The organism is Sphaerisporangium album, from assembly GCF_003323745.1.
GTDB lineage: Bacteria > Actinomycetota > Actinomycetes > Streptosporangiales > Streptosporangiaceae > Sphaerisporangium > Sphaerisporangium album.
This window is the reverse complement of record NZ_QOIL01000008.1, coordinates 1-57,671: the sequence shown is the minus strand read 5'-3', so window position 1 is coordinate 57,671 and position 57,671 is coordinate 1. Positions and strand designations below refer to the sequence as shown.

Sequence of the window (57,671 nt, the reverse complement as noted above, 5' to 3'; positions counted from 1 at the left end):
TGCCGACGCCCGTGCGCGCCAGCGCCTTGAAGCCCTGTTTGACCTGCTCCGGGGTCGAGGTGAAGTTCTTGCCCTTGCGCGCGTCGAGGTACGGGCTGACGAGGATCTGCTTGCCGGGCAGCTCCTGCTGGACGATGTCGTGCTGCTCGGCGTACACCCGCAGGGTCGGCACCTTGGACGGGTCGGGCCAGTCCCTGAGCTGGAGCTCGAAGGGCTGGTAGACCCCGCCGAGCGAGTCGCGGTTCTGGAAGCGGTCGCCGTAGTCCTGGAGGATGCGGCGGGTCAGGGTGGTGAGCGTCCCGATGTGCCGGGGGTCGGCGCGGGTGGTCTCCAGGCGGTCGCGCGGGGCCACGGGCAGCGCCGGGTAGACCTTCATCGCGAAGCGGTCGGCGAGGTCCAGGATCTCGGTCAGGCTGTCCTGCGCGGCCCCCTCGACGAGGATCAGGTGGTAGCCGCGCCCCTTGGTGCTGAAGTCGCACGTCGGGTCGTCGGAGCCGTCGTCGGGGGCGATGACGCGGTAGTACACGTCCTTGCCGATCGTGATCGTGTGCTCCATCTGCGGGCAGCGGAACAGCCCGGGGCCGAACGCCTCGTCGGTCCGGTAGACGTAGGTCCAGGTGATGCGGTTGCCGGGGTTGGCGGCCTTGAGCGCGGACTCGGCGGCCTGCACGCACGTCATGCCGTTCTCCACGCAGGGCGCGTAGCGCGGGTCGGGCGCGGAACCGGCGGCGTCCAGCACGCGGCCGTCCTGGTCCACGGCGCGCGGCTGAAGCCCGAAGCCCAGACGCACGACGGTGTCGCCGCCGACGCGGTGGATGGCCTGGAGCTGGCTGCGCCAGGTGCAGTGGTCGGAGGTGGGGACCAGCCAGTAACCGGTGACGGCGTACGGGGTCGGGGTCGTGGTGTCGAACGTGCCGCAGGGGTCACTGAACACGCTGGTCGACGGGGTCGGGCTCGTCGCCTCGGGCGTGCCGGGCGTCGTCGCGGCGGTCCGTGAACCGGTTCGCGGGCCGTCCAGGTCGGAGTCGGGGAGGACGAGGACCAGTGCCGCGACGACCGTCAGCAGAACCGCTCCCAGGAGCATGAGGAGGCCGCGCACCTTCAGGACATTACCGTTTCTTTAATGTGGCCCTGATAAAAGATCGTCACCGTGACGGGGTCACGCCTGCCCAGGATTCGAGCTGGTTGACGAACCTGCGGGCCGAGTTCGGCCAGTGGTGGTTGGCGCGGGCGGCGGCGTACCCGCGGGCGCCCGCGGCCCGGCGCGCGGCCGGGTCGTTGCGCAGGTGCAGCACCGCCCGTACGACCGCCTGCGGGTCGCGCCAGGGCACGACCACCCCGCTCTGGTAACGCTCCACCAGCTCGACGGCCCGCGGGGACGGCGTGGTGATCACGGGGATGCCGTGCGCCATGTACTCGACGATCTTCGTCGGCATGGAGTGGCGGTAGTTGGGCTCGTCGTGCAGCAGGGAAAGACCGGCCAGCGCGCCGTCGAGCCGCTTCAGCGCCTCGTCGTTGGGCATGAAGTCACGCCACTCCAGCACGCCCTCGGCCACGGCCTGGTTCAGGATCGGCCGGCTCTGCGGGTCGGCGTACCCGATGAGCTCGACGGCGACGCGGTGCTCCTGGAGCATCCGCCCCACCTCGACCGCCTCGCGGACGCCCCGCGCCTCCGACAGCCAGCCGAGATAGACGACGCGGTCGTCCGACGGCTCGCTGACGTGGTCGGGCACCCACGTCTCGTTCGGCACCACCAGGTGGGCCTGGCGGAAGCGCCCCGCGTAGGCGGTCTCGGCCAGCAGCAGGTGCAGATGACGCTCGGCGGTCCCCTCCAGCAGCCGGGCGAGGAAGCGCACCGGGGGGCGCAGGAACGACGGCAGCCACGGCTTCAGCGACAACGTGGCGGGGGTGTCCTCGTGGACGTCCCACACCACCGGCGGGCGGCGGCGCACGCCCGCGACCGCCAGCATCAGCTCGGGGTCGTGGATGAGCACCAGGTCCACCTGCCGGCGCAGGCTCTTGAACAGCTTGCGCGCGGCCCGCACGGCCGTCAGCCGCTTGCGCTCGGCCGCCCGCGGCAGATCAACCCCCGTCACCCACGACCGCGGCATGACGCCGCGCGCCGTGTAGGGGGCCGCGTACGTGACTTCATGACCGGCGTCCACGAGCGCCCGGATCTGCCTATGCAGAATGCGGGCGTCCTCCGGATGGTGGACCACCGTCATGACAAGCACGTGCACGCGTCGACCCTCCGCTCGTCAGAGCCGCTCGACGCGATCGCCCTCGGAGAGGACGCCCCGGGTGTCGAGAAGTAGCAGCGCTCGTTTCTCCACCATTTCCAGGTCGAACGCGGAGTGCTGCTGCAGGAGCACGGTCACGTCCGCGCTCGCCACCGCCTCCGCCAGATCGTCCACGCGCGGCACCTCGGTACCGTCGACCGTCCACCGCTTCACGTGGGGGTCGGCGAAGACCAGCTCGGCGCCGAGCTCGCGGAACACCCGGGCGATGGGGACGGCCGGGGTCTCGCGCTCGTCGGCGATGTCCGGCTTGTACGTCACGCCCAGCAGCAGGACCGTGGAGCCGTTCACCGCCTTCCTGGCACGATTCAGCAGGCGCGTGACACGGGCCACGACGTACTGCGGCATGCGCTCGTTGATCTCCTGCGCCAGCTCGACGAACCGGAACGGGTAGCCCAGCTTGCGCACGGCGTGCGAGAGGTAGGACGGGTCGACCGGGATGCAGTGCCCGCCGACGCCCGGTCCCGGCAGGAACTTCTGGAAGCCGAACGGCTTGGTGGCCGCCGCCTCGATGGACTCCCAGAGGTTCACGCCCAGCTCGTCGCAGAAGATCGCCATCTCGTTGACGAGGGCGATGTTGACGTGCCGGTAGGTGTTCTCCAGCAGCTTGGCCATCTCGGCCTCGCGGGTGCCGCTCACCGTCACGACCTGCTCGATGAACCGCGCGTAGAACGCGGAGGCGCGATCGCGGCACTCGGGGGTGTACCCGCCGACGACCTTCGGCGTGTTGCGCAGGCCGTACTTGGCGTTGCCCGGGTCGATGCGCTCCGGCGAGAAGGCGAGGTGGAAGTCCACCCCGGCGGTCAGCCCGGAGGCGTCCTCCAGGATGGGACGGACGACCTCGTCGGTGGTGCCGGGGTAGGTGGTCGACTCCAGCACGACCAGCGTGCCCCGCTGGAGGTAACGGCCCACGGACTCGACAGCGCCGCGCACGGCCGACAGGTCCGGCCGGTGGTCCTCGTCCAGGGGGGTCGGGACGCAGATCACGATGGTGTCGCTGGCCGCGAGCACCGCCTGGTCCAGCGTGGCCGTGAAGCCGGCCGCCAGCATGGAGTCCAGGTCGTGGTCGCTCAGGTCATCGATGTAGGAGTGACCGGCGGTCAGGGCGTCGACCTTGCGCTGGTCGACGTCCAGGCCGACGACGCGCAGGCCGGCTGCCGAGGCCTCCTTGGCCAACGGCATCCCGACGTATCCCAGGCCGATGACCGCGAGATCGTATCCGCTCACGACGCACCCTGAGGAAGTCCGAAACAACGCTGCATGGTGGCAAAGGCTATCTCAACTCTGCGCAGATCACGTCTAATGCCATTGAACGCGTAAGGAAGCACTGCTATCCGGGTCTTCATGGTGAGAAGGTCACCGGGCCAGCGACGCGTAAAGGCCTCGGTACATCTCCGCGACCCGGCCCCACGTCCGCTTGGCGGCGACCTCCGCGCGGCCCGCCTCGCCCATCTCGGCGCGGCGCGCGGGGTCGTCCCGCAGCCCGGCCAGGGCCTTGGCGAGCTGGGACGGATCGCCGGGCGCGACCAGCATGCCCGCGCCGTCCGACCCGACCAGCTCCGAGAGCGCCGGCAGGTCGCTGAGCACGACCGGCTTGCCGAGGGCCATGGCCTCCACCGGCTTCAGCGGGGTCACCAGCCGCGTCACGCGCAGGTCGTCGCGGGGGCAGACGAAGATGTCGATGGCCGCCTGCGCCTGGAGCGCCTCCTCCGGGCCGACCCGGCCGGGCAGGATCGCCAGGTCGCCGAGGCCGAGCTTCTCGACCTGCGCGAGCAGCGCGGGCCGCTCGGCGCCGTCGCCGACGATGAGCACGCGCACCGGGGTGCCGGCCTCGCGCAGCAGCGCGGCGGCCGACAGGAGCGTCGCGAAGCCCTCGTATCCGACGATGCTGGACACCGATCCGGCGACGACCTCGCCCGGCTTGATGCCGTACGCGGCGCGGAACGCCTCGCCGTCGTAGTCGGCGGTGAGAAGCGTGTCGTCCACGGCGTTCGGGGCCAGGAAGATCCGCTCCCGGGGGACGCCGCGCTCGACGATCTCGGCCGCCATCGTCTCGGCGAGCGTCACCACCGCGTCGGCCGAGCGCATGAGGTGCGCCTCGCGGTCGCGCTGGAGCAGGTGGCGCTCGCTGCCGATCCTCGCCGCGTCGCGCGAGGCCCAGGTCTCCTCCAGGAACCCGCGCACCTCGTACACGAACGGCGTGCCGGTGCGCTCGCGCGCGGCCAGCGCCACCGAGCCGTTGCGGTGGTCGGTCGCGGCGTGCAGCACCTGCGGGCGCAGCGTCCTGACCAGTTCGGTCACCTCGCCGGCGCCGCGGATCATGCGGCCGCGGCTCTCGAACGGCACCTCGCCGCTCGGCAGCAGCCGGTGGTAGGGGACGCCGTCGATCTCCTCGTACGGCTCGGCGTCGGCGTGGCCCTGGAGCATGGGCCAGCCCCAGCTCGTCACGACGTGCGGGTCGAGCCCGGCGGCGCGCTGCGCGGTGACGATGCGGTGGGTGCGGACGGTGTATCCGGCCTGGGTGTAGGGCAGCGCGTTGGTGACGCAGTGCAGCACCCGGCCCTCGACGCGCTCGCCGACGATCACCTTGGACTTCGGCGGGATCGGGTTGGGGCCGATCGCGCCCTTCTCGCCCTCGTAGTAGGCGATCCTGCGGCGGATGAACGGCCAGCGGGCGTGCGGTCCAAGGACCTCGATCGCCTTGGTCATCCGCCCGCGCTCGAACTCGACCTTGGCCGCCTCCAGCGGACCGTCCGCCATGCGGCGGGCGATCTTGCGGGCCGTGACCTTGACGACGCGCGCCACCGGCCAGGCGACCCGCCCGACGGCGGGACGAAGGCGGGGCGGCATCGCGTCCGCCGCGGCCTGCGCCACACGCATAGGGTCGGATTTGACCCTGGTGACGAGAACGCGGGAGACGATCACCGGATGCTGGACGAAGCCCTTGAGGAACCCGCTCAGACCGGCACGAGCCGACTTCGGGGACACCTTCTCAGGCCGGCTGGCCTCGGAAACCACGCCGTGACCGTACCATAGGCAACGCTTAGCCCACCTGAGGCTTAGTTGACCGGTATCCGGCTGAAAGGCGAGGTCAATGAGGGAAAATCCCCTCGTTCTGCATGTGCTGGGCGCTCGTCCCAACTTCGTGAAAGCGGCCCCCGTCGTGCGCGGCCTCGCCGACCTCGGCATCCGGCAGGCGATCGTCCACACCGGGCAGCACTACGACGCCCTGATGTCGGACGTCTTCTTCGCCGACCTCGGGCTGCCCGAGCCGATCGCCAACCTCGCCGTCGGCTCCGGGAGCCACGCGCGCCAGACGGCGTCCCTGCTCACCGGCCTGGAGGAGGTCGTCGAGCGGCACGTGCCCGACCTGGTCGTGGTGTACGGCGACGTGAACTCCACGCTGGCGGCGATCCTGGTGTGCGCGAAGCTGCACGTCCCGACGGCGCACGTCGAGGCGGGCCTGCGGTCCTTCGACCGCGAGATGCCGGAGGAGGTCAACCGGGTCGTAACCGACGCGCTCGCCGACATCCTGCTGGTGACCAGCCCGGACGGGCTGTCCCACCTGGCGAACGAGGGCGTGCCCGCGAGCAAGGTGCACCTCGTCGGAAACCCGATGATCGACAGCCTGTTCTCGGCGCTGCCCAAGCTCGACCCCGAGCCGGTGAAGGCGCGGCTCGGCCTGCCCGAGCGCTACGCGGTCGCCACGCTGCACCGCCCGGCCAACGTCGACGACCCCGAGTCGGCGCGCGAGCTGGTCGAGGCCGTGCTCGCGGTCGGCGAGCAGGTGCCGATCGTCGTGCCGCTGCATCCGCGCGGGCGCACGCGCCTGGCCGAGGCGGGCCTGGTGACCGGCGACAACCTCTCGATCATCGACCCGCTCGGCTATGTCGACTTCCTGTCGCTCGTGCGCGGCGCGGCGCTCGTCGTGACCGACTCCGGCGGCGTGCAGGAGGAGACGACCATGCTGGGCGTCCCGTGCCTGACCGTCCGGGCGAACACCGAGCGGCCGATCACGATCACGCACGGCACCAACCGCCTGGTCACCCCGGCCACGCTGCCCGCCGAGGCGTCCAAGGCGCTGGCCGACGGCGCGGCCACCCCGAGCGGGGAGCTGCCGCCGCTGTGGGACGGGGCCGCGGGGCCGCGGATCGCGCGGGTCATCGAGGCGTGGCTGCGCGGCGACAACCTCGCGCCCGCGTCCCAGGGCGTTCCGCCTGCCACGTCCTGATCTGCGGCGTTCTGCCGGAGTCAACCATTTTCATGCGGCGGACGTCGTACGATCGGACATTCCCGGGCGACTCGTCCACGGTGGCGCCGGCCCGGGGTGCTCGCGGAGTTCGGATATAGGGGGCAAGTCCAGCCATGGCCGAGAGTGACCAGGTAAACCCGGACGAGCCGCGTTTCCAGCGTCTCGGGGCGGCGAACTGGCTCCCCGAGGAGCGCAAGGTCGTCGAACGGTACGAGGAGCGCATCCGCGACCTGGAGCGCAGGCTCGCCACGGCCGAGGCGCGCGCCGAGTACGCCCAGTGGCAGCTCTCGGCCACCAAGGCGCAGCGCCCGTACCGGGTGAGCACCGCCCTCGCCGGCGCCAAGCGCCCGTCCAGGCTCGTGCGCCTGCCGAGCGACCTGTCCAAGGCCCTGAAGCCCAAGAAGGCCCCCAAACCGCCCGCGACGGTCACCGCGAGCAGCGCCGTCATCGACGCCGCGCTCGCGCACGCCCCCGAGGTGAAGATCCCGAACCTCGCCTGGCCCGACGGCCCGATCAGCCGTCCGGACCTGAAGGTCGCCGTCATCCTGGACGACTTCTCCCGGATGGCGTTCAAGTACGAATGGGACCAGATCGAGTTCGGCCTCAAGGACTGGCCCGAGATCTTCGCCGAGAAGCGGCCGGACATCCTGTTCTGCGAGTCCGCCTGGCACGGCAACCAGGGGCGCTGGCGCTACCAGATGACCGGGACGAACGCGCCCAAGCAGGAGCTGCGCGACCTGGTGGACTGGTGCCGTGAGCAGGGCATCCCCACGGTCTTCTGGAACAAGGAGGACCCGCCGAACTTCGACTTCTTCATCGACACGGCGAAGCTGTTCGACCTCGTGTACACGTGCGACGGCGACATGCTGTCGAAGTATCGCGAAATATTGGGACATGACCGGGTGGACGTGCTGCAGTTCGCCGCCCAGCCGCGCGTGCACAACCCCGTCCAGACCAAGCAGGGCCGCCCGTACGACGTCGTGTTCGCGGGCATGTACTTCCGCGACAAGCACCCCGAGCGGCGCGAGCAGATGGAGACCGTCATCGCGCCGACGCGCGAGCTCGGCCTGCACATCTTCGCCCGCAACGACGAGGCCGGGGACAAGTACGCCTGGCCCGCCGAGTACCGCCCGCACATCGTCGGCGAGCTGCCGTACGAGCAGATGCTGGCCGCGTACAAGATGTACAAGGTCTTCCTGAACGTCAACTCGGTGATCGACTCGCCCACCATGTGCGCGCGGCGGGTCTTCGAGCTGTCCGCCTGCTCCACCAGCGTGCTGTCCGGCTGGTCGCGCGCCATCGAGGAGACCTTCGGCACGCTGATCCCGATCGCGCACACCCAGGAGGAGGCCTACAACCAGGCCCTCTACCTGATCAACAGCCCGGAGCTGCGCGCCCGGCAGGCTCACCTCGCCATGCGCGAGGTCTTCGACAAGCACCTCTTCAGCCACCGCGTCGACCAGATCCTCGCCGCGCTCGGCCGTCCCGTGCCCGTACGGACCAAGAGCGTCTCGGTCGTGCTGCCCACCAACCGCGCGGGCCAGATCGAGCACGCCATCGCCCAGGTCGCCCGGCAGCACCACCGGGACCTGGAGCTGATCCTCGTCCTGCACGGCCTCGACATCGACCCCGCCGTCGTCCGCGACAAGGCGCTGGCCGCCGGGGTGCCCGCCGTCAAGGTGCTCACCGCCGCCCCCGCGCTCACCCTCGGCGAGGTGCTCAACGTCGGCGTCGCCCAGGCCGAGGGCGACTACGTCGCCAAGATGGACGACGACAACCTGTACGGCCCGCACTACCTGTCGGACCTGCTGCGGGCCTTCGACTACGCCGACGCCGAGATGGTCGGCAAGGGCGCCCATTACACCTACTTCCCCGCGACCAACACGACCGTGATGCGCCTGCCCGGCCTGGAGCACCGCTACGCCCATCTGGTGCAGGGGGCCACGATCCTTGCCACGGCCGAACTGATGCGGACGTACGCCTTCGAGGCGGTCAACGCGGGCGAGGACACGCGGCTCGTCCGCCGCCTCAAGGAGGACGGCGTCCGCATCTACTCGGCCGACCGCTTCAACTTCGTCTACATGCGCGGCGCCGACGCCTCCGCCCACACGTGGAAGGCGCAGGACTACAAACTCACCAGAAACGCCCAGTTCTGCTTCGTCGGCCACCCCGACGCGCATGTGATGATCTGACCGATCCCGTTCCCGATCACGGCCGTCCCGCTCGCGCGAGGCGGCCGCTCAGGCGTGCCCGAAAGTTTTCCGCCGGGCGAATTGTTAAGAAAGTTAACTGGCAAGTGGCTTCGCCAGATCTTGACGATTGTCAGGGGATCCGGTTGATTTGCCTCAGTCCTGCGACTGATGCCTCGATGAGAGGCATGGGGGGTCGTGACCGGGATCAGTCCTGTCTCAACAAGCGCGGAATCACGGAACCGCGCCAAGGAGTGATCAAGTGTCGAGACTGCGCTTCATGGCGACCCTCGTCGCGCTGGCGGTGGCGGGGGCACTGGCGGTAATCCTGCCGATGTCGCCGGCGTCCGCGGCGGCGTGCGCCACCCCCTGGTCGTCCTCCCAGGTCTACACCGGCGGGATGACCGCGTCCTACAACAGCCACAACTGGCAGGCCAAGTGGTGGACGCAGAACGAGACGCCCGGCAACGCCGACGTCTGGGCCGACCAGGGCACCTGCACGGGAGGCGGCGGCAATCCCCCGCCCGGCGGGTCGTGCAACTACCCGAACTGGGTGGCGGGCCGCAACTACGTCACCGGCGACATCGTGAAGTACACCAACGGGCTGTACTACCAGGCCACCCATGACAACCCGGGCTACGACCCGACGATCAGCACGTGGTACTGGTCGCCGTACACCTGCACCGGCGGCCCGACGCCGACCCCGCCCCCCGGCTCCGGCGGCTTCGTGGTCAGCGAGGCGCAGTTCAACCAGATGTTCCCGAGCCGGAACCCGTTCTACACCTACAACGGCCTCGTCACGGCGCTCGGCGCCTATCCGGCGTTCGCCAAGACCGGCAGCGACACGGTCCGCAAGCAGGAGGCGGCGGCGTTCCTGGCCAACGTCAACCACGAGACCGGCGGGCTGGTCTACATCGTCGAGCAGAACACGGCGAACTACCCGCACTACTGCGACGCGAGCCAGCCCTACGGCTGCCCCGCCGGTCAGGCCGCGTACTACGGCCGCGGCCCGATCCAGCTGAGCTGGAACTTCAACTACAAGGCCGCGGGCGACGCGCTCGGCATCGACCTGCTGCGCAACCCCTACCTGGTGCAGAACGACGCCTCCATCGCCTGGAAGACCGGCATCTGGTACTGGATGACGCAGAACGGCCCCGGCACGATGACCCCGCACAACGCGATGGTCAACGGCGCCGGCTTCGGCGAGACGATCCGTAGCATCAACGGCTCGCTGGAGTGCAACGGCAGGAACCCCGCCCAGGTCCAGAGCCGGGTCAACGCCTACACGAGGTTCACCCAGATCCTCGGCGTGGCCCCCGGCAACAACCTGAGCTGCTGATCTCGGACGCTCCATGACAGGAAGGGTGCGGCCCAGCGGCCGCACCCTTCCTTGTGTTCCCCGCACGCGCCCGCTCCTTGCCCGCCCCGCCGCCCCCTGCCGTCCGCTCCCCAGCCCTCACAGATAGTGATACTCAGGACAGATGGGAATGTACTGGGCGTAGTGACGGTTCGAGGTATCCGGAGGGACCTCAGGAACGTGAGGACGAGCCCACCCCGATGTCGGCGCCGAACGGTGAGGAGCACTTTTCCACGTGACGACAACGACGACATCCCAGGGCGTCGGGCTCAGGTCCGAGCGCGGTCCGGTCCTCGCGGCCATCATGCTGTGCACGGCGCTCGTCGCGCTCGACAGCACGATCATCGCCACCGCCGTCCCTTCCGTGGTCAGCGACCTCGGCGGGTTCTCCCAGTTCCCCTGGCTGTTCTCGATCTATCTGCTCACGCAGGCCGTCACGGTGCCGCTGTACGGCAAGCTCGCCGACATCTTCGGGCGCAAGCCCGTCATGTTCTTCGGCATCGCCGCGTTCCTCCTCGGATCCGTGCTGTGCGGGTTCGCGTGGAGCATGCCGGCGCTCATCGTGTTCCGCGCGTTGCAGGGCATCGGCGCCGGGGCCGTCCAGCCGATGAGCATCACCATGGTCGGCGACCTGTACTCGGTCGAGGAACGCGCCCGCGTCCAGGGGTACGTGGCCAGCGTCTGGGGCGTCTCCGCGGTGATCGGCCCGACCCTCGGCGGGGTCTTCTCCGAGTACGTGAACTGGCGCTGGATCTTCTTCATCAACCTGCCGCTCGGCGCCATCGCCGTCTGGGCGCTGGCCACCCGCTTCAAGGAGCGCGTCGAGCGCAGCACCCACCGCATCGACTACCTCGGCGCCACCCTTCTCACCGCCGGATCCTCCCTGCTGATCCTCGGCCTGCTCGAAGGCGGCGTCGCCTGGGCCTGGGCCTCGGTTCCCAGCCTGCTCATCTTCGCGGCCGGTGCCGTCCTCATCGTCGCGTTCCTGCTGGTGGAACGCAGGGCGGCCGAGCCGATCCTGCCGCTGTGGGTGTTCCGCCGCCGCGTCCTCATCGGCGGCAACATGGTGGGTCTGACCATCGGCGCGCTCATGATCGGCCTAACCTCGTACGTGCCGACGTTCGCCCAGGGCGTCCTCGGCACCGGCGCGCTGCTCGCGGGCTTCGCGGTGGCCGCGCTCACCGTCGGCTGGCCCCTCGCCGCCACCTTCTCCGGACGCCTGTACATGCGCATCGGCTTCCGCGACACGGCCCTCATCGGCGGCGGACTCGCCCTGGCGGGCGCGGTGATGTGCGCGTTCCTCGGCGCCCACGCGCCGCTGTGGCAGGTCGCCGCGGCGTGTTTCGTCGTCGGCGCCGGCCTCGGGCTCATGTCCAGCCCGTCGATCGTCGCCGTCCAGTCGGTCGTCGGCTGGGAACGGCGCGGCGTCGTCACCGCGACCAACATGTTCTGCCGGTCCATCGGCAGCGCGGTCGGCGCGGCCGTCCTCGGAGCGATCTCCAACTCCACCCTGGACGGCCGGCTCGCCCACCCGCCGGCCGCCCTCGCGGGCCAGATGCCGAGGAGCCTGGACGCGACCGCGCTCGTCCTCGGCAGCCAGGGCTCGGGCGCCCAGTCGGCCGCGGCGACCTACATCCGCCAGGCCCTGTACGACGCCTCCCACCACGTCTTCCTCGCCGTCACCGTGGTCGCCGTCCTCGGCCTCGGCGCCCTCCTCCTCATGCCCCGCCACACCGAACAACTCACGTTCGACCGACGAGGCACAGCTTCTACTGAGAGCAACTGAGAAGTGGCAGAGCTGGATCGGATGGCCGCAAATCAGCAGTTCAGAGGCTTGGACGGTCTACTGAGAACCGTTGTGGGAAGGTCAGCCATCCATTAGGCTCAGCGCGTGGACCAAGAAGAGGCGAACGCCGCGCTGACGGCATTGGGCAAGGGCACCACGGCCGACTCGCTGGAGACGGAGACGCTTGATTTCAAACTCGTCGCCGACTCGCTCAAGGCCACCTTCAACCTGCTCGCCGATGCCCTGGTCTGCTTCGTCAACGCACGCGGAGGCACCATTGTGCTGGGCGTCGACGACAAAGCCTCTGAGCGCGCGAACGCACTCAGAGGAGTGCCTGCCGCCTATACCGTCGACCTCATCCGCAAAGCGATCTTCGACCGGACAAGGCCGCCCCTCACCGCCTTCGTCAACGAGAAATTCATCGACGGGGTCCGCCTGATCCTGATAACCGTGCCGCAAGGAGTCATGCCACACAGCACCGCCGCCGGGCTTGCCACACGTCGTCTCGGAAAGGAATGCCTGCCCTTTCCGCCTGACCAGCAACGCGAGGTGATGATCGCACGTGGCCAGGTCGACTGGTCGGCAGACGCCTCTAGCATCGACATCAACCGCCTCAGCACACTGGAATTCGTCAGATTGCGGCGGATCCTGGCGGCGAGCGGCCGAGACCATCTGGCAGATCTAGAAGATCATGCCCTTCTTCAGGCGTTGCGTCTCATCACACCCAACGGCAGCATCACAAACGCGGGCGTCCTGCTGCTCGCAGACGAGCCGCTCATAAATCAAGTGGTCCCCGGCTACGGCTACTCCTATCAGTTTCGTCCCAGTGCGGGCAGCGAAGCCACCGGGAGGCTGCGGGGGAGCCAGCCCATGATAAAGGCGATTCAAATCCTCACGGATGCGATAGAGACACGTCGCGAGGTGCACCCGCTCAACGTCGCCGGCGGTGTGCAACTCCAACTGACGGACTACCCTGGCGAGGCGGTCCGGGAGCTGATCATCAATGCCTTCATCCATCGGTCCTATGAGACCGGTGGAACAGTCGATATCGAACACTCCCCGGAGCATCTCATCATCACGAGCCCCGGCGGCCTGGTCTCCGGTGTCACTCCATCGAATATTCTCACGTATCCCTCGACACCTCGGAACCGCCTTCTCACCGAAACGGTATCCATACTGCAACTTGCCGAGAGAACAGGCCAAGGAGTGGACAGGGCCTACCGGGAAATGCTGCGCATCGGTAAGGAACCCCCGCTTTTCGAGGATCACGCGACCTTGGTCCGGGCCACTCTGGCAGGGGGGATCGGAAACAGCGCGTTCGTGCGTTTCATCAGCGATCTACCGATCCGAGCCGGACGTGATCTAAATGTGTTGCTTGCGTTGTCTTACCTTCGGCACAACTCCAATCTCGATGCACCAAAACTTTCGTCCGCCATTCAGCGCACCCCGGCTGAGGCGCAGGAGGTTCTGGCCACCATGGCGGATGAATACGATCTTCTGGAAATGACACGCCGTACGGCGTCGAAGCCATTTCCGACGTACCGCCTGCGTTCCGATGTTCTCGCCGCGATGTCCCGTTCGATCACCTATCGAAGACACAATCCGCGAGAGACGGACCAGAAAGTAATCGATCACGTGCGCGAATACGGGTTCGTCACCAATCAGACGATTCGACGTCTCTTCGACCTGCACGTTTACGCGGCCAGGGATCTGCTAAATGCACTGAGGGATCGGGAGGTCCTTGAAAAGATCGGAGACAGGCGCGGCGGCGCCGGAATACGCTATGGCCCAGGAAAGAAGTTCCCCAAGGGCAGATCATAGACTGCGAACGGCGCCCCACTGGTCGGCCAGTCGCCTCATTGACGCAGGGCGTCAGCGAGCATAAGCGCCTTTGGTAATTTCTGTCCTCAGGTCCCCTGGCCCGCGCCTCGGCTCCTGGTGGCCGGCCGCAGCGTCATCCACGACCCCGGAAAGCCTTCGAGCGCGCACCCTTGTGCCCAACATCCAGGCCGAACTGTAACCGCACGCCCACCCACTCGATAGCGGGCCAACTCGCCCCCGAGGTCAACGCCCAAGTGCCGCGCTTCATCGACTCCGTCGTCGGCTCCACCCAGAGCCCGGCCTGAGGCGAGAAGCGGCCGTCCTCCGAGTCACTCCCCCTTCGGACGACCCGCTTCCCGCCCATGCTCGATCTTCGGGCTTCGCCGCCGGCCGTGGAGCCGTCAGTCGTCCCAGCCCCGGGGCGGGCCGAGGGCGCCTCGTCGCTGTCGACCAGGGTGCACTGCGCCACCGGACCGCTGGAGATGTTGGCCCAGATACCCGCGGTCCGCTCGTCGTCGGAGACGTTGAGCTCCAGGACGGCGGTTTGTCCCGGCTTGACCGCCGCCGGGTCAATGCGGAACACGTCCGGATAGTCGGTCTCCGGCGGCCACACGACCAGTGGCTTCCCGTCGGCAGGACCCAAGGACTGTCCGCGGACGCGCCGGCGTTCCGGAGAACGGCGCCGGGTTCGCCCCTAGCCGACACCACGCGTCACGGATGCATGAGACCAGCAGACATGAGCGTCGATACCGGTATTAGGCGGGTTTCTGTCCTTAGGTCTTCGTATACGGCATGATCTCGGGCATGACCATGCCGCCCGCCGTCGAGGCCGACGGGATGTGCCCGTCCTGCTCCGCGCCTCTTTCGACGGACCCACGCTTCGTGACCTGGTGTCCCTCGTGCTCGTGGAACCTCGACCCCTCGGCGAGATCGGGGACCGTGACGAATACGGCTCCGCGAGGCCGGGCGGAACGGCGGCGCGAGGCCCGGCGGCGGGCCGACGGCGCGACCGTCGAGCGGGTCTTCCGGGACCTGGCGAACCCGTCACGTCCCCCCGCCGCACGCGACGGGGCGCGGTTCGCGGCCATGGCCGTCGCAGGGTCCGTGCACCTGGTCACCGCCGCGTTCACCGTCGGATCCATCGGGCTGCTGACCACCGGAAACCTGCTGATGGTGCCGGTCGCCGCGATCGGTCTCGGCATCGCCTTCGTCACCCGTCCCCGCCTGGGCCGCCTCGATCCGGACGGCTCACCCCTGTCCCGCTCCGAGGCGCCGCACCTGTACGCCCTCGCCGACCGGATCGCCGCCGAACTCGGCGCGCCTCCCGCCGAGCTGATCGAGGTGACGCCGGGTTTCGGCACGAGCTACACCAGGGTGGGACTGCGGCGGCACGGCGTCCTCACCATCGGCCTCGCCCTGTGGGAGGTGCTCACCCCCGAGGAGCGCGTCGCCTCGCTCGCTCACGAGCTCGGTCACGCCGTCAACGGCGACCCGCGTCGCAATCTGTGGTTCCACTCGGCCGTCGAGGCCCTGACGCACTGGCACAGGGCCAGCGCTCCCGGGCCCGTCGAGGAGTCCGGGGCGGGCCTGGTCTTCATGGTCATGGACTGGGTGGCCAAGCTGGTGATGCGAGGCGTTCACCACCTCACCGGGCTGTTGTTGCGCCTGATGCTGCGCCTCACGCTGGCCCCCGGCCACCGCGCCGAGTACCGCGCGGACGAGATGGCGGCCCGCGTGGCCTCGTCCACGGCGACCAGGTCCATGTTGCAGACGCTCGTCCTCGGCGACAGCGTGGAAACCGTCTTCCGCCGCCGCTCGGCCGTCCAGCAGGGACGACGCTCCACCCGCGCCACCTCCCGCGACGAGGCCGACGCGTCCCTGTGGCGGGAACTGCGCGAGTACGTGACGTCCATTCCCGAGGCCGAACGCCTACGCCGCCTCCGCCTGTCCGCCCGCCGCATGACCTCCACGGACAGAACCCATCCCCCCACACACCTGCGCCTCCAACTGGTCAGCGCACGGCCGCCCGCGGAGGCGGCCCTCACCCTCGGCGAGACGGAAGCCGCGGCCATCGAAAGGGAACTCGAGACGGCCCGCGTCCAGACGGCCCGCGCCGTGTTGATGTCCTGAGCCGTCAGCGGCAGGCGCTCACTTCGTCGTGCACCCGGTCCTGTTCAACCAGGTGGAGTAGGGAATGATCGTGAGATGCGATTGTTTCCGGCGATGCCGTTGGATGAGTGGCGGGACACCAAGGACACCTTGCACCGGTTCGCACAGGTCGTGGGGAAGATACGGCTGGCGGCGGGGGTGCGGCGCAACCACTGGTGGAACGCGCCGTTCCACGTCACCGGGCGTGGGCTGACGACGCGGCCGATGGGGCAGGCGGACGGCAACCCGATCTTCACCATCGACTTCGACTTCGTCGACCACCAGCTCGTGGTGAGCACCGTGGACGGCCGGAAGGTGTCGTTCCCGTTGTACGACCGGTCGGTGGCTTCCTTCTACAGCGAGGTCATGCGGGCGCTCGACGCGCTGGGAGTGCGCGTCACCATCGAGATCCCCCGGCCGTTCGACCTGGCGGACGCGGGGCGGCCGTTCGCCGAGGACGACGAGCACGCGTCGTACGACGCGGCCATGGTGACGCGTTACTGGCAGGTGCTCAGTCAGGTGAACCTGCTGCTGGAGGAGTTCGCCGCGAACTTCTCCGGGAAGATCAGCCCGGTCCACCACTTCTGGCACACCTTCGACATCGCCTGCACGCGGTTCTCCGGCCGGAGGATCGACCAGTCGCCGGAGGCCGATCCGGTGACCCGCGAGGCGTATTCGCGCGAGGTGATCAGCTCGGGGTTCTGGTTCGGCGACGACTCCTTCCCCGAGCCCGCCTTCTACTCCTACACGGCTCCGGAGCCGGCGGGGCTGGAGGAGGAGCCGCTGCGGCCGGAGCCGGCGATGTGGGTGCCGCAGCGTGGAAGCCACCTCGCGATCCTTCGCTACGACGACGCCCGCGCCGAGGCCGACCCGCGTGCCGCCGTGCTGGAGTTCTACGAGAGTTCCTACCAGGCCGGGGCCCGCCGGGCGCGCTGGGACGTCCCCGGGCTCGCCTGCCCCGGCGGCGTCACCGACCCCGTGCTGAGCACCTGAGGCTCCCCGGGGGCGCTCTCCCCGTGCGAGGGAGAGCGCCGGCCCGGTTCCGGGTCACTCGGTGCGGGCGACGCGGCCTTCCAGGTGGAGGAGTTTGATGACGTTGACGACGATGTGGGCGGCGGCCACCCCGTCGCGGTCGCAGCGGGGCTGGTCGAGGTCGACGATGAAACCGGTCGTCCCGATGCTGATGAGCGGGATGCGGGGGTTGAAGCGGTAGGCCAGCGGTGGTGAGGAGTCCTTGTCGAAGGTGAGGACGACGCGGTCGCCGTCGAAGACGAGGGTCACGTCGGCGCCCTCGCCGTCGGGCACCGCGAGCGCCCTGCCCTTGTAGACGGCGTGCCCGCCGTCGATCCACTCGCCGAGCCGCTGGCCGCAGCGGCCGGGGACGCCGGACACCGTGGCCGGGGCCGCAGGGGCCTGCGGGACGGCGGCCATGGCGGCGTGGCCCTGCGGGACGGCGGCCGTGGCGGCGTGGCTCTGCGGGACGGCGGCCGTCGCGGGGGGCGTCAGGGCGAGGGCGGCGAGGGCGGTCGTGGCCAGGACCGCCGTACGTGTGGACATCCGGGACATGAAGGTCCTTTCATTGCGGGATGCTGACCGCCCCTCTCGCCGCCCGGGTGGACCGGCCGCGAGAGAGGCGGCGGGACCAATCAAATCCAGTGACGTTCCGCAATCAACAGCTACACGCGGTTATGACTCCAGGTCGTTCTGACGCCGCTCGGAGCAGTCCTATGAAACTGCTCTTTGGCAGGTAAAGGACACCCCGATCGGGGTGCCGGACCGCTTCCTGCCAGCGGCGAGGCATTTTAGAAGAAGCCCACGCATCCCTGTGCGATCACGATGTGAGGACGGCGATGACCGAAAACAGAGCCGGTGGTCGCTGCAATTCGTTCACATCTGAAAGGGGTTGCGCATGGTCTCGTTCCACAAGAAGGTGGCCGGGCTGGCGGCTTCGGGCGTGCTCGCGGCCGGTCTCGTCGTCGCCGCCGCCTCGCCCGCCGCGGCCGGCACCGTGACCGCGTCGTACGTGTGCGGGACCTACGGGCCCCAGTACCCGGCCGCGTTCACCACGACGGTCACGGCCCCCGCCACGGCCCGGCGGGGGACCACGTTCACCGTCACCGTCGATTTCGACACCGACGTGATCACCTACGCCGACGAGCAGGCGGGGGTCAAGGTCGGCAACATGACCATCCTGCTCGGTGGCGCGGCGTCGGGCGGCGTCACCGCCACCGGCCTCACCAACCCCGCGACCCCGCCGGGCCAGACATGGAAGATGCGCGGCGGGACCGCACAAGTGACGGTCCCGAACGTGGGCGACGTGACGTTCACGCCGGACCGCTACCGCCAGCCTTACAACGCGTACAACTCGTTGCTCTGCGTGCCGCAGGCGCAGGTGGTCGCCGCGACGACGCACGTGGTTCCCTGACCGGCCTACGGAACCCGCGCGTGGGTGAGGAGCGAGAGACTGGACGGGCGCAGCGCGTCCGTCCGGTTCCAGAGGGCGGCGTCGATCGCTTCGCGCTCGTGGGCGTGCGCGAGCACCTCCAGGCCGTGCTCGCGCAGGATCGCCGACATGTCGCCGGGGCCGAGGAAGGTCAGCCACGGCTCGCCGCTCTCGGCCACGACCGGCAGGACCGCGTCGACGTACGCCTGGGCTTCCTCGTCCCGGAGGCCCTCGGGCAGCATGGAGTCGATCACGAGCTCGCTGCCGGACGCGAAACCGCCGACCATGGCGAGCGTCCGCCCGATGGTCTCGCGGGCGAGGTACATCGTGACGCCCAGCCAGCTCACCACGGCGGGCGCGGAGGGATCGAAACCCTCCTGGACGAGGCGGTCCGCCGGCGAATCGTTCTCGAAGTCGACCGCGACGAACGCGACCGTGCCGGGAACGCCGATGCCGGCCTTCGCGAGCGCGTCGCGCTTCCACTGCCCGGTCGCCGGGTGGTCGACCTCGAACACGCGGACGGGGCCGTCCTCCCCGGCGCGATAGGCGTAGGAGTCGAGGCCGGCGCCCAGGATGACGTACTGGCCGACCCCCCGGCGCACGGCCTCGGCCAGCCGGTCCTCGGTGTAACGGCTGCGGGTGGTGGCCGTGGCGCGGGCGGCCGCGAGGATCGGGTGGGCGCCGTGGACCTTGTGGTAGGCCGTCAGCTCTTCGGCGTGGTCTCCGAGCAGGGCGTACGCGGGCGTGTCGGCGAAGATCGTGGGCTGGTCGTCGACCATCAGATGCGCGGCTCGCGCGGCGGCGGCCGTCAGCGCGGTACGGCTGACCTCTCCATTGTTTCTCACGCTCGGAGAGACTAGTCGCTATTTTTCCCATCTTATCATGCAATTAAATCTTTTAGAGCGGTGAAGTAATCACAATCCCGCATCAATGGCAGGGTCCGGAATGGCCGCGCCACAGGCCGGCAATGTCGGCATATCGCTATTTCGCCGCGTTCCAGCGGCATTCCGCGACATTATGAGCCACCTATGTGCCGCTATATCACACCCCCATCGCGGCTCGTCCGCTCACGCCCCTCGACATCCGTCCCCCGTCCACGGGCGGCATGCGCCACGGACAGGGCCGCCCCACCCCTTGCCAGAGCGGCACCTGCGGCCGAGGCATCGGCACGGACGAGACCGACCGGCACACCGACGATCCGCAGGTCAGGGGCTCCCCGGCCGTCGACGGCCGTACGGCCCGCGCCTGCGGCCTGTCACCGACGATTCCAAGCACCTTGACAAATAAAATGTTCGGTGACACGGTTGAGCCACGTTCGAAACGACGGTGACCGAGGGCCCCCCTCCGAGCCGCGGACCTGAAACGAGGAACCTTCGATGAGCGTGAACACCGACGCCGGGGCCGGTCTGCGAGCCGGACGGCGCGAATGGACGGGCCTCGCGGTGCTGGCCCTGCCGACGCTGCTGCTGTCGCTCGACATGAGCGTCCTGTACCTGGCGCTGCCCCACCTCAGCGAGAGCCTCGGCGCCGACGCCACCCAGCAGCTGTGGATCCTGGACATCTACTCGTTCATGCTGGCGGGCTTCCTGGTCACCATGGGAACCCTCGGAGACCGCATCGGCCGCCGCAAGCTGCTGCTCACCGGCGCGGCCGCCTTCGGAGTGGCCTCGATAGTCGCCGCGTACTCCACCAGCCCGCAGATGCTGATCGCCGCGCGGGCGCTGCTGGGCGTCGCCGGGGCGACGCTGATGCCCTCGACCATGGCGTTGATCCGCAACATGTTCAAGGACCCCAAGCAGATGGGGAGCGCCATCGGCGTCTGGTTCGCCTGCTTCATGGGCGGCGCGACCCTCGGCCCGCTGGTCGGCGGGGTCCTCCTGGAGCACTTCTGGTGGGGTTCGGCCTTCCTGCTCGGCGTGCCGGTCATGGTGCTTCTGCTCGTCGTCGGCCCCCAGCTGCTGCCCGAGTACCGGGACGAGAACGCCGGCCGCATCGACCTCGCCAGCGTGGCCCTGTCCCTCGCCGCCATCCTGCCGACCATCTACGGCCTCAAGGAGTTGGCCCGCACCGGCGTCCACCCGATGCCCGTAGCCGCCGTGGTCGTGGGCGTCGCCTTCGGCGCGGTGTTCTTCCTCCGGCAGCGCCGGCTCACCGACCCGCTGCTCGACCTGCGCCTGTTCGCCAACCGCCACTTCAGCACCGCGACGGTCATCGGGCTGCTCGCCGGCATCGTCATGGCGGGCGTGACGCTGGTGTCCACCCTGTACCTCCAGACCGTCCAGGGCCTGTCGCCGATCAGCGCGGGGTCGTGGCTGTTGCCGCAGAACGTCGCGATGGTCGTCGGCGTCATGACCGCCCCGGCGCTGGCGCGGCGGTTCCACCCGGCCTACGTCGCCTCCGCCGGCCTCCTGATCGCCGGTGCCGGCCTGGTGCTGCACACGCAGGTCCCGGCCACGGGCGGGCTGCCCCTGCTGGTCGGCGGGCTGGTCCTCTCGTCCTTCGGCATCGCCTTCCCGATGTCGCTGACCATGAACATGATCATGGCCTCGGTCGCGCCGGAGAAGGCGGGCTCGGCGGCGTCCATCTCCGAGACCAGCGGCGAGTTCGGCGTGGCGGTGGGCGTGGCGGCCCTGGGCAGCCTGAGCGCCTTCGTCTACCGCTCGCACGTCACCGACGGCCTGCCGTCCGGGCTCCCCTCGGACGCGATCGGCACGGCCCGCGAGAGCATCACCGCCGCCGTGGCCACGGCCCACGACCTGGCCGGCGACCTCGGCGCCGGACTGCTCGACAGCGCACGCGCCGCCTTCACCGGCGGGCTGAACGCGGTCGCCGCCACCGGAGCCGTCATCTTCATCGCCCTGGCCGTGGTCTCCGCCCTGGTCCTGCGGGACAACGGCGCCCAGGCCCCGGCCCCGCGGACGGACGGCGAGCCCCCGCAGGCGGACGCCGGGGCGGCGGACGGGGGCCGGGCGGACGGCGGCGCGCTCCCGGGCGAGCGCACGGACGGCGAGCCCGTCCTGGTGGGCGCGCACGAGGCCCGCTGACCCAGCCTGGAACACAGAGCCGGGCGGCCGCCCATCGCGGCCGTCCGGCTCTACGCGTACGTGGTCTCCGGCGACGCGAGCCGAGCGCGTTGCGGGACGACGGTGTAGGCAGGGTCCTCGCTGGAGGCGACGCCCGCGGAGAAGACGCCGAGGCGGATGCAGGCCGAGGCCGCCATGAGGGCCGCCCCGGACGCGACGGCGGCGGCGCGACGGCGACCGCACAGGACCGCGCCCACGGCGCCCGCCACCGCGAGCGCCTCGCCCGTCCGCATGAGGACGCCCGCGCGGCCGTGCTCGTACGCGCCGGCGATCATGCCCATACGGCGGCGCATGAGCCACCCCGCGCCGAGTTCGAGGGCGGTGCCGAGGACGGCCGCGCGCCGGGCCGGGCCGTTCTCCGAGGGCGGGGCGGCGATCATGGCACTGCCCGCGGCCGTCGCGGTGGCGGAGCCGGCGAACAGGAACGGCATCTCGCGGTGCCCCTCGTGCCAGGCGGGCACGGCGGTGTCGCTGATCAACACCGCCGTGTACGTCGTGACCGCGGGCCCGAGGATGGCGGCGCCGTAGCAGGCCGCGCGCCCGGTGAAGGGGAAGCGGCCGGTGAGGTCGGTGAGCAGGCTGACACCGACGAGCGGCGCGTACGAGGCGAGCAGCCACGAGCCGACGCTCATTGGTGAGGTGGGCTTGAAGGTCCTCAGCATGTGGAGGAAACGCTCCGGACGCCCGAGGTCCTCCACGAGGGCGGCGAGGGACAGGCCGATGCCCACGAGCGCGGCCGCCTTCCCCGCGCGGGCGAGGCCGGGACGGCCGGTGAGCTGCCCTCCCGCGGCGAACACCGAGGAGGCGCCGGCGAGCCCGCCCAGGTACAGGTAGCCGCCGATGCTGGCCGCGCGCCATGTCGGCGGCTTCAGGATGCGCCGGTTGTAGTACGAGACGTACTCGTCCGCCAGGGCCGTCGCCTGGCCGTCGACACGGCTGCGCGTGGTCATTGCAACTCCCCGTCCGTCACTTGCGAACCCGTGCAGGTCTTGCGCCGCCGAACTCGAAGGACGCCGCGGCGAAGGCGGTGGCGATGGTGGCCGCGAGCGTCAGGGCCGCGAGCCCCGCGTGGCGCCACATCGCGGGCAGGTCGCGGGTGGTGACCTTCGGGGCGGGCGGCAGGCCGTACACCTCGGGCCGATCCAGCAGCAGGAAGAACGCGCCGTTGCCGCGCACCCCGTCCCCGGGGTCGTGGCCGTAGAGGCGGGCGTCGGTGACGCCGTCCTGGTGCAGGGCCTCGACGCGGGCGGCGGCGCGGTCGAGCAGGTCGTCCAGCTCGCCGTACTGGATGGACTGGGTCGGGCAGGCCTGCGCGCACGCCGGGGTCAGCCCGTCGCCGATGCGGTCGTAGCAGAGCGTGCACTTCCAGGCGAGCCCGTCGTCCTCGCGCTTGTCGATCACGCCGTACGGGCACGCGGACACGCAGTAGCCGCAACCGTTGCAAATGTCGGACTGCACGACGACGGTGCCGAACTCGGTGCGGAACAGCGAGCCGGTGGGGCACACGTCCAGGCAGGCGGCGTCGGTGCAGTGCTTGCAGACGTCGGAGGCCATGAGCCAGCGCAGGTCACCGCTGCCGTCGCCCGCCCCGGCGCGCATCGGCTTGCGCTGCTCGACGAAAGCGACGTGCCGCCACGTGGACGCCGAGAGCTGCTCGGTGTTGTCGAACGACAGTCCGGTGAAGGTGAACGGCGGATCGGCCGGAAGCTGGTTCCATTCCTTGCAGGCGACCTCGCACGCCTTGCAGCCGATGCAGATGGACGTGTCGGTGAAGAAGCCCATCCGCGGAGGATGCCGCTCGTATCCGGTCTCCTCCTGCACCTGGGGCAGCCTCGTGGTCATGTCAGACCTCCTGCCGCGTCGGCTCGTACATGCCCGCGCGCCGCCGGAACGTCTCGACGAGGCGGTTGAGGCCGGGCCCGCGCGGGCGGCGTCCCGGCTGGATGTCGGCGGTGCACGCCTTGGTCTCCTGGATGTCGGCGTTCGGGTCGAGCACGATGGACGTCAGCTCGTTCGCCGGGTCGCCGGTCGCGCAGCCGTTCGGGCCGTAGTGGTAGGGCAGCCCGATCTGGTGGACGACGCGGCCGTCGAGGCGCAGCGACGGCATCCGGTCGGTGATCAGCACCTTGGCCTCGATGGCGCCGCGCGCGCTGATGATCGTGGCCCAGTCGCCGTGCTCCAGCAGCCGCTCCTCGGCCAGCTCCGGGGAGACCTCGCAGAACATCTCCGGCTGGAGCTCCGACAGGTACGGCAGCCAGCGGCTCATGCCCCCGGCGGTGAAGTGCTCGGTGAGCCGGTAGGTCGTGACGACGTACGGGTAGACCTTGCTGGCGACCGGGTGGTAGCGGTTGCCCGGCCGGTCGTACAGCAGCCGCGCGGGGTTGCGCGGGTACGCCCGGTACAGCGGGTTCTCGCATGGTGTGTCCTGCGGCTCGTAGTGCACGGGCAGCGGACCGTCCATGAGCCCGGCGGGCGCGTAGAGCCAGCCCTTTCCATCGCCTTGCATGATGAACGCATCGATTCCGGACAACGCGTCGGGGCCCTGGGCGTCCGCGGGTGGGCGGTAGTCTGGCGGCCGGTCGTCGATGAAGTCGGGAATGTCGTGACCTGTCCACCGGCCGAGGTCCGCGTCCCACCAGACGTACGCCTTGCGGGCACTCCACGGGTTGCCGTCCGGGTCGGCCGACGCACGGTTGTACAGGGTGCGCCGGTTGAGCGGCCACGCCCAGCCCCACTCGTGCGACACCCAGCTCTGTTCGGTGTGCGGCTTGCGCCGGGCCGCCTGGTTCACCCCGTCCGCGAACACGCCGCAGTAGATCCAGCAGCCGCACGAGGTGGACCCGTCGCCGCGCAGTCGCATGTAGCTCGACAGCAACTCCCCGTCCGGGCCGTACCCGTTGACCTCGCGCAGGACGGCCTCGGCGCTCGGCTCGCGCAGCTCCCCCTCGACCGGGTAGTCCCAGGCCAGGTCCAGGATCGCGCGGTCGTACGGCTCGGCGGACCCGGCGAGGCGCTCCCGGACCATCCGGCCGAGGTGGTAGACGAACCACAGGTCGCTGCGGCAGTCGCCGCTCGGCTCCACGGCCGCGTGGTGCCACTGCAACAGGCGGTTGGTGTTGGTGAACGTCCCGTTCTTCTCGGTGTGCGAGGCGGCGGGGAAGAAGAAGACCTCGGTGCCGATCTCCTCGGTGCGCAGCTCGCCGGTCCGGATCTCCCGGCCGTCCTTCCACCACGTCGCCGACTCGATGAGCGCGAAGTCGCGGACGACGAGCCAGTCCAGGTTCGCCATGCCGAGCCGTTGCAGCCGGGCGTTGGCCGACCCGACGGCCGGGTTCTCGCCGAACAGGAAGAATCCCTTGCACACGCCGTCGAGCTGCGCGAACGTCGTGTCGTAGGTGCTGTGCGAGCCGGTCAGCCGGGGCAGGTGCCCGAAGCAGAAGTCGTTGTCGGCGGTCGCCGCGTCCCCGTAGTACGCCTTGAGCAGGCTGACGACGTAGTGCCGCGCGTCCGCCCAGAAGCCCTTCTGCGTGGTGATGACCTCGACGAAGTCGTCCAGGTTCTCGTCGGTGTGCGCGTACGGCATCGGGATGTAGCCCGGCAGCAGGTTGTACAGGGTCGGGATGTCGCTGGACCCTTGGATGCTGGCGTGCCCGCGCAGCGCCATGATGCCGCCGCCCGGCCGCCCGATGTTGCCGAGCAGCAGTTGCAGGATGCTCGCCGTGCGGATGTACTGCGTGCCCACGCTGTGCTGCGTCCACCCCACCGCGTACGCGAAGGCGCTGGTGCGGTCCGGCCCGGAGTTGGACGTCAGCGCGTCGCAGACCCGGGCGAACGTCTCGGGCGGGATGCCGCAGGTCCGCTCGACCACCTCCGGCGTGTAGCGGGAGAAGTGGCGCTTCAGGATCTGGTAGACGCAGCGCGGGTGGCTGAGCGTCTCGTCCCGCTCCGCGTACGGGGTGACGGGCGCGCCGCCGGAGCCGTGCGCCTCGCTGCGGCCCGGCTGGTGGTACTCGTCCAGCCGCAGCCGCCGGCCCGAAACCGTCTGGACGCGCGGCCCCTTGTACTGCCAGGTGCCGACGTCGTAGGTGCGCGTCTCGGGGTCCCAGCCGGAGAAGACGCCGTCCAGGTCCTCGCTGTCGGCGAACTCGTCGGAGACGACGCACGCGGCGTTGGTGTAGTTCAGGACGTACTCGCGGAAGTCCTTGCCCTCCGACAGCACGTGGTTGATGATCGCGCCGAGGAAGGCGATGTCCGTGCCCGCGCGGATCGGCACGAACAGGTCGGCCATGGCGCTGGTGCGGCTGAAGTGCGGGTCGACGTGGATGACGGTCGCGCCGCGCAGCTTCGCCTCCATCACCCACTGGAAGCCCACCGGGTGCGCCTCGGCGAAGTTGGAGCCCTCGATGATGATGCAGTCGGAGTGCTGCAGATCCTGCATGAACGTCGTCGAGCCGCCCCGGCCGAAGGACGTGCCGAGGCCGGTCACCGTCGAGCTGTGGCAGACCCGCGCCTGGTTCTCCACCTGGACGACGCCGAGCCCGGTCATCAGCTTCTTGATGAGGTAGTTCTCCTCGTTGTCCAGCGTCGCGCCGCCGAGGCTCGCGATGCCCATCGTGCGGGCCACGCGTTTGCCGTCGCAGTGCTCCTGCCAGGTCTCGCGGCGGGTCCGCACGACGCGGTCGGCGACCATCCGCATGGCCGTGTCCAGGTCGAGCTGCTCCCACTCGGTGCCGTACGGCCTGCGGTACAGGACGGAGCGCTCGCGTCCCGGGCCGGTCGTGAGCTGGAGCGACGCCGAGCCCTTGGGACACAGCCTGCCCCGGCTGATCGGCGAGTCCGGGTCGCCCTCGATCTGGACGACCTTCTCGCCGGACACGTACACGTTCTGGCCGCAGCCGACGGCGCAGTACGGGCAGATGGACTTCACCACGCGGTCGGCGGTGGCGACGCGGGAGCGCAGCTCGTCGGTCTTCTTCGACCGCACGGCGGCGCCCAGGCCGCAGCGGTCCGGACCGGTGAGCTGCCGCAGCACCGGCCATCTTCCCAAGAAGTCCTTCATCGCCATGCCGCCCCCACCCCGAGCGCTCGCCGTAACCGCCGGGGGGGCGCACTACTTCCTGCCCGTACCTCCCCCGCCGAGCACCACTCCAACCTCTGCCACGGACCATCGGGACACACGACGGGGAGCGGCCGGAGGGGAGGGTCTCAGAGGTCGTAGGGGCTGTGGCCTTCGGCGATGGCCGACAGCATCGTCGCGAGGTGGCGCTGGGTGGCGGCGTGCAGGCCGTGGCCGAAGCTCACCCGCGCGACCCCCAGCGCGGCCAGCTCGGCGAGTGACGGCGTACCCGGCCGGAAAAGGATGTTCACCGGCCCGCCGATCTCCGTCACCAGCACCCGGATCGTCTCGGGGTCGGAGGCGAGGATCGGGTAGACGCAGTCGGCCCCCGCCCGCAGGTAGGCGCGCCCTCGTTCCACGGCGTCGGCCAGCCGTTCGTCCGGTGTCCCCGTGCCGTGGGCGAAGCAGTCGACCCTGGCGTTGATCACGAGCCCGGTGCCCGCCCGCTCGGCCGCCGCGCGTACGGCCGCGAGGAAGCCCGCCTGCGCGTCGGCGTCCACCATCGCGCCGGTACGCGGGTCGGAGTCCTCCAGGTTCGCCCCGACCGCGCCCGTGGCGGCGAGCCGCTCGACGAACTCGGCCGGCGCGAGCCCGTACCCCCGTTCCATGTCGGCGGTCACCGGAACCGTCACCGCCCGCGCGATGCGGGCGACCTGGGCCAGCACCTCGCCGGCCGGGGCGGACTCTCCGTCGTCATACCCGAGGACGGGGGCGACCGCCGCGCTGCCCGTGGCGACGACCGGGAACCCGGCCGCCGTGACCGCCCGCGCGGACGCGGCGTCCCAGACGTTCGGCAGCACGAGCGGACGCCCGGGCACGTGCGACGCGCGCAGAGCTTCGGCCTTCGCGACGTTCTCCCGTGCCGTCGCGGCATCCCCCGCCGCCGTCCTGTCCCGTGTGGTCACGCTGTCCCCCGTCGTCGCGAATCTCCCGCCAAGGGTCATTATTCGCCGGGCTTGTACTCGCCGGGGACCAGGCGGGCGGTCACGCCGATGCGGTTCCACGCGTTGATCACCGTGATCGCCCAGATCAGGTCGCCCAGCTCCTCCTCGGAAAAGTGCCGCGCCGTGCGCGCGTACACCTCGTCGCTCACCCCGCCGCCCGGGAGCCGGGTCGCCGCCTCGGTGAGCTCCAGCGCGGCGCGCTCGCGCGGGGTGAAGAACGGCGTCTCGCGCCACACCGGCAGGGCGTAGAGGCGCTGCTCACGCTCGCCGGCGGCCCGCGCGTCCAGGGTGTGCATGTCGACGCAGTAGGCGCACCCGTTGATCTGCGAGGCGCGGATTCTCACCAGTTCGAGCAGCGAACGCTCAAGGCCGCACCGGGCGACGGCACCGTCCAGGGCGATCATCGCGCGGTAGATCTCGGGGGTCAGATCCTGCAAGGAAATACGCGGGGCCGGCATCGGGGCGCCGGTCTCGTCGCTGGTCACCGTTGTCATGGCCCCCATGCTAGGAATCCACTGGCCCGAGGATAAGGTCCAATACCGTGCCGAAATATTGGGCCACCTTCGGCCTCGACCTGCACGTCGAGGTCGACCCCGCGTCGGGCCGCCGCGCCGGCCTCGAACACGCCCTGCGGGACGCGATCCGCGACGGACGGCTCGCGCCGCGCACCCTGCTGCCGTCCACCCGTGCCCTCGCCGCCGAGACCGGGCTGTCGCGCAACACGGTCAGCGCCGCGTACGACCAGCTCGTCGCCGAGGGCTACCTCACCGCGCGCCGGGGCTCGGGCACCTCCGTCGCCGACGTCACCGCCACCCCCGCCGAGGCCCCGCGCTCCCGGGGCGACGCCGTCGCGCCGCGCCACGACCTGCGGCCGGGCAGGCCGGACGTGACGACGTTCCCCTCGGCGGCCTGGATGCGCTCCACGCGCCGCGTGCTCGGCACCGCGTCCCCGTCGGTGTACGGCTACGGCGACCCGCGCGGCGCACCCGAACTGCGCGCGGCGCTGGCCGCCCACCTCGGCCGGACGCGGGGCGTGCTCGCGACCGCCGACCAGATCGTGGTCACCTCCGGCGCCGTCCAGGCGCTGTCGCTGCTGGCGCGGGTCGTGGGCGCGGGTCCGAAGCCGGAGGTCGCCATGGAAGACCCGGGGCTGAGATTCCACCGCGAGGTGGTCCGCCGGGCGGGGGCACGCGTGCTGCCGCTGCCGGTGGACGGGCGCGGCGCGCGCACGGACCTGCTCGGCGGGGACGCGTACGCCGAGGCGGGCGCGGTGGTCGTGACGCCCGCCCACCAGTACCCGTCGGGGGTCACGCTGCACCCGTCCCGCCGCCACGCCCTCGCGGACTGGGCGCGGGGCGGGGGCGGGCTGGTGGTCGAGGACGACTACGACGGCGAGTTCCGGTACGACCGGCAGCCGGTGGGGGCTCTGCAGGGCATGGCGCCCGAGCACGTCGCGTACCTCGGCACCGCGTCCAAGACCCTCGGGCCGGGACTACGGCTGGCCTGGCTGGTGCTGCCGCGCCACCTCGTCGGCCCCGTGGTGGACGCCAAGCGCCACGCCGACCACCACACCGAGTCGCTCGGCCAGCTCGTCCTCGCCGACCTGATCACGAGCCACGCCTACGACCGGCACGTACGCGCCTGCCGGCTCCGCTACCGCCGCCGACGCGACCTGCTCGTCTCACGGCTCGCACCGGCGGCCGTCCAGGACGCGGCGCCGCTCGCCCTCCAAGCCGTGCCCTCCGCCCTCCAAGCCGTGCCCCTCGCTCTCCAGGGCATGGCACCCGTCTTCGAGGGGTCGGCGCCCGTCGCCGTCCAAGGCGTCGCGGCCGGGCTGCACGCGATGGTCACCCTGCCGCCCGGCGGCCCGGACGAGGCCGCCGTGCTCGCCGCGTGCGCGGCGCGCGGCGTCGCCGTCCAAGGGCTCGCCGGGCACTGGCACGCCCCCGACGACGCCCCCGGCCGTCCCCAGGGCCTGATCGTGGGCTACGGAACCCCGACGGAGGCCGCGTATCCCGCAGCGCTGGACGCCCTCGTCGCCGCGCTGCGGGCGTGAGACGCCCCGGGGCCCCGCGACCCGGGCCCCGGAGCGGGCTTACACGTCAGACCACGTCGAGCTTCTGCGGCGGCGCCGGCTCGTGGCCGTTCAGGCTCGGCGGGGTCCCGCCGGACAGCAGCGAGCGGGCGAGGCCGAGGCCCGTGCCGCCGAGCGTGAGCGCCTTGGCGAGCATCTCCTCCACGCCCTGAGCGCCGTTGAGCACCACCATGTGGTCGACGTTGCCGAACGCCTTGGCGCCGGCCTCGACGATCGAGGGCCAGTTCTCGGCCAGCTGCTGGGCGATGACGGCCTCCTGGTTCTCGGCGAGGGCCTGCGCGCGGGCCCGGATCGCCTCGGCCTCGGCGAGCCCCTTGGCCTTGGCGGCCTCCGCCTCGGCGAGACCGCGCGCCCTGGCGGCCTCGGCCTCGGCCAGGCCGCGCGCCTGGGCGGCCGCCGCCTCGCCCTCACCGGTGGCACGGGAGGCGGCGCCCGCGGCCTCGGCGCGCAGCCGCACGGACTCGGCGTCCGCGGCGGCGGCCTGCTTCACCTGCGACGCCTGGGCGACGGCGCGCAGCTCGGTCTCGCGCGCCTCGGCCTCGGCCTGGGCGATGCGCGCGTCGCGCTCGGCCTGGGACAACGTGACGGTCTCGTACGCCTTCGCGTCGGCGGGCTTGCGCACCTGCGACTGCAGCCGCTGCTCGGAAAGCTGGGCCTCCAGCTCGGCGGCGCGGGTCTCCTGGACGACGACCTCCTGGCGCGCGGTCGCCTCCGACAGCGGCCCGGCCTGCCGCGCCTTGGCGGCGGCCTGGTCGATCTCGGCCTGGTATCCGGCCTGCTGGATCTGCGACTCGCGGACGGCCGCGGCCTTCTTGGCGTTCGCGGCCTGCTCGGCCTCGGTGGCCTCCTGGTCGCGCTGGGCCTCGGCGATGCGCGCGGCGGCCGCCACCCGTGCGGCGTGCGGCTTGCCGAGGTTCAGGATGTAGCCGGTCTCGTCGTCGATCTCCTGGATCTGGAGGGAGTCGACGACCAGGCCGAGCTTGCTCATCTCGTCGGCGGCGCTGCTGCGGGTCTCGCCGGTGAGGCGCTCGCGGTTGAGGATGAGGTCCTCGACGGTGAGGTTTCCGATGATCGAGCGCAGGTGGCCGGTGAACAGCTCGTGGATGGCTCCGCTCATGCTGTCCTGCTGGTCGAGGAAGCGGCGGGCGGCGTTGGCGATCGAGGTGAAGTCGTCGCCGACCTTGTAGATGATGACGCCGCGCACCTGGACCGGGATGCCCTGCTGGGTGACGCAGTTGACCTGGAGGTTCGTGGCCCGGCTGTCGAGTCGCAGCCGCCGCGCGGTCTGGAAGCCCGGCAGCACGGCGGTGCCCTTACCCGTGATGATCTTGAAGCCCAGGCTCTCGGCCAGCTCGTTCCTCGAACGCGCGCCGAGACCCGAGATGATCAACGCCTCGTTGGGCTCGGCGACCCTCCACACGGCCTTGAACAGCAGAACGATGACGATGAACAGAACCAGGAGCCCGCCGGCCCATACGGCCAGTTCTGTGGTGGTCAATGAGACCTCCGAATGAGGGGGGAGAGAGAAGGTCAGACGATCGCGCGGGCCACGTAGACCGTGCGTGGCGGCGAATATTCGACGACGATGATGATCGTCCCCACCGGGAACTCCTCGCCGGGAACCGATGGATGGGCGTAGAAGGCCTCAACGCCCCCGCGTATCGGCACCAACACCTCGCCCACGAGCCCCGGCCCTATTCTGCCGGTCACCCTGCCCTGTTTCCCGACCACCCTTGTACACCCCGTCGCCTTACATAGGCCGCGAACGCGAACGTTACCCCGTTTGCCCCGTCACATCATCAGCAAGCAAAGCATCTGTTATCTCTTCGCCACGCTTCTGACCATCCGCGCATATCGCCTTCACCCTCGCCAACGACCGATCCGGGTGCCAGGTTCCCCGCATAAGGCACGCATACGCCCCTCAACGCGACCCCCTGGCGACCACCGGCGCCGCCCACCGTGTCGATCCGTCCGGCCGGGCGGCGGGGGACGCCGTACCGCACGACCGCCGCCCGATCGGCACGCGAAGTCAAGCGGTAGGCACTGAATGGCAATGACACCGGCCCCCCTTTCCTCCCACTCCGGAATACGAAACCGGCGGCGCCCACATCCGCCCCAAGGGAAACCGGACCGCCGACGGAACCGGCGTTCCCCAGGCTCGCGAAAACCTGCGGACCGCCGGGCACACCCGTGCTCCCCGGGAACGTCAATAAGGCCAAAAGGTTCGGCCCGCGCTGCCCGACACGCTCTGTTCCGATTTCCGGCCGGGTGATGATCGCGGCATGATGGCTCATTTCCCGCGCGACGAACCGGCAGAGCCCTCCGCTCCCTCGGCACCGGGGACATTCGGGAAGGACCGGCAGATCAGCCGCCGTCAGTTCGTCGACGGTGTGGCGGTCACCGCCGCCTGTGCGGCGCTCGGTCCCGTGGAACGGCAGAACGGGGCGGACGCGGACGGCCTGCGCCACGCCGGGGCCGTCCCCGCCCAGCACACCGGACCCGGCGGGCATCCCGCCCGGCACGCCGCGCTCCGGGCGATCCGCCCCTCCCGCGCGCGGACCCTCCAAGGGGACACCCCGGACGCGCTGGGCGTGCCGCACGCGCTGCGGGACGGGCGGTTCTGGGAGCGTGCGGGCACGCCCCGTCCGACCGGAGAGAGCTACGACCTGGTCGTGGTCGGCGCGGGCATCAGCGGGATCACCGCCGCCTACGCCTGGGCCGGGCACGACCCCGCCGCCCGCGTCCTCGTCCTGGACAACTACGACGACGTCGGCGGGCACGCGCGCCGCAACGAGTTCCGCCCCGCCGGGCGCGCCGGGCCGCTGGTCGGGCACGGCGGCTCGCGCGCGCTGTACGCGCCCTCGGCGTGGTCGCGGGAGGGCAGGGAGCTGCTGGCGGACCTCGGCGTCGACGTGCGCGGACGACGTCCCCCGGAGGACTTCTACCGGGCACTCGGGATGCACGAGGGCGTCTTCTGCGACCGCGAGACCTACCCGGCTGGACCCGCCGACAGGCTCGTCGTGCTCGACCCGGCCAAGCCGGCGCGGCGGTGGGTGGCCGAGCTGCCCGTCGCGGAGCGCGCGCGGCGCGACCTCGTCATGCTGTTCGAGCACCCTCCGGACTGGTTCCCGGGCCTCACCGACGCCCGCAAGAAGGAGATGCTGGCCGGGCTCACGTACGCGGGGTTCCTGCGCGAGGTGTGCCGCGTCCATCCCGAAGCCGTCGCCTTCTGCCAGACGATGCCGAACGCGACGTGGGCGTACGGCTCGGACGCGCTCGGCGCCGTCGACGCCTGGGCGGGCGCGGGCCCTTTCACCTATCCCGGCTTCTCGGGCCTGCGCCTGGACCGCTCGGCCCCCTCGCCGTACAACGCGCCCCGCGTGGCCCGGCGCTGGGCCGCGCGGGACGCAGACGTCCCGTGCTTCCCCGAGGGCAACCAGGCCCTCGTCCGCATGATGGTCGCCCGCATGGTGCCCGGGTTCGCCGGGGCGTGCTCGCCGCAGGACATCACGACCACCTGGTTCGACTACGGCACGCTGGACCGTCCCGCCAACCGCGTGCGGGTACGCCTGTCCAGCCCGGTGGTGCTGGTCCGCAACGACGGCCCGCCCGCCACGGCGACGTCCGCCACCGTGGGCTACTACGACGGTGGCCGGGTCAGGACCGTACGGGCGGGCGCGGTGGTCATGGCCTGCTGGAACATGGTCATCCCCTACCTCGTCGAGGACCTGCCCGACGAGCAGAGGGCGGCGATGCGCCAGGCGGTGAAGATGCCGCTGGTGCACGCGACGGCGCAGCTGCGCCGCTGGCGCGCGTTCCGCGAGGCCGGGGTGCACCGCGTCCGCTTCACGGGGGCATACTGGGTCACGGCCGAACTCGCGCCGCCGGTGAGCGCCGGCTCCTACCGCGCGCCGGCCCACCCGGACGAGCCGATCGCCGTCCACCTGCTGCACACCCCGGCGCGGCGCGGCCTCGCGCCGGGGGACGCGGCCGTCGCGGGCCGTCGGGTGCTGGCCCGCACGCCGTACGCGGCGATGGAGTTCGGCGTCCGGGAGCAGCTCACCCGCCTTCTCGGGCCGTACGGCTTCGACCCGGCGCGTGACATCGAAGGGCTGACGATCAACCGCTGGGGACACGGGTACGCGCCGGAGTACGTGCGCCCGTGGGACGCCTTCCACCCGGACGGGCCGTTCCCCGCCGAGACCGCGCGGCGGCGGTTCGGGCGCATCGCGATCGCCAACTCCGACTCGGTGCCCGGCGCCGACGCGGACGCGGCCGTCAGCGCCGCCTACCGCGCGGTGGGCGAGCTGCGGGCCTCCCTCAGCGAGAGCCGCGCGGACGCCGGATCATCGTGAAGGCCCACGACGTGTCGGGCTCGACGGCCCAGTGGAAGAGGCGCTGCACGAGCGGGGTGCACAGCACGGTCGCGAGGACGGCGCCGAACGCGGCGGTCACCGCCACACCGGCGGGGTTCTCCAGCAGGTAGTCGTACGGCTCCAGGAGCTTCACGACGAAGCCGTGCAGCAGGTAGGCGTACATCGTCGCCATGCCGAGGCCGGAGAACCACGTGCGGCGGGCGGGCGTGATGGCGAGGAACGCGGCCACCAGGAGGGCCCCGGACGCCAGCATGCCGAGCCGGATCAGGCTGCCGTCGAGGTTTCCTACGCCGATCTTGGCGTTGCTGTGCCGCCAGCGGATCCACTCGGTGGCGATGTCGGTGTGGAACGCCAGCGCGGCGAGCAGGCCCGCCGCGAGCGTCACCGCGCCCAGCACCCGCACCCAGGGCCGCTTGAGGAACTCGAAGTGCTCGGGGCGCAGCAGCAGGCCGAGGACGTAGAACGGCAGCAGGCCGAGCGTCCGGTTCATGGACAGCTCGTCGGGCAGGTCGCTCATGCCGGACATCAGCGACAGGCCCACGGCGATGACGAGCGGCCACCGGAGCTGCTGCCAGACCGGGGTCGACAGCCGCCACATGAACAGCGACATGAGGAACCAGGTCAGGTAGTACGGGTCGAGCAGGCTGATGTCGAGCTTGCCGTACAGGAACAGGCGCGGCAGCGAGTACGCCAGCTCGAAGATGACGTACGGGACGGCGAGGCCGCTGATGAGCTTCCGCGCCTTGCCCGCCGAGAAGGTGAAATTTCGCGACAGGTAGCCGCTCAGCGTGATGAAGAGCGGCATGTGGAACGTGTAGACGTAGAAGTACGCGGCGTGCGCGAACGGGACGTCCCGTAGCCCCTCGATGAGGTGACCCGACACCACCAGGATGATCGCCAGGAACTTCGCGTTGTCGAGATACGGGTCGCGCGTCCGGCCCGCCGAGCCGCCGGGCTTCGCGGCCTTGCGCTCCGGACTCGGCGCCGACGCGACCGGCGGCGAGGCCGGGCCCGCCGGGACGTCCTGAGGCGGCGGGACCGGCAAGGCGGGAGGAGCCGACGGGCCGACCGGAGGCGAGGTGGTCACCGGAGGCGGCGGTGGCCAGGCGACCGGCGGGGTCGTCGCGGGAGCCCCCGGAGCCACGGGAGCCGCCGGGAAGGCCGCGACCGGGGTCACCGGGGCCGGGGACGGCTCCGGGACGACGACGGCCGGCATCGGCTGCGTCTCGAAATCGGGGCCGACCCATTCCGGGCGGGAGGGGGCAGTCACAGCCCCGGAACCCTAGCCAAATCCCCTGGGAACGCGGCGAACGCCAGATGTCCGCCCGGCGAACACCACCCGGCCGGGACCTTAAGAGAGGCTGACCGCAGGCTTACCGGCATCGTGTCACCGTCCTGTCCGGGCCGTTCGCGCCCGTGAGGGGATCGGCCTATCTCATCACGAGAGCTCGTCCGCCGAGAGGCCGGTGACGGCGAGGCTCTTGTCCCACAGCGCGCTCGCGAGGACGACGTCGGACATGCGCGCGGACGCCGAGGCGGGGGCGCCGTTGGCGAAGTAACGCCCGGTGTGCTTGACGCCGTCGGGCGTGGTGGCGAGGTGGACGAGCGTGCTCGCCCCCTGCTCGGGAGTGCGCGCGACGCCGGGGATCACCATGAGCAGCTTCATGTACAGGCTGTCGGGGGCGAAGCCCGTGCGGACGATGCCGGGGTGGAAGCAGGTGGCCGCGACGCCGCGCCGGGCGAGCGCGACCGTGAACAGCGCGTTGGCCTGCTTGGTGTCGCCGTACTGCAGCCAGGCGCTCCAGCGGCGGCGCGCGCGGTCGAGGTCGTCGGGGGTGAGACGGCCGGACTTGGCCGCCTGGGACGAGGTCGTGACGACCCTGCCCTCGGACGCGGCGAGGCGCGGGAGCAGCAGGTTGGTGAGCAGGAACGGCGACAGGTGGTTGACCTGCATCATCAGCTCGTGGCCGTCGCGCGTCAGCCGCCGCTCGGCGGACATGACCCCGGCGTTGTTGACGAGCACGTCGATGCGCTCGTAGCGGTCGAGCAGGTCGGCGGCGAGCCGGGTGACCTCCTGGAAGGAGGCGAAGTCGGCGGTGGCGACGTCGGGACGGCGGCCCGCGGCGCGGGCGACGTGATCCGCGACCGAGGTGAGCCTGGCGCGGGAGCGGCCGACCAGGACGACATCGTGCCCGGCGCGGGCGAGCCCTTCGGCGGCGGCGGCTCCGATGCCGGCGCTGGCCCCCGTGATCACACTAATCATCTCAGCCTCCCGTACGCCGGAACTCTATCGGTGCTAGCCTTCAGACCGATCTTCCGGAGGTGCATTTCCCCATAAATGAGGCACGACCCTCCGAGGCATGCAGGAGTCACCATGGGTTCTGGTAAGCGGTCCATCCGCTTCAAGATCTTTTCATTGCTGCTCCTCCCTCTGCTGTCGTTGAGTGCTTTATGGGGATTCGTCCTGAACCTCACGATCGGCGACGGCATCTCGCTCGCCCGCGCCAACACCATCTACCAGGGCATCGGCGTCACCTCGACCGACCTCGGCCTGCAACTCCAGGCCGAACGCATGCTCTCGGTCACCAAGCTCAGCGCCTCCGCCGCCGACGCCGACCGTCTCGCCGCCCAGCGCCACGCCACCGACCTGTCGCTCGCCAGGTTCCGGGGCCAGGCAGCCGGCGAGTCCTCGTCCGACGGGATGGGGGCCGCGCTCAGCACCCTGCTGGACGAACTCCAACAGCTCCCCGCGATCCGCGCCAACGTGGACACCGCGCAGACCAGCCGCCTGGAGATCGCGCAGTCCTACAACCGCATCCTGGACGCGCTGTTCCGCCTCTACGACCGCATGGTGTCGGTCCCGGACCTCTCCATCTTCGAGCAGGCCGGCGCGATGCAGGCGATGGGCAACGCCCGCGAGTTCATCTCCCGCGAGACCGCCCTCGTCCTCGGCGCCCTGTCCACCGGCCACCTGACCGACTCCGAGTACGCGGCGTTCGCCGAGTGGGCCGCCAACCGGCGCGCGCAGTACGCCCGGGGCATGGCCGGCCTGGACCCGGAGCTGCGCAAGCCGTACGAAGAGGTCATCGCCACCCTCACCTTCAAGCGGTTCCTGACCATGGAGCAGGACCTCATCAGCCGGGCGCGGGCCGGCGCCCCGCTCCCCCAGTCGCTGAAGTCGTGGCGACCGATCACCGACAACCTGGCGGCGATGCTCGACCAGGTGGGGGTCAAGGCGTCAGGCTCGCTGGCGAGCCGCGCCCAGAGCGTCGCCACCGGCATCCTGATCCGCATCGGCCTCGCCGGCGGGCTCGGCCTGATCGCCGTGATCGCGTCGATCATCATCTCGGTGCGCTTCGGCCGCCGCCTCGCCCGCGAGCTGGCCGACCTGCGCAACTCCGCGCGCGACCTCGCCGACGTGCGCCTGCCGCACGTCGTGGCCCGCCTGCGCCGCGGCGAGGAGGTCGACGTCGAGGCCGACGCGCCGGACATCACCGAGGGCGACTCCGCCGAGATCGCGGACGTCGCCCGCGCGTTCGGCTCCGTACGGCACACGGCCGTCCAGGCGGCGGTGGAACAGGCGAACCTGCGCCGGGGCGTCAGCCAGGTCTTCCTGAACCTCGCGCGCCGCAAGCAGGGGCTGCTGCACCGGCAGCTCACCCTGCTGGACGCCATGCAGCGGCGCGCCACCGACCCGGACGCCCTGCGGGACCTCTTCCAGCTCGACCACCTGACCACCCGCATGCGCCGCCACGCCGAGAGCCTTATCATCCTGTCGGGCGCGGCGCCCGGCCGCGCGTGGCGCAAGCCCGTGCCCGTCGTGGACATCGTGCGCGCCGCCGTCGCCGAGGTCGAGGACTACACGCGCGTCACCGTGATGCCCATGCCCAACGCGCACCTGAGCGGCGCCGCGGTCACCGACCTCATCCACCTGATCGCCGAGCTGATCGAGAACGCGACGATCTTCTCGCCCCCGCAGACGCGGGTCCAGGTGCGCGGCGAGGCGGTGGCCAACGGCTTCGCCGTCGAGATCGAGGACCGCGGCCTCGGGCTGGCCCCGCACGAGTACGACGCCGTCAACGAGCGGCTCGCGCACCCGCCCGAGTTCGACCTGGCCGACAGCGACCGGCTCGGCCTGTTCGTGGTCGGGCAGCTCGCCGCGCGCAACGGCATCAGCGTGATCCTGCGCGCCTCGGCGTACGGCGGGACGACGGCCATCGTGCTCATCCCGAAGGCGCTGGTCGCCGACGACGGCTCGCCCTCGCCCATCCCCGGCTCGCTGGCCGAGGTCGTCCCCTCCCACGGCCCCCTGAACGCGCCGTCGTCCTCGTTCTCGTCATCGTCCTCCTCGCGGCAGACCCCGGCCCTCGCCGCGGGGCCCTCCCGGGACGCCGGCGAGCCGAAGGCGTCGCTGTTCTTCACCCCGCCCGCCTCGCGCGCGCCGGACTCCGCGCCCTCCCTGACGGTGGTGCCGGGCATCGCGGACACCGGCCCGATCGGTCCGCCCGTCCCCCCGAAGGACACCCCCGAGAAGCCCGCCCCGCGCTCCACCACCTCGGGCGGCACGCACCGGGGCCTGCCGCGCCGCGTCCGCCAGGCCAACATGGCGCCCCAGCTCCGCGAGACCACCGGCCCCCTGGCCGCGCCCACGCCCCCCGCGCAGCCCACGCCGCTGCCCCGGCGCACGGCAGGCCCGACCGGCCCCGGGGAGCGCTCGCCGGAGGAGGCGCGCGCCATGTTCTCCGCGTTCCAGCAGGGAGGACGCCGCGGCCGGCTCGACGCCGAAAAAGGCCCGGAAAACGCCGCCGACGGCCCAGGGACGCGCGACGAGCCGCTGACCAGGAACGACGGCGTGAACACCCCGCCCGCCGGGGCATCCGAGAGCGACGACCCCGTCACCATCCGACCGGACCAGCGTGACCAAAGGCGCGACCTGCGCAACCATAGTGATGGTTACGTACACCACACGACTGGCGAGAAGGGCGACGAATGACCGGCATAGTGTCGTCGAACGGCGAACTCAACTGGCTCCTCGACGATCTGATCAGCAGGGTCGCGGCCGTGCGCCAGGCGGTCATCCTCTCCACCGACGGGCTGGTCGTGGGAGCCTCCTCGGGCTTCAGCCGTGAGGACGCCGAGCACCTGTCGGCCGTGGCCTCCGGCTTCCAGAGTCTCGCCCGCGGCGCGGGACGCCACTTCGGCGGCGGCGAAGTACGGCAGACCATCGTCGAGATGGAGTCGGCCTTCCTGTTCGTGACGGCGGCCGGCACCGGCACCTGTCTGGCGGTGCTGAGCAGCTCGGACGCCGACGTCGGCCACATCGCCTACGAGATGGCGATGCTCGTCAAGCGCGTGGGCCAGCACATTTCCACCAATCCGCGGCGGACCCTGCCATGACCAGGCAGGGAGAGCAGTGGGTCGACGAGGAGGCGGGGCCGCTCGTCCGGCCGTACGCGGTCATCCGCGGGCGTACGCGGTCGTCGGCGGACAATCTTGATCTGATCGCTATGGTCACGGCGACGGGTGCTCCGTACACTGGCGAGGCCGGTCTCGGCCCTGAGGAGACTCGCATCCTCGAGATGGCCGAACGGCCGATGTCCGTCGCGGACATCGCCTCCGAGATCGACCTGCCGCTCGGCGTGGTCCGCGTTCTCCTCGGCGATCTCCACGACCAGGACCTGATCAGCGTACGGGCCCCCGCCCACAAGGGACCGCGCCCTAACGAGCGCATTCTCAAGGAAGTGATCAATGGCTTACGAGCCCTCTGAGGAGCCCGTCGCCCTCAAGATCCTCGTCGCGGGCGGGTTCGGCGTGGGCAAGACCACGCTGGTCGGGGCGATCAGCGAGATCCGGCCGCTGCGCACCGAAGAGGTACTGTCCGACCGCGGCATCGGCGTCGACGACGTGGACGGGGTGGAAGGGAAGACCACCACCACGGTCGCCATGGACTTCGGCCGCATCACCATCCGCGAGGGCCTGGTCGTCTACCTCTTCGGGACGCCCGGCCAGGAGCGGTTCTGGTTCATGTGGGATGAACTGTCCTACGGCGCGCTCGGGGCCGTCGTCCTCGCCGACACGCGCCGCCTCACGGACTGCTTCCCCTCCATCGACTACTTCGAGCAGCGCGGCACGCCGTTCATCGTCGCGGTCAACTGCTTCGACGGAGCCGAGCGCCACGAGCCGGAGGATGTCCGGATCGCCCTCGACCTCGACCCGGACATCCCGGTCATCATGTGCGACGTCCGCCGCCGCGCCTCCGCCAAGATCGTCCTGGTGACCCTGGTCGAACACGCCCTCCGTACCCTGACCCCCGCCGCGGGGTAGCTCCGCACACCCGGCGGTGGCTCTCCCGCGTCCTCATGGGCGAGCCACCGTTTCGTTCGTGCCGTACCTGTCGGCGCTCGCCGACCCGGAACCTCCTGGGTCAGAATTCGGGCACCCAGTACGGGCTGACGTCCATCCAGCCGTTGCCGCGTGCGCCGTTGAGGCGGCCGCTGCTCGTGGTGGCCAGGGTGTACCAGGAGTCGACGTAGTCGGGGTCGTCGGTCCACCACGAGTCGGGCATCGCGGACAGGATGGCGTTCACCAGCGGAATGTACGCGCCGGCGTCGATGATCGTCAGCAGCGCGGTCGCGATGGCCTGCGCGAGCGCCAGGTAGTTGGTGTCGCCGTCGTCCTCCATCATGACGACGTCGGCCAGGTTGTACTTGTAGCCCAAGTAGTGCACGAGCAGCTGGTTCGGGTAGTACGTCGTACCGTCGTTGTCCAGGTACGGCATCTGGACGACGGTGACGGTCGCCTTGCCGTCCAGTCCGAAGCCGCCCACGACGCTGAAGATCTCGGCGTCCCCCTTGATCCAGGGCTCCTCGTCGTTGTTCAGCCGGACGGCGTTGACCTTCGTGGCCCAGTAACCGCCGGCCGCCTTGACCTGCGCCCCGCTGGGCTTGGCGGCCACGAGGCCCCGGGCCGCCAGGGCGTCCCGCGTGACCTGGAGCCCCAGGGGCAGCGCCTTGGCGACGTCGACGTCCACGACCAGCACCGGCCGCCTGGGCGCCTTCGCCGGGTCCAGGCTCACCTTGCCGCCCAGCGGGTCGTACGCGGCGATCGGGGCGGGCTCGTCGTCGGTCGGCGCCGCCGCCACCAGGGGCACCTCGCCATGCGCGAGGGCGGCGCGCGTGGACGGGTCCGCGAGCCGGAGGCGCAGCAGCGAGCCGCCGTTCGCGGGAAGCGCCTTGGCCGCCAGCACGTCCTGGTTGGCGGCGCGCACGGACCGGTCGAGCGCGGTGCCGGACGCGAAGGCCGTGAGATCCGCCTCCCCGGCCGCGGTGGCCGCCACCGCGCGCTCGCGGACGGCCTTGTCGGCGAGCGCGCCCGCGACCTGCTCGGCGAGGCGGTCGGTGACGGTGAACACCTCGCTCGGCAGCGGAGCCTTGCGCTCCACCGCCTGAGCTTCGGAGGCCGAGGCCGAATCGGGGTTGGAGGGCGCGGCCACGGCCGTCCCGGTGGTCAGGGCGAGTGCGGTGACGGTGGCGAGGGCGGCCATGAGGACTCGGGTCACGAGCCTTCTCCTTCTTCCTCGAACTTCCTCGAAGCTCTCTGAGGACTCCGGCCAGGGGGTTTCCCGGTCCCGGACGAAGCAGCGAGTCAGTTGGAGAGTGACAACTCCTGACAACCTTGGAAATGTCCAGACTTGCCTAGAAGTCAAGGCCGCTTTGGCGTCTTCAACCCCCACCCCAGCAAGCGCGCCACCCCATCACACGACGGCCCCCACCAGGCAATCCACCGGCCAGTTCCCTGTCACCAGCGAGTCGACAGCCGCACCACTACGCACCGGCGAACAGCCCGTCCTTCACCCCGGTGACGAACGCCCCCCACTCATCGGCGGCGAACCTCACCACGGGCCCACCGGGATCCTTACTGTCCCGCACGGCGACGGCATGCGGGAGAGACGCAATCTCCACACAGTTACCACCGTTCCCGCTGCTGTACGAGGTCTTACGCCAGCACAGGTCACTGCCGTCCATACTTCTACTCCCTTTGCCGTCTCATTTCGTTGACGCGTTGGACGCCCTGACCAGCATGAACTCTGGCCCGCCGGCTACACGTGGCCGAGTCGGCCGATCTTCATACCGCCGATGAATACGTGCCACTCGTCGGATCCGCAGCTCAGTATGGGACCGCCGGGGTTTTTGCTGTCTCGCACGGCTACACCACGAGAAATAGGCGCGACCTCCACGCAGGCGCCACCATTCCCACTACTGTATGACGACTTACGCCACGCCAGTTCGTTCACTTCCATGTCTCTGCCACCTTTGCTATCAGGTTCATCGATTGCTTGGTGGGCAGCGCCTCGGCCCGCAGAGATTCCCACAGGCATTTCAGGGCCGCCACATCGGGAGCATGTTCGATCACATCGCCGCTCAGCGCATTGTCCACGTAGACGACCTCGCTTCCGTCGATACCGGTGATGACGAGGGGTCCGGCGAGGCCAGGATAGGCACCGACATCGAGCGGCACAATCTGTATTACAAGTTCCACCCCTCGTGACGACACGGCGGAACCAATGCGCCAGGCCTGGGCTTCCACAACCCATTCAGGGTTTGGTCCAGGCCTGCACCGCGCTCCAGGGCAGCCCTCGCGGGCCTGGGTGCTTCCCAGCACAGATCACAGTGTTCGTCTGACTCAGGAACGCTGCAGGTCCCCTGTCCGCAGATCCGACAGGCCCAGCAGGGCCGCGCTGTCGTCGTCGGTTACGCCGGCCCGTCGCAGTAGCGTCGCCATTTCGGCGGCGGCCCGGTGAAGGTGTGCACGTTCCTCCTGGTAGGAGTGGAGGAGGTCGTGCGGTACTCCGGCTATCTCGTACACATATTCCACTGAAACAGGAACTTCGGCCGGAAGGTCGAGTATGAAGTGCTTGATCGCTTCCACTTCCTCGAAGAGTTCCGCGAGCGTGCGAGCGCTCACTCCCGACCGGATAGGAGCGTCGATGGGATCGGCGCCCCAGACGACCATCTTCGTGTCGAGCGTCTCCTCAAGAGAGACCCGGAACTTCAGGTGGCGAGTGGTCGGCACCGTCGAGGTCATCGCAGCCAGCCCCTCTCCGAACACGTGCGCTAGGTCGCGTTCAAGGTTGGTGAGCACCGTGAGCCGGAGATCGCGGACGGGTACGGTGGCCCGGCCGACCACGATCTGGGCACGGTCGTAGAGCAAGAGTAGGCGAACAGACCGCCCCGTCTCAGCCCACTCGACGCGCAGTGTGAGTTCGCGCGCGAGCCCATAGGTCCGATCCCGTATCTCCGGGTAGGTGCTCAACACGCGGCCAAGGTAATGATCGGGCTCTGCCTCGTCTTGAATACCGTGGGTTGGGGCTCCTACGGAACCACCGTTCCGTTTCTGAGGTGTCGAGTTGGTGGCGTGCTGACACGGACTATTCGGGCGTACCCGCGAAAAGGGCCGACTCGAATGTCGGCCCCTTTCGGGATGTCGTTATTTGAAGGGGGTCAGGAATTCGGTCGGGCGGAGGGGGCGGGAGGAGATGCGGACGTCGCCGATCCAGCCGTAGAAGCCCTGGCCGAACTGCTCCGCGAACTGGGTGGCGCCGATGACGAAGGGCTTGCCGAGGGTGGCGATGCCCGTCGACGGCTGGGTCGGGTTGCGGGCGATCTTCGAGCCGTTCACGTACACCACGGTCGCCTGGCCGTTGTTGACCACCGCGAGGTGCATCCATTCTCCGGTCGGCAGGGCGTGGCTCCAGGAGGTGGGGCTCGCGTCCTGCACGTCCGGGTAGACGACGAACTGCAGGAACCGTTCGGGGGACAGGTTCAGACTGCAGGTGGGCTCGTCCCTGGACCAGCCGTTGGTCTTGCCGGCGTCGCCGTTGCGGCCCTCCCAGCTCAGGATGCCCATCCAGGCGTGGTCGCCTTCGAACGGTTCGGGCAGCTTGACGAACGCCTCGATCGTGTACCCGGAGCGGAACTTCATGCTGTTGACGGGGGCGCCGGCCACGGCCTCCAGAATCGCGCCCCTGTCGGGGTTCTTGCCGCCGTCGAAACGCAGGCTGGCGTGGGCGGGCTGTCCGTCGTGGTGCTCGGGCGACCAGGTGAGCACTTCCGGCGCGCTGGAGTTCAGCCGCTGGACGGTCAGGTCGTTGCCGTGGCCGGTGAGGTCGCGGACCACCGTCCCGGGCGCGATCCGGTTCCCCGCCGTTCCGGCTCCGGAAAGCCCTTCGGTGTCGAAGCGCCAGTACGCCTCGGTCCCGCGGGGCATGACCGCCCTCGCCGGGCGCGGGGCGGGCGGCACCACCGGCGCGAACCCCTGGAAGCGCGCCGCGAAGTCGATCTCCACGCTGAAGCGGTCGGCCGGGCCGGTGAGCTCCAGCGTCTCGGCCTCCAGGGGAGTCCGCCGCTGCGGGTCGCGGGCGAGGAACCACGGCGAGAACGTCTCGACGTCGATGACGTCGCGGACGAGGTCGAAGTGGTACAGGCGGATCATGCCCGCGCCGCCGTAGTAGCGGTCCTGGTAGTTCGTGATGTGCGCGTGGACGTCGTTTCCGGCGTCGTTCTTCAGGATCGTGCGCCCGGGCGGCCAGTAGTGACCGTTGAGCGTGAGGAAGATCTGGTCGTTGCGGCGGATGAAGTTGTCCCACAGCCGTCGCCCGTAGCCGGAGAGGGACGCCTCGCCGTTGTCGTCGGACCCGACCAGTTCGTGGGTGGTGAAGATGACGGGCAGCGTGCGATGCGCGTCGAGGACGCCCTGCGCCCACCGCAGCCCCTGATCCGACGCCCTCCAGTCGAGGGCGAGGATCAGCCACTGCCGGCCGCCCGCCTGAATGACGTGGTAGCTGTTGTAGCCGTCCGGGGACGCACCACCGAACGTCGGCGACTTCGCGAAGCGGTGCGGACCGAAGGCGCGCAGGTAGGCGGTGTCTCCGCGCTGGTCGTCCGTCGACGACCGGACGTCATGGTTTCCGGCCAGAATGCTGTACGGCACCTTTTTGTCGATGGCCCGGAACGTCTTGTCCGCGAGCGCGATCTCCTGGTCGGTGCCGTGCTCGGTCACGTCGCCGAGATGCGTCATGAACGCGATGTTCGCGTCACCGCGTTCCGCGACCAGGTAATGGAAGGTTCCGAGCAGGGGGGTGGGATCGGCGCTGTCCGCGTCGAAGAGGTATTGGGTGTCCGGCAGCACGGCCAAGGCGAAACGAGGGCTCTGCGCGTCGAAGTTTCCCTTGCCACGCTCGCCGTCGCCGCCATCATGGTCCGCGCTCGCCGGAGAGGCGCCCATCGCCACCGAGAAAGCGCCGACGGCCGGGGTGGCCAATGCAGCCTGAAGCAGGGCACGGCGCCCGACACCACGCTGTTCGCCTACGGTTTCCATCTGTCTCCAACCAGCCTTTTCATTGGTAACGGCTGGACCGTAATCCGCAAGCGTTGCCACACGAAGACGCCGGCCTGAACGGCAGACACGACCGCAGAGAAGAGTTACAGCGCCTGGAGACCCTTGAGGACCTCGTGGAGGAGGGCCGGGTCGGGGTGTGCGGTGGTGGCCGGGGGGTGAGCGGTGATGAGGTCGTGGGTCTGGAGGTCGGTGAGGAGGAGGCGGAGGACGCCGAGGGGGAGGTCGGTGTCGGCGGCCAGTTCTACCAGCCGCCTCGCCCTGCGGACCAGGCGCAGGAGGCGGTGGTGTTCGGGGCCGAGGTCGGCGCCCACGGGCGGCTCGACCTCGGTGGACACGATGAGGCAGAGCAGGTCGAAGGACGTCGCGGGGGGTGGTGTGCGGCCTCGGGTCAGCGCGTACGGACGCAGCACGGGGCCGTCGTCGATCCACTGCGGGTCTTCCATCACCTGGTGCCCCCTGCATGAATGCCGGTCCACTGTGCTTTTTCGATCACCTGATGTCCCTCGGACGCGCGGCGGGCCGTTGTGGTTGTCCTCACGCGGCGCCTCTTGGGTGGGTGGTGAGGTGGTGGCTCGTTCTGGTCGTCAGGCGGGCCATTTCGTAGGCGATGACGCCGGCGTCCGCGTCCATCGTGCTGAGGACCGCGAGGCAGCTTCCGTCACCGGCGGCGGTGACGAAGAGGAGGGCCGCCTCCATCTCCACGATCGTCTGGCGTACGGCGCCGCCGTGGAAGCGCAGGGCGGCGCCCTTGGCGAGGCTCTGGAAGCCGGCGGCGACGGCGGAGAGGTGTTCGGCGTCCTCACGGAGCAGTCCTCCCGAGGCGGCGACGCGCAGCCCGTCGGTGGACAGGATGATCGCGTGGCGGACGTCCGCCACGCGGGCCGTGAAGTCGTCCAGCAGCCAGGTCAGCTCCGTCGACATGTCAGCCCTCCTCGCCGTCTCGCCCGCCCGGACCGAACGCCTCGGTCCGCGCGCCGTCGGCCCGGCCGCGACGCCAGCCCGATTGCAGGGAGTTCAGCAGCGCCCTGGTCTCTTCCGGCGATCGATCCGCAGGCGTTCTCGCGTCCGTGGGAGAGACCCGCTCGGGTACGCCCGCCGTACCCGAGGACCGTGACCGTTCCTGGGCGAGCTGGGGGGCGAGGGCGGCGTTGCGGACACGCCGGGGCAGTCCGCCTTCACGCGCGGGGGCGGCGGAGGACTTGGAGGACCCCGAAGAGGAAGAGGGGGTAGGTGCCCCCTGCGACGGGGACGCGGACGACCCTGGCGAAGCCGAGGACCCAGGGGACCCCCGAGACGACAAGGACGGCGTCCGGCGGGCGGTGGGCGGCTCGGCGGGGCGGCGGTCGCCGTCCTGGCGCGTGGTGATCAGGGACTCGGGGAGCAGGACGATCGCCGTCGTGCCGCCGTACGGGGAGACGCGGAGTTCGACCCGGATGTCGTGGCGGGCGGCCAGCCTGCCGACGACGTGCAGGCCGAGGCGTTCGGTCTCGGCGGGGTCGAACTCGGGGGGCAGGGAGAGCCTGCGGTTGAGCGCCTCCTGCTCCTCCTCGGACAGGCCGAGCCCCCGGTCCTCGATCTCGATGGCGAGGCCGCGGGCGACGAGCTCGCCGCGCACGGACACCTCCGTGGTCGGCGGGGAGAACACGGTGGCGTTCTCGATGACCTCGGCGCACAGGTGGATGACGTCGGCTGCGGCGTCGCGGGCGATGGCGACGTCCGGCACGGGGTGGACGCGGACCCGCGTGTAGTCCTCGACCTCGGCCACGGCCGCGCGCACGGCGTCCATGGCGGGGACGTCCTCGCGGTACGTGCGGCCGGGCGTGCCGCCGGACAGGATGACCAGGCCTTCGGCGTGCCGGCGCATGCGGGTGGTGAGGTGGTCGACGCGGAACAGATCGCGCAGGATGTCGGGGTCCTCGACCTCGCGTTGCAGGCCGTCGAGCAGCTTGAGCTGGCTCTGCAGCAGCGACTGGTTGCGCCGCGCGAGGTTGCGCAGCGTCTTGCCCGAGGCGTCGCGGACGCGGGCCTGTTCGGCGGCGCTCATCACGGCGGTCCGCTGGAGGGTGCCGAACGCGGCGCCGACGTCGCGTACCTCGGTGGTGGTGCTGCGGACGGTGAAGGGCGGCGCCTCCTCCTCCACGTCGACGGTCTCGCCGCGCCGCAGGCGTTCGAGCAGGCGCGGCAGCCGTACGCTCGCCAGGTCGGCGGCGGAGGCCCGCAGCTCGGCGAGTTCCCTGGTCAGGCCGCGTCCTACCCGGAAGGCGACGACGAGCGAGGTGACGACGGCGATCAGCCCGAGCACGCCGGTGAGCCCGGCCTGGACGAGCGTCCCGATGGCCATGGGCCGGGCGGCGGAGACGAGCCTGGCGCTGGCCCAGGTGACGGTGTTCTGGTAGGAGCCTTCGAGCTCGTCGGTGACGGTCCGCCAGTGGGAGTGGCTGAAGCCGAGCCCGGTGCCGGCCAGGAGCGTGTCCTCCATGACCTCGAACCTTTTGTACCCCCTGGACGCGGCCAGTTCGCCGAAGGCCGCGCGGACGTCCTCGGGCAGGTCGGGCAGGCCCTGTTCGAAGAGGAACCGGCGGTTGGCGGTGAGCTGGGCGAACAGCCGGTGCTCGGAAGGGGACAGCTCCCGGCCGGCAATGAGCGCGCCGGCGACCAGGGCGCGCTCGCGTGCCAGGAAGTCCTTGGAGTAGGCGATCGAGATGAGCCCGCGCGAGTGCTGGTAGATGGAGACGTCGTTGATGAGGCTCATGGCGTTGACGAGCTTCTGCATGGCGTCGGGGAACCGCGCGAACTCGCGGGTGAGCGTCACCTGGTCCACGGAGCCGATGTCGATGGACGAGCGCGTGGCGTCGAGGCGGTCCAGCGCCGCAATGGCGTCGGCGAATCCCGTGCGCATCGCGGGGGTGGTGAGGTCGGCCTGGGCCTCCTGGCTGAGAGCGAGGCGGCGCATGCGTTCGCGGGACTCGTCGGTGCGCTGCCGCTGCTCGATCAGCGCGTCACGGTTGCGCTGGGAGTGGGCGCCGAGGTACTCGGCGGAGATGACGTGCTCGCGTTGCAGGGCGGTGCTGAGCTCGTCACCGGGTCCGCCGATGTGCTCGTAGAGGGCGGCGACGGAGAGCAGGTTGGTGGACTCCCTCGTGGTGACGCTCGCCCCGAAGATCCACAGGGCGGCGAGGGAGAGGATCGGGATCACGAGCAATGCGGTGATCTTGAAGCGGACGGACCTGCTCGATGCCATGACACCTCATCGGTCGGCGGGTTGCCGTGATGGACCGGCAGCCGAGGGTGAAGATCGCCGATGAGACTAGCATTGTGGCGAGTGCTCGTCTTGATACATTTGTGATATCGGTCTCTTCGGTGGCTAGTGTCGGCTTAGCACCGCAGTAGCCCGACCTGTACTCCTTGTAGCGGTTTCCAGGGCGCTCCTGGTGGCGGTTTCGAGGGCGCTCCGTGTCGCGGTTTCGACGGCGCCCGCCGCGGCGTGCTCCAGCCAGGCCGTCCGCGCCAGGTGCACGAGGGGGACGGCCAGCACCGCGACGTCGATCCCGAAGAGCACCCATTCCACCAGACCGATCATGACCTCGTGGCCGGGAAGCGTCACGTAGATCAGCACGGCGAGCCCGCCGCCCGCGCCCAGCGCCAGCCACTCCAGCGGCCGGGCCGCCGCCCGCCAGCGCGCGTCCTCGCCGAACCGGCGGGCCATCAACCCCGAGGCCCCCGCCAGGCACATCAACGCGGCCACCACCAAGACGTCGGCCGCCGCCGTGCCCGGCATGACGGCCGCGCCGGTCAGCGCGCCCGCCCATCCGAGCATCAGGCGCTCCGGCCACCCCGAGACGGGCGCCCTCACCGCCCGCATCCCCGCGAGCAGCGCCAGGGCCGACAGTCCGAACAACGCCATCGCGATCGCGGTGTACCCGTCCTGGTCGAGCGCCGCGTACCGGCCGATCGTCAGGTCGACGATCCTGCCGGTCGGGGCGCCGAACTGTCCGGCGGCCAGCAGGACCGAACCGACGAGCATGCCGGTACCGGCTATGAGGGGATAAAGCCTTCTCAGGGGCAGCATGTATCCAGACTGACCCGAAAGGACCGTCGTCAACATCCGGTGCCACCCCTGATTCGACCCCTGAGGGGATCGGGGTCCGCCTCAGGGTCGCGGCCTCGGCCGGCGCCCGGCCAGGCGCTTTGCCATGGGATCCGGCCAGGCGTTCAGACGGCGGCCACCTCCGCGTACCGGGCGCGCACCTCGGGCACCGGGTCCGCCACGTACAGCTCGGCCGTCCCCGCCGCCCAGGTGGGCGGTTCCGCCGAGCCCGCGAGCAGCCAGGCGGCCTGCCGCGCCGCGCCGTCCGCGACGTACTCCCCCGGCTGGGGTACCAGGACGGGACGGCCGAACACCGACGGCGCGATCCGGCGCACCGCCTCCGACCTGGCCCCGCCGCCGATCAGCAGCACCCGGGCGGGGTCGAGCCCGAGCGCGTCCAGCGCGTCGGCCAGCCCGCACAGCATGCCCTCGACCGCCGCGCGGGCGAAGTGGGCCGGGGTGGAGTTGTCCAGCCGCAGGCCGTGCACCGAGCCGGTGGCGTCGGGCAGGTTCGGCGTCCGCTCCCCTTCGAGGTAGGGGACGAGCACGAGGCCGTCCGCGCCCGCCGGAGCCCGCAACGCGAGGTCGGACAGCTCCGCCGTGGTCACGCCGAGCACGTTCGCCGCCGCGTCGAGCACGCGGGCGGCGTTGAGCGTGCACACCAGCGGCAGGAACCGCCCGGTCGCGTCCGCGAAGCCCGCCACCGCGCCGGTCTCGTCCCGCGACGGCGTCTCGGCGACCGCGAACGCCGTCCCCGAGGTGCCGATCGACACGACGACGTCGCCGGGCAGCGCGCCGACCCCGAGGGCCGCGGCCATGTTGTCCCCGGTGCCCGGCGCGAGCCGTACGCCGCCCGCCTCGCCCGCCTGGCCCGTGGGCTCAAGGACACGCGGCACGACCGGGGCGTTCCCGGCGGCGAGCTTCAGCAGGTCGGAGCGGTACGTTCCGGTCGCGGGCGACCAGTAGCCGGTGCCCGAGGCGTCGCCGCGGTCGGTGGTGATCGCACCGATGCCGGGAGCCCCGGCAAGACGCCAGGTCAGCCAGTCGTGCGGCAGGCACACCGCCGCCGTCCTGGCCGCGTTCTCCGGCTCGTGCTCGGCGAGCCAGCGCAGCTTGGTGACGGTGAACGACGCCACCGGCACGCTGCCGACCGCCTCGGCCCACGCCCGGGGCCCGCCCAGCTCCGTCACCAGGTCGGCGGCGGCGCGGGCGGAGCGGGTGTCGTTCCACAGCAGCGCGTCCCGGACGACCTCGCCGTGCTCGTCGAGGCAGACCATGCCGTGCTGCTGCGCGCCGATGGACAGCGCCTGGACGTCGTCAAGGCCGCCCGCGCCGGCGATCGCCTCCTGGAGGGCGTTCCACCAGTGCTCGGGGGCGACCTCGGTGCCGGGCGGGTGGGGGGCGCGGCCCTCGCGGACCAGCGCCCCCGTCTCGGCGTCCCTGACGACGACCTTGCAGCTCTGCGTCGAGGAGTCGATACCCGCGACCAGTGTCATCCCCGCACTCCGAGGATGTGTTCGAGGGCGAGCTGGTTGAGCCGGGTGAAGTGGAAGCCGCGCTCGGCCGCCTCGTCCACGTCGAACGGCTCGTTGACCAGGTCGTCGATGCTCTCACCGGCGGCCAGGGTCGGCACGGACAGCTCGGGGACGCGGGACGCGGCCAGCGCCTCCTGGACCTCGGGGTCGGCGCGGAAGGCGGCGGACTTGGCCTTGAGGATGTTGTACGTGCGCATGTTCGCGGCGGCCGACACCCAGACGTCCGCGGCGTCCTCGGTGCGCAGCGGCTTGTAGTCGAAGTGGCGGGGGCCGTCGTAGCCGCCGTTCTCCAGCAGGTCGACCAGGAAGAACGCGCTCTTGGTGTCGCCGTGGCCGAAGACGAGGTCCTGGTCGTACTTCGGGCCGTGCTGGCCGTTGAGGTCGATGTGGAACAGCTTGCCGTGGAACAGAGCCTGGGCGATGCCGTGGACGAAGTTCAGCCCGGCCATCTGCTCGTGCCCGACCTCGGGGTTGAGGCCGACCATCTCGGGGTGCTCCAGCTCGCCGATCAGCGCGAGCGCGTGGCCGATCGTGGGCAGCAGGATGTCGCCGCGCGGCTCGTTCGGCTTGGGCTCCAGGGCGAACCTGAGGTCGTAGCCCTTGTCGATCACGTAGGCGCACAGGATGTCCATGGCCTCCTTGTAGCGCTCGAGGGCGGCCCGGACGTCCTTGGCGGCGTCGGACTCGGCGCCCTCGCGCCCGCCCCAGCAGACGTACGTCTTCGCGCCGAGCTCGGCGGCGAGGTCGACGTTGCGGATGACCTTGCGGATGGCGTACCTGCGGACGTCGCGGTCGTTGCTGGTGAACCCGCCGTCCTTGAAGACCGGGTGGGTGAACAGGTTGGTCGTCGCCATGGGAACCTTGAGGCCGGTGTCGCTCAGGGCCTGCTTGAAGCTCTGGACGGCCTTGTCCCGGTCGGACTCGGTGGCGAGGAGGTCGTCGTCATGGAAGGTCACGCCGTAGGCGCCGAGCTCGGCGAGGCGGTGCACCGACTCGACCGGGTCGAGCGGGGCGCGCGTGGCGTCACCGAAGGGGTCCCGCGCCTGCCAGCCGACCGTCCACAGGCCGAACGTGAACTTGTCTTCCTTCTTGGGTGCGTACGCGTCCACCGCTTGTGTCTCCCGATTTAGTCTATGTTGTGGACTAAATATCGGCCGGTAATCGAAGCTGGTCAAGAGGGACACGTCCACGAGTTCACCCGAAGGGGCTGGGCGCTGTGATCCGAACCCGGAAGATCCCCTGATGGCACCGGCCGTACGCCACGAGGCGATGCGCGCCGGGAACCTCGCCGTGGTGCTCGGCGAGCTCGACCGCCACGGTCCCCTGACCCGGGCCGCGCTGGCCGAGAACACCGGTCTGACGAAGACGACGGTGTCGAAGCTCGTCGGCGACCTCATCGAGGCGGGCATGGCCGTCGAGTCCGGCGCGGTGCGCGACGGCGAGCGCGGCCGTCCGGGCGTCGCGGTGCGCCTGAGCGGGCACCGGGTCGCCGCGCTCGGGCTGGAGATCAACGTCGACTACCTCGCCGCCTGCGTGGTCGACCTCAGCCGGTCGGTGCGCGTTCTCCGTACACAGGCTGTGGACAACCGGGCGGCGTCCCCGCAGGAGGTGATCGCGGGGCTGCGGGACCTCGGCGCCGCGATGCTGGACGAGGCCGCCGGGCTCGGGCTGACCGTCGCGGGCTGCGTCGTCGCCCTGCCCGGCCCCGTGGACCGCCTCACCGGCAGCGTCCACAGCGCGCCCAACCTGGGCTGGAAGGACGTCGCGGTCACCGGCGCGCTCGCGCTGCCCGTCCCGGTGCTGGTGGACAACGAGGCGAACCTGGCCGCGCTCGGCGAGCTGTGGTTCGGGTCCGGCGCCTCGCTCGGCGACTTCCTGCACGTCTCCGGGGAGATCGGCATCGGCGCCGGCCTGGTGGTGGACGGCGCGCTGTTCCGGGGCGCGCACGGGTTCGCGGGCGAGCTGGGCCACGTCGTCGTCTCGCCGGACGGGCCCGCGTGCCGGTGCGGCGGCACCGGCTGCCTGGAGCGTTACGCCGGTCAGGACGCGTTGGTGCCGCCGGGACAGGGAATCAACGACCTGGTGAGGCGTCTTCAGGCGGGCGACCCCGGGGCGGCGGAGGCCTGCGCGCGGGCCGGGGCGGCGCTCGGCGTCGCGCTCACCACCGCCGTGAACCTGGTGGACCCGGACACGATCGTGCTCGGCGGCATCTTCGCGCCGCTGTACCCGTGGGTGTCGGGCCCGGCGGCGGAGGCGATGCGCGCGCGGCTCGGGCAGATGCGCGCCCATGTCCCCACGCTGGCCGTATCGCGGGTGGGGGGCGACGCGGCGACGCTGGGGGCCGCCGGACAGGTGATCCAGCGGGTGATCGCCGACCCCGGCGCCTACCTGGACCTCACCGCCGGGGGCACTCTTGGTTGAACACTCAAGTGTCTCGGGCTACAGTTAGTTGAGAGTTCAATGATTACGGAGGCTGCCATGCCCGTCCACCGTCTCAACCACGCGGTCCTGTACGTGCGCGACGTCGAGCGCAGCGTGGCGTTCTACGAGGAGGCGCTCGGCTTCCGCGTCGTCATGGGCTTCCCCGGCGCCGCCTTCCTGCAGGCGCCCGGCTCGAACAACGACCACGATCTCGGCCTGTTCCAGATCGGCCCGGCCGCCAGGCCGTCGGAGGCCGGGCGGGCCACCGTCGGTCTGTACCACCTGGCGTGGGAGGTCGACACGCTCGACGACCTCGACCAGATCGCCGCCAAGCTGCGCGACCTGGGCGCGCTCGTCGGCGCCTCCGACCACTCCACCACCAAGGCCCTGTACGCCAAGGACCCCGACGGGCTGGAGTTCGAGGTCTCCTGGCTGGTCCCGGCCTCGCTGATCACCGAGGAGACGATCGCCGGGCGTTCGAGCATCCAGCCGCTCGACATCGCCCGGGAGAAGGAGCGCTACGGCGCGGACACCCGGGGCGGGGTCGGCATCTCGATCGGCGCCTGACGTCCCCAGGGGGCTCGGGTCAGGGCTCGCAGAGTTCGTTGACGGCCTGCTCGACGGTCTCCCGCGACTCCAGGTGGCGCTCCAGGCCGCTGATGCGCATCCGCCGCCGCAGGTGGACCGGCACGGCGGCCAGCAGGAGCCGCCCCTTCGCCGAGGTGACCTGGTTGAACGCGTAGACCAGGGCGCCCAGCCCGGCGGAGTCGCAGAACCGCATCTCGTGGAGGTCGATGACCAGGCGGGGGCCGCCCTGGTCCGACGCCCACGCCCCGTCGATGTGGGCGTAGAACATCGGCGTGCCTTGGAAGTCCAGCTCGCCCAGGACGCGGAGCACCGTGCAGTGCTCCAGGCGTTCAACACGGATTTCCACATGCGGACCGTGCTGCGACGCTGGCATGGACGTGCACCCCTTTCCTCCCAGTAGCTTTTCGGCGGGTCTGTGCAGGCTATGCCCCATCCGTCCCGAACGGCCACCTAGAGACTCTCATACCACACCCTGTTAGGAGACCTCACCGGCCACGAGACCCTCCCCCCGGTACGAGCGGTGGCTCACCGCCAGCGCGCGGCCCGGCGGGCGAGGGCGGGCACGGGGAGCGAGCAGGCGAGGAAGACGACGGCGACCAGCAGCCACCCCGCCGCCGCGAACGTCGTCAGCGCCAGCGTGAACACGGCCGGGGCGAACATCTGCACGGTGGCCGTGGCCGCCTCGGACGCGCCCTGGTAGGCGCCGCGCGCGTCCTCGCGCATCAGAGCGACGGACAGCCCCCAGCTTCCGCCGACGTATCCGAGCTCGCCGGCGACGTGGAAGAGCGCCGCGGCCGTCACCACGGTGATCGCCCCCGCGCCCGAACCTCCCGCCGTGGTGGCGAGCAGGACGCAGCTCACGGCGAGGAACCCGCCCGCCCACACGACCGTCCGCGCCGCTCCCGCGACCGTCCTGGTGAACCGGGTCACGAACACCTGGAGCGCCGCGATGCCGACCGAGCTGATCACCACGACCACGCCGCTCAGCGAGAGCGGCAGCCGCGTGGAGTTCGCGACCCACAGCGGCAGCCCGGTCGAGAGCATGGCCCAGCACAGCGACAGCAGCGACGTCGCCCCCACGACGGCCAGGTAGGGACGGTCGTGCAGCACCAGCCGGGCCCCCGGGCGCCGCTGCCCGGAGGCGCGCGTGCGCGGGATCGTCGCGGTCAGCACCGCGAGCACGGCGAAGCTGACGGTGTTGGCGACGACGGCGAGCCGGTAGACGGACGCGTCGTCGGCGGCCAGGACCACCGCCCCGAGGGCCGCCCCCAGCGCGTAGCCGACGTGCTGGGCGACGCGCTGCCGGGCGAGCGCCCTCACCCGCGCGTCCGTCCCGGGGACGAGCCCGGCGACCAGCGCGGTGCGCACGGCCGTGGCGCCGTTGGACGGGGCGACGAAGACGGCGGTGACCAGCACGAAGGCCCACGGGTCGCCGGAGAGCGCGTAGCAGGCCATGGCGGCTCCGCGGATCACCGTGACGCAGACCAGGACGGTCCGGGCGTCGAAGCGGTCGGCCATGGCCCCGAGCGGGATCGCCACGGCCAACCCGAGGCCACCGGCCACCGCCATGGCGGCGCCGACCGTGGCCGGGGGCAGGTGCAGGACGCGCGTGAAATACAGGACCCAGATGGTGAACCAAAGCCCGTCCCCGAGCGCGGAAACGCCCCTCCCCCACAGGAGGCGCCGCAACCCCGCCGCCTCTCGCACGTGCTCACGGCCCGGCGTCCGCACCATCTTTCATCCACCCTTCATGGAACCGTTAAACGTGAACGTAGCCGTGGCGGCCCCCGCTGGGCAACCACCTTTCATGAGTTGGTGAAAGATGGATAGACTGGCGTCCGGTGGAGGGAACGAGCGAGGCGGAGGGCTCATGAGCGGCACCGAGCGGCCGGGCTGGGTCGATTCGCGCGAGCCCGTCGTGGCGTCCGTCACCGGCCTGGCGCGCGAGCTGGCCGACCCGGTCCGCCTCACCGCGCTCCAGCTGCTGTCCGCCGAGGGCCCGCACACCCTCACCCAGCTCGCCGACGCGCTCGGCGTGTCCGCGCCGCGCCTCGGCAACCACCTCGCGCGCCTGCGCTCCGCCGGCCTCGTCGCCGTCGAGCACCACGGGCGGCACGCCGTCTACCAGGTGGCCGCGCCGGGCATCGCCGACGTGCTCACGGCCCTGGCCAGATACGCGCGCGCCGACCTCGCCGCCGGTCCCGTCCGCCCCGCCACGGCCGACGACCTCGCGCACACCTGCTACGACCACACGGCCGGTCTCCTCGGCGTCGCGATCTTCGCCGCCCTCACCGAGCGCGGCGCCCTGCTGCCGCCGGACGGGCGCGACAGCGCGCTCGCGCTCGGCGGCGATCCGTCTCTGTTCGGCGAGCTGGGCGTGGACGTCGGCGCGGTCGAGCCCGGCCGCCGCAAGCTCGCCACCGCCTGCCTCGACCGCACCCACCGCCTGCCCCACCTGGGCGGCGTCCTCGGCAAGGCCGTCCTCGACGCCCTCGTCGCCCGCGACCTGGTGCGCCCGCGCGAGGGCGCCCGCACGCTGACCCTCACCCCTCGGGGGACCCGCGAGCTGCCCGCCCTCGTCCCCGGCTTCACCCCGCCGTCAGGACCGGGCCGTGTGGACTCCGCGTGAGGACTCGGCCTTGAGGACCGGGCCGTAAGGACAGCAAAGAGTGACCGGCGCCGCTCTAGGAAAGCCGATCATCGGCTCCGTACGGTCGAGGGAATGAGAAGGGACTCGGTGTTAGAGCGTGCCCGCCGGTTCGCCGGGGACGGGCTGGTCACGGTCAGGGACCATATCCGCGGGCTGCCGACCGGAGCGCTGATCGCGGGCGGCGCCGTGATCGCCGTCCTCGCCATCGTGCTGCTGGTCATCTCGTTCATGCTGCCGGACGCGTCCGCCACCCCGCCCGCCGTCTCGGTGCGGGTACAGGCCACCGCGTCCCCCGTACAGGCGATGGGGATACGCGAGCAGCTCGCCCTGGAACTGCGGCGCGCCCGGCAGGCCAGCGGCCTGTCCCTCACCGGCGCCGGACGGCGCTCCGGCCTCGCGCAGTCGCGACTGAGCGGCCTCGAAGAGGGCACCGTCCGCCCGACCGCCCGCGACGTGGACGCCCTGTCCGGCGCGTACGAGCTGTCGCCCGAGGACCACAACCGCCTGATGTACCTCCAGTTCCGCCTCGACCGCTGACCGCCCCCGGCGAGCCTCACCGCGCCTGAGATGACTCCGGGCGCGGAAGGGGGTGGCCGGCCCCCACGGCGAGTGGCCCCACCGGCTCGGCGTCCGAACCGACCGGCCGGCCGCCGTGTCCTCGGCGAGGTGACGGATTCCTGACGCCCGGTGGCCGTCCGGGTTGGACCGGTCCCGTTTGCGGGCGCGAACGCAATTAATTGCAAGCACTTGCGACTCTATTACGACGATATTTCTGAGTATTGCACTTCTGTGTCCGGCTCTGTCTAATGATTGCAGCCGGTCCGTAGTCGCGGCGGGGACGACCCGTGCCGGTACGTGCCTTTGGACATGGAAGAAGAGGAGTGCACGTGACTGTCTCGCGCCGGAGGTTCATGACCTCCGTGGTGTCCGGGTCCGCCCTCGCGGCCGTCGGTTCCTCGCAGCTGGCGTCCGCGCTGACCAGCGCGGCGAGCGCGGCGAGCCCGCCCGGGGACGTCGTCGGTAAGATCACCGTCGGGTACCAGGGCTGGTTCGCCTGCATCGGCGACGGCGCCCCGATCAACACCT

51 protein-coding genes (1 of these 51 running past the window's edge) are annotated in these 57,671 nt (G+C 70.9%); 21 read left to right on the top strand and 30 right to left on the bottom strand.

What is annotated here, in order from left to right; all coding sequences use genetic code 11:
- From DQ384_RS15720 to DQ384_RS15705, 4 genes are all read right to left on the bottom strand, one after another.
- Positions 1 to 1,099 carry the 5' portion of a DUF4434 domain-containing protein gene (locus DQ384_RS15720; RefSeq protein ID WP_114029568.1) on the bottom strand. It extends 722 nt beyond the left edge of the window, so 1,099 of the gene's 1,821 nt are visible here — the first part of the coding sequence; it begins with the start codon at positions 1,097 to 1,099; the stop codon falls past the left edge of the window.
- Between the two features lie 46 nt (positions 1,100 to 1,145).
- Positions 1,146 to 2,240, bottom strand: a complete 1,095-nt coding sequence (locus DQ384_RS15715) for a glycosyltransferase (protein ID WP_181871235.1) — start codon at positions 2,238 to 2,240, stop codon at positions 1,146 to 1,148.
- Between the two features lie 18 nt (positions 2,241 to 2,258).
- Positions 2,259 to 3,524, bottom strand: a complete 1,266-nt coding sequence (locus tag DQ384_RS15710) for a nucleotide sugar dehydrogenase (RefSeq protein ID WP_114029566.1) — start codon at positions 3,522 to 3,524, stop codon at positions 2,259 to 2,261.
- A 129-nt stretch (positions 3,525 to 3,653) separates the two neighbouring features.
- Positions 3,654 to 5,315, bottom strand: a complete 1,662-nt coding sequence (locus DQ384_RS15705; protein ID WP_114029565.1) for a glycosyltransferase family 4 protein — start codon at positions 5,313 to 5,315, stop codon at positions 3,654 to 3,656.
- A 76-nt stretch (positions 5,316 to 5,391) separates the two neighbouring features.
- On the opposite strand from DQ384_RS15705, the gene wecB reads away from it, so the two are divergent.
- The 5 genes from wecB to DQ384_RS15680 all read left to right on the top strand — a co-directional run bounded on the left by wecB (position 5,392) and on the right by DQ384_RS15680 (position 13,702).
- Entirely contained in the window at positions 5,392 to 6,528 is a 1,137-nt protein-coding gene (gene wecB, locus DQ384_RS15700; RefSeq protein ID WP_114029564.1) for a non-hydrolyzing UDP-N-acetylglucosamine 2-epimerase, read from the top strand.
- A 134-nt stretch (positions 6,529 to 6,662) separates the two neighbouring features.
- Complete coding sequence (locus tag DQ384_RS15695) at positions 6,663 to 8,741, top strand: glycosyltransferase family protein (RefSeq protein ID WP_114029563.1); 2,079 nt, start codon at positions 6,663 to 6,665, stop codon at positions 8,739 to 8,741.
- 259 nt (positions 8,742 to 9,000) lie between these two features.
- Positions 9,001 to 10,077, top strand: a complete 1,077-nt coding sequence (locus tag DQ384_RS15690) for a glycoside hydrolase family 19 protein (protein ID WP_114029562.1) — start codon at positions 9,001 to 9,003, stop codon at positions 10,075 to 10,077.
- Between the two features lie 253 nt (positions 10,078 to 10,330).
- Positions 10,331 to 11,881, top strand: coding sequence for an MDR family MFS transporter (locus DQ384_RS15685; protein WP_220182976.1), 1,551 nt, complete (start codon positions 10,331 to 10,333; stop codon positions 11,879 to 11,881).
- 105 nt (positions 11,882 to 11,986) lie between these two features.
- Positions 11,987 to 13,702 (top strand): ATP-binding protein, encoded by a 1,716-nt coding sequence (locus tag DQ384_RS15680; protein ID WP_114029561.1) that lies wholly within the window; start codon positions 11,987 to 11,989, stop codon positions 13,700 to 13,702.
- Positions 13,703 to 13,835: 133 nt separating this feature from the next.
- Here DQ384_RS15680 and DQ384_RS15675 read toward each other — a convergent pair whose 3' ends face one another.
- A complete protein-coding gene (locus tag DQ384_RS15675) occupies positions 13,836 to 14,285 on the bottom strand; it encodes a hypothetical protein (protein ID WP_147268791.1) in 450 nt (149 codons plus the stop codon).
- Between the two features lie 221 nt (positions 14,286 to 14,506).
- Between DQ384_RS15675 and DQ384_RS15665 the strand changes: the two genes are divergently transcribed.
- Entirely contained in the window at positions 14,507 to 15,832 is a 1,326-nt protein-coding gene (locus tag DQ384_RS15665; protein ID WP_147268790.1) for a M48 family metallopeptidase, read from the top strand.
- A gap of 75 nt (positions 15,833 to 15,907) precedes the next feature.
- Positions 15,908 to 16,843 (top strand): DUF5996 family protein, encoded by a 936-nt coding sequence (locus tag DQ384_RS15660; protein WP_114029557.1) that lies wholly within the window; start codon positions 15,908 to 15,910, stop codon positions 16,841 to 16,843.
- A 54-nt stretch (positions 16,844 to 16,897) separates the two neighbouring features.
- On the opposite strand, the gene DQ384_RS41275 is transcribed toward DQ384_RS15660, so the two are convergent.
- On the bottom strand, positions 16,898 to 17,407 hold the full coding sequence (locus DQ384_RS41275) for a hypothetical protein (RefSeq protein ID WP_181871234.1): 510 nt from the start codon (positions 17,405 to 17,407) through the stop codon (positions 16,898 to 16,900).
- Positions 17,408 to 17,759: 352 nt separating this feature from the next.
- On the opposite strand from DQ384_RS41275, the gene DQ384_RS15645 reads away from it, so the two are divergent.
- Positions 17,760 to 18,275, top strand: a complete 516-nt coding sequence (locus tag DQ384_RS15645) for a hypothetical protein (protein ID WP_114029554.1) — start codon at positions 17,760 to 17,762, stop codon at positions 18,273 to 18,275.
- A 5-nt stretch (positions 18,276 to 18,280) separates the two neighbouring features.
- Here DQ384_RS15645 and DQ384_RS15640 read toward each other — a convergent pair whose 3' ends face one another.
- Complete coding sequence (locus DQ384_RS15640) at positions 18,281 to 19,138, bottom strand: class I SAM-dependent methyltransferase (RefSeq protein WP_114029553.1); 858 nt, start codon at positions 19,136 to 19,138, stop codon at positions 18,281 to 18,283.
- A gap of 531 nt (positions 19,139 to 19,669) precedes the next feature.
- Here DQ384_RS15640 and DQ384_RS15635 point away from each other — a divergent pair.
- Complete coding sequence (locus DQ384_RS15635) at positions 19,670 to 21,337, top strand: MFS transporter (protein WP_114029552.1); 1,668 nt, start codon at positions 19,670 to 19,672, stop codon at positions 21,335 to 21,337.
- 50 nt (positions 21,338 to 21,387) lie between these two features.
- On the opposite strand, the gene nrfD is transcribed toward DQ384_RS15635, so the two are convergent.
- From nrfD to DQ384_RS15610, 5 genes are all read right to left on the bottom strand, one after another.
- Positions 21,388 to 22,326 (bottom strand): NrfD/PsrC family molybdoenzyme membrane anchor subunit, encoded by a 939-nt coding sequence (gene nrfD / locus DQ384_RS15630; protein WP_114029551.1) that lies wholly within the window; start codon positions 22,324 to 22,326, stop codon positions 21,388 to 21,390.
- A gap of 16 nt (positions 22,327 to 22,342) precedes the next feature.
- The gene (locus tag DQ384_RS15625) at positions 22,343 to 23,218 is read right to left on the bottom strand and encodes a 4Fe-4S dicluster domain-containing protein (RefSeq protein WP_114029550.1); all 876 of its coding nucleotides are present in this window, start codon (positions 23,216 to 23,218) and stop codon (positions 22,343 to 22,345) included.
- A gap of 1 nt (position 23,219) precedes the next feature.
- Positions 23,220 to 26,441: a formate dehydrogenase gene (gene fdh, locus DQ384_RS15620; protein WP_114029549.1), complete on the bottom strand. Its 3,222-nt coding sequence runs from the start codon at positions 26,439 to 26,441 to the stop codon at positions 23,220 to 23,222.
- Between the two features lie 140 nt (positions 26,442 to 26,581).
- Entirely contained in the window at positions 26,582 to 27,397 is an 816-nt protein-coding gene (locus DQ384_RS15615) for an isocitrate lyase/PEP mutase family protein (RefSeq protein WP_245966509.1), read from the bottom strand.
- Positions 27,398 to 27,435: 38 nt separating this feature from the next.
- Positions 27,436 to 27,930 (bottom strand): carboxymuconolactone decarboxylase family protein, encoded by a 495-nt coding sequence (locus DQ384_RS15610; protein ID WP_181871233.1) that lies wholly within the window; start codon positions 27,928 to 27,930, stop codon positions 27,436 to 27,438.
- 47 nt (positions 27,931 to 27,977) lie between these two features.
- Between DQ384_RS15610 and pdxR the strand changes: the two genes are divergently transcribed.
- Positions 27,978 to 29,492 carry a MocR-like pyridoxine biosynthesis transcription factor PdxR gene (gene pdxR / locus DQ384_RS15605; RefSeq protein WP_114029547.1) on the top strand — a complete coding sequence of 505 codons (1,515 nt, stop codon included), beginning with the start codon at positions 27,978 to 27,980 and terminating at the stop codon, positions 29,490 to 29,492.
- 46 nt (positions 29,493 to 29,538) lie between these two features.
- Here pdxR and DQ384_RS15600 read toward each other — a convergent pair whose 3' ends face one another.
- A complete protein-coding gene (locus DQ384_RS15600) occupies positions 29,539 to 31,029 on the bottom strand; it encodes an SPFH domain-containing protein (protein WP_114029546.1) in 1,491 nt (496 codons plus the stop codon).
- Positions 31,030 to 31,061: 32 nt separating this feature from the next.
- Positions 31,062 to 31,262: a hypothetical protein gene (locus DQ384_RS15595; RefSeq protein ID WP_114029545.1), complete on the bottom strand. Its 201-nt coding sequence runs from the start codon at positions 31,260 to 31,262 to the stop codon at positions 31,062 to 31,064.
- Positions 31,263 to 31,813: 551 nt separating this feature from the next.
- On the opposite strand from DQ384_RS15595, the gene DQ384_RS15590 reads away from it, so the two are divergent.
- Positions 31,814 to 33,886, top strand: coding sequence for an NAD(P)-binding protein (locus DQ384_RS15590; RefSeq protein WP_245966508.1), 2,073 nt, complete (start codon positions 31,814 to 31,816; stop codon positions 33,884 to 33,886).
- Here the strand turns inward: DQ384_RS15590 and DQ384_RS15585 are convergent.
- Both DQ384_RS15585 and DQ384_RS15580 read right to left on the bottom strand, forming a co-directional pair.
- Positions 33,852 to 35,177 carry an acyltransferase family protein gene (locus DQ384_RS15585; RefSeq protein WP_281274064.1) on the bottom strand — a complete coding sequence of 442 codons (1,326 nt, stop codon included), beginning with the start codon at positions 35,175 to 35,177 and terminating at the stop codon, positions 33,852 to 33,854. The genes DQ384_RS15590 and DQ384_RS15585 overlap by 35 nt on opposite strands.
- Positions 35,178 to 35,345: 168 nt before the next feature.
- Positions 35,346 to 36,170, bottom strand: coding sequence for an SDR family NAD(P)-dependent oxidoreductase (locus tag DQ384_RS15580; RefSeq protein WP_114029543.1), 825 nt, complete (start codon positions 36,168 to 36,170; stop codon positions 35,346 to 35,348).
- 111 nt (positions 36,171 to 36,281) lie between these two features.
- Here DQ384_RS15580 and DQ384_RS41270 point away from each other — a divergent pair, with 111 nt between their 5' ends.
- The 4 genes from DQ384_RS41270 to DQ384_RS15560 are packed head-to-tail and all read left to right on the top strand — an operon-like array spanning position 36,282 to position 40,231.
- Positions 36,282 to 38,900: a sensor histidine kinase gene (locus DQ384_RS41270; protein ID WP_181871232.1), complete on the top strand. Its 2,619-nt coding sequence runs from the start codon at positions 36,282 to 36,284 to the stop codon at positions 38,898 to 38,900.
- A complete protein-coding gene (locus DQ384_RS15570; protein ID WP_114029541.1) occupies positions 38,897 to 39,304 on the top strand; it encodes a roadblock/LC7 domain-containing protein in 408 nt (135 codons plus the stop codon). The genes DQ384_RS41270 and DQ384_RS15570 overlap by 4 nt, the downstream gene beginning before the upstream one ends.
- A complete protein-coding gene (locus DQ384_RS15565; protein WP_114029540.1) occupies positions 39,301 to 39,675 on the top strand; it encodes a DUF742 domain-containing protein in 375 nt (124 codons plus the stop codon). Before DQ384_RS15570 ends, DQ384_RS15565 begins: the two co-directional genes overlap by 4 nt.
- Positions 39,656 to 40,231 (top strand): GTP-binding protein, encoded by a 576-nt coding sequence (locus DQ384_RS15560; RefSeq protein ID WP_114029539.1) that lies wholly within the window; start codon positions 39,656 to 39,658, stop codon positions 40,229 to 40,231. The genes DQ384_RS15565 and DQ384_RS15560 overlap by 20 nt, the downstream gene beginning before the upstream one ends.
- Before the next feature lie 100 nt (positions 40,232 to 40,331).
- On the opposite strand, the gene DQ384_RS15555 is transcribed toward DQ384_RS15560, so the two are convergent.
- From DQ384_RS15555 to DQ384_RS15535, 6 genes are all read right to left on the bottom strand, one after another.
- Positions 40,332 to 41,465, bottom strand: coding sequence for a DUF3103 family protein (locus tag DQ384_RS15555; protein ID WP_220182975.1), 1,134 nt, complete (start codon positions 41,463 to 41,465; stop codon positions 40,332 to 40,334).
- A 265-nt stretch (positions 41,466 to 41,730) separates the two neighbouring features.
- Positions 41,731 to 41,931 carry a DUF397 domain-containing protein gene (locus DQ384_RS15550; RefSeq protein ID WP_114029537.1) on the bottom strand — a complete coding sequence of 67 codons (201 nt, stop codon included), beginning with the start codon at positions 41,929 to 41,931 and terminating at the stop codon, positions 41,731 to 41,733.
- Between the two features lie 74 nt (positions 41,932 to 42,005).
- A complete protein-coding gene (locus DQ384_RS15545) occupies positions 42,006 to 42,206 on the bottom strand; it encodes a DUF397 domain-containing protein (protein WP_114029536.1) in 201 nt (66 codons plus the stop codon).
- Positions 42,197 to 42,445 carry a Scr1 family TA system antitoxin-like transcriptional regulator gene (locus tag DQ384_RS40425; RefSeq protein ID WP_281274070.1) on the bottom strand — a complete coding sequence of 83 codons (249 nt, stop codon included), beginning with the start codon at positions 42,443 to 42,445 and terminating at the stop codon, positions 42,197 to 42,199. The genes DQ384_RS15545 and DQ384_RS40425 overlap by 10 nt, the downstream gene beginning before the upstream one ends.
- A gap of 144 nt (positions 42,446 to 42,589) precedes the next feature.
- Positions 42,590 to 43,222: a hypothetical protein gene (locus DQ384_RS15540; RefSeq protein ID WP_114029535.1), complete on the bottom strand. Its 633-nt coding sequence runs from the start codon at positions 43,220 to 43,222 to the stop codon at positions 42,590 to 42,592.
- 171 nt (positions 43,223 to 43,393) lie between these two features.
- The gene (locus DQ384_RS15535) at positions 43,394 to 44,983 is read right to left on the bottom strand and encodes a laminin G domain-containing metallophosphoesterase family protein (protein ID WP_245966506.1); all 1,590 of its coding nucleotides are present in this window, start codon (positions 44,981 to 44,983) and stop codon (positions 43,394 to 43,396) included.
- Between DQ384_RS15535 and DQ384_RS42895 the strand changes: the two genes are divergently transcribed.
- Complete coding sequence (locus DQ384_RS42895) at positions 44,975 to 45,361, top strand: hypothetical protein (RefSeq protein WP_245966505.1); 387 nt, start codon at positions 44,975 to 44,977, stop codon at positions 45,359 to 45,361. The two genes, DQ384_RS15535 and DQ384_RS42895, sit on opposite strands and share 9 nt — an antisense overlap.
- A gap of 26 nt (positions 45,362 to 45,387) precedes the next feature.
- Here the strand turns inward: DQ384_RS42895 and DQ384_RS15530 are convergent, their stop codons facing one another.
- The 6 genes from DQ384_RS15530 to xylA form a co-directional block, all read right to left on the bottom strand.
- Positions 45,388 to 45,747 (bottom strand): DUF742 domain-containing protein, encoded by a 360-nt coding sequence (locus tag DQ384_RS15530; protein ID WP_114029533.1) that lies wholly within the window; start codon positions 45,745 to 45,747, stop codon positions 45,388 to 45,390.
- Between the two features lie 91 nt (positions 45,748 to 45,838).
- The gene (locus DQ384_RS15525) at positions 45,839 to 46,225 is read right to left on the bottom strand and encodes a roadblock/LC7 domain-containing protein (RefSeq protein ID WP_114029532.1); all 387 of its coding nucleotides are present in this window, start codon (positions 46,223 to 46,225) and stop codon (positions 45,839 to 45,841) included.
- A gap of 1 nt (position 46,226) precedes the next feature.
- On the bottom strand, positions 46,227 to 48,545 hold the full coding sequence (locus DQ384_RS15520) for a sensor histidine kinase (protein ID WP_114029531.1): 2,319 nt from the start codon (positions 48,543 to 48,545) through the stop codon (positions 46,227 to 46,229).
- A 123-nt stretch (positions 48,546 to 48,668) separates the two neighbouring features.
- Positions 48,669 to 49,373, bottom strand: a complete 705-nt coding sequence (locus DQ384_RS15515; protein ID WP_147268787.1) for a DUF998 domain-containing protein — start codon at positions 49,371 to 49,373, stop codon at positions 48,669 to 48,671.
- A gap of 143 nt (positions 49,374 to 49,516) precedes the next feature.
- Entirely contained in the window at positions 49,517 to 50,887 is a 1,371-nt protein-coding gene (gene xylB / locus DQ384_RS15510) for a xylulokinase (protein ID WP_114029529.1), read from the bottom strand.
- On the bottom strand, positions 50,884 to 52,035 hold the full coding sequence (gene xylA, locus DQ384_RS15505) for a xylose isomerase (RefSeq protein WP_114029528.1): 1,152 nt from the start codon (positions 52,033 to 52,035) through the stop codon (positions 50,884 to 50,886). The genes xylB and xylA overlap by 4 nt, the downstream gene beginning before the upstream one ends.
- Before the next feature lie 133 nt (positions 52,036 to 52,168).
- On the opposite strand from xylA, the gene DQ384_RS15500 reads away from it, so the two are divergent.
- On the top strand, positions 52,169 to 53,347 hold the full coding sequence (locus tag DQ384_RS15500; RefSeq protein ID WP_114029527.1) for an ROK family transcriptional regulator: 1,179 nt from the start codon (positions 52,169 to 52,171) through the stop codon (positions 53,345 to 53,347).
- A gap of 57 nt (positions 53,348 to 53,404) precedes the next feature.
- A complete protein-coding gene (locus tag DQ384_RS15495) occupies positions 53,405 to 53,914 on the top strand; it encodes a VOC family protein (protein ID WP_114029526.1) in 510 nt (169 codons plus the stop codon).
- 19 nt (positions 53,915 to 53,933) lie between these two features.
- Here the strand turns inward: DQ384_RS15495 and DQ384_RS15490 are convergent, their stop codons facing one another.
- Both DQ384_RS15490 and DQ384_RS15485 read right to left on the bottom strand, forming a co-directional pair.
- Positions 53,934 to 54,281: an STAS domain-containing protein gene (locus DQ384_RS15490; protein WP_181871231.1), complete on the bottom strand. Its 348-nt coding sequence runs from the start codon at positions 54,279 to 54,281 to the stop codon at positions 53,934 to 53,936.
- A gap of 179 nt (positions 54,282 to 54,460) precedes the next feature.
- Positions 54,461 to 55,669 carry an MFS transporter gene (locus DQ384_RS15485; RefSeq protein WP_114029524.1) on the bottom strand — a complete coding sequence of 403 codons (1,209 nt, stop codon included), beginning with the start codon at positions 55,667 to 55,669 and terminating at the stop codon, positions 54,461 to 54,463.
- Between the two features lie 136 nt (positions 55,670 to 55,805).
- Here DQ384_RS15485 and DQ384_RS15480 point away from each other — a divergent pair, with 136 nt between their 5' ends.
- The 3 genes from DQ384_RS15480 to DQ384_RS15470 form a co-directional block, all read left to right on the top strand.
- Entirely contained in the window at positions 55,806 to 56,564 is a 759-nt protein-coding gene (locus DQ384_RS15480; protein WP_114029523.1) for an ArsR/SmtB family transcription factor, read from the top strand.
- A 108-nt stretch (positions 56,565 to 56,672) separates the two neighbouring features.
- Complete coding sequence (locus tag DQ384_RS15475; protein WP_181871230.1) at positions 56,673 to 57,122, top strand: helix-turn-helix domain-containing protein; 450 nt, start codon at positions 56,673 to 56,675, stop codon at positions 57,120 to 57,122.
- 350 nt (positions 57,123 to 57,472) lie between these two features.
- A partial coding sequence (locus DQ384_RS15470; protein WP_220182974.1) for a hypothetical protein occupies positions 57,473 to 57,671 on the top strand: 199 nt, incomplete at its 3' end.

Coding starts and splice junctions, on each gene's coding strand:
- wecB (WP_114029564.1), top strand. CDS start 5,392: ATGAGGGAAAATCCCCTCGTTCTGCATGTGCTGGGCGCTCGTCCCAAC.
- DQ384_RS15695 (WP_114029563.1), top strand. CDS start 6,663: ATGGCCGAGAGTGACCAGGTAAACCCGGACGAGCCGCGTTTCCAGCGT.
- DQ384_RS15665 (WP_147268790.1), top strand. CDS start 14,507: ATGACCATGCCGCCCGCCGTCGAGGCCGACGGGATGTGCCCGTCCTGC.
- DQ384_RS15660 (WP_114029557.1), top strand. CDS start 15,908: ATGCGATTGTTTCCGGCGATGCCGTTGGATGAGTGGCGGGACACCAAG.
- DQ384_RS41275 (WP_181871234.1), bottom strand. CDS start 17,407: ATGTCCACACGTACGGCGGTCCTGGCCACGACCGCCCTCGCCGCCCTC.
- DQ384_RS15645 (WP_114029554.1), top strand. CDS start 17,760: ATGGTCTCGTTCCACAAGAAGGTGGCCGGGCTGGCGGCTTCGGGCGTG.
- DQ384_RS15635 (WP_114029552.1), top strand. CDS start 19,670: ATGAGCGTGAACACCGACGCCGGGGCCGGTCTGCGAGCCGGACGGCGC.
- nrfD (WP_114029551.1), bottom strand. CDS start 22,326: ATGACCACGCGCAGCCGTGTCGACGGCCAGGCGACGGCCCTGGCGGAC.
- DQ384_RS15625 (WP_114029550.1), bottom strand. CDS start 23,218: ATGACCACGAGGCTGCCCCAGGTGCAGGAGGAGACCGGATACGAGCGG.
- fdh (WP_114029549.1), bottom strand. CDS start 26,441: ATGGCGATGAAGGACTTCTTGGGAAGATGGCCGGTGCTGCGGCAGCTC.
- DQ384_RS15610 (WP_181871233.1), bottom strand. CDS start 27,930: ATGACAACGGTGACCAGCGACGAGACCGGCGCCCCGATGCCGGCCCCG.
- DQ384_RS15590 (WP_245966508.1), top strand. CDS start 31,814: ATGATGGCTCATTTCCCGCGCGACGAACCGGCAGAGCCCTCCGCTCCC.
- DQ384_RS15580 (WP_114029543.1), bottom strand. CDS start 36,170: ATGATTAGTGTGATCACGGGGGCCAGCGCCGGCATCGGAGCCGCCGCC.
- DQ384_RS41270 (WP_181871232.1), top strand. CDS start 36,282: ATGGGTTCTGGTAAGCGGTCCATCCGCTTCAAGATCTTTTCATTGCTG.
- DQ384_RS15570 (WP_114029541.1), top strand. CDS start 38,897: ATGACCGGCATAGTGTCGTCGAACGGCGAACTCAACTGGCTCCTCGAC.
- DQ384_RS15565 (WP_114029540.1), top strand. CDS start 39,301: ATGACCAGGCAGGGAGAGCAGTGGGTCGACGAGGAGGCGGGGCCGCTC.
- DQ384_RS15560 (WP_114029539.1), top strand. CDS start 39,656: ATGGCTTACGAGCCCTCTGAGGAGCCCGTCGCCCTCAAGATCCTCGTC.
- DQ384_RS15550 (WP_114029537.1), bottom strand. CDS start 41,931: ATGGACGGCAGTGACCTGTGCTGGCGTAAGACCTCGTACAGCAGCGGG.
- DQ384_RS15545 (WP_114029536.1), bottom strand. CDS start 42,206: ATGGAAGTGAACGAACTGGCGTGGCGTAAGTCGTCATACAGTAGTGGG.
- DQ384_RS42895 (WP_245966505.1), top strand. CDS start 44,975: ATGCGTCATGAACGCGATGTTCGCGTCACCGCGTTCCGCGACCAGGTA.
- DQ384_RS15535 (WP_245966506.1), bottom strand. CDS start 44,983: ATGACGCATCTCGGCGACGTGACCGAGCACGGCACCGACCAGGAGATC.
- DQ384_RS15530 (WP_114029533.1), bottom strand. CDS start 45,747: ATGGAAGACCCGCAGTGGATCGACGACGGCCCCGTGCTGCGTCCGTAC.
- DQ384_RS15525 (WP_114029532.1), bottom strand. CDS start 46,225: ATGTCGACGGAGCTGACCTGGCTGCTGGACGACTTCACGGCCCGCGTG.
- DQ384_RS15520 (WP_114029531.1), bottom strand. CDS start 48,545: ATGGCATCGAGCAGGTCCGTCCGCTTCAAGATCACCGCATTGCTCGTG.
- DQ384_RS15515 (WP_147268787.1), bottom strand. CDS start 49,373: ATGCTGCCCCTGAGAAGGCTTTATCCCCTCATAGCCGGTACCGGCATG.
- xylB (WP_114029529.1), bottom strand. CDS start 50,887: ATGACACTGGTCGCGGGTATCGACTCCTCGACGCAGAGCTGCAAGGTC.
- DQ384_RS15500 (WP_114029527.1), top strand. CDS start 52,169: ATGGCACCGGCCGTACGCCACGAGGCGATGCGCGCCGGGAACCTCGCC.
- DQ384_RS15495 (WP_114029526.1), top strand. CDS start 53,405: ATGCCCGTCCACCGTCTCAACCACGCGGTCCTGTACGTGCGCGACGTC.
- DQ384_RS15485 (WP_114029524.1), bottom strand. CDS start 55,669: ATGGTGCGGACGCCGGGCCGTGAGCACGTGCGAGAGGCGGCGGGGTTG.
- DQ384_RS15480 (WP_114029523.1), top strand. CDS start 55,806: ATGAGCGGCACCGAGCGGCCGGGCTGGGTCGATTCGCGCGAGCCCGTC.